Below are 57,671 nucleotides of genomic sequence, written 5' to 3' on the forward strand. Positions count from 1 at the left end.
CAGGGCAATTTCCCAGGCATTACTCACCCGTCCGCCGCTCGCCACCCGAGAAACAAGTTTCTCTGTGCTGCCGCTCGACTTGCATGTGTTAGGCCTGCCGCCAGCGTTCAATCTGAGCCATGATCAAACTCTTCAATTTAAGATTTTGTCGGCTCAACGAATACTGACTTCAAAACTGCTCTTACTCGAAAGTAAGACGTAATTTTAAAGCTATTACCATTCCAACAGAATGATAATGAATTGACTGTGCCAAGACCCCTAATGTTTCCAAAAGAAGACTTGATTGGTCACTCAGTTCATTGAAACCTAAGNCTATTTTAGCTAGTTAAGTTCCAGTGTCAAACACTTTTTTTAAACTTTTTCATCGTTAATTGATGCTAGTTAATAAACCGGCTAACTGGTTACATTTCTTAAGAACTGTTCCCGTGTCAGCGAGGCGGCATTATAGGGAGATGATCAGAATTGGCAATAGTTTTTTAGCAAAGATTTTGAAGTTTTTTATCGTTCGAACAAAAAAGAGCCAACAAGGCTCCTTTTTGTCTGTTTTCTTTACAATTGTGCAAATTTTTTAGCGAATAAAGACACTTTTTCCCAGTCTGTATATTCTACTTCTTTACTTGTATCCGTTTCACCACCTGTGAGTTTCATAATGAAACGAATCATCATTCTATCAACCGGACGGTAACGCGGGTAATAAAGAGCTCCAGCAAACACACCTATCAATGATGGCTGCCAAGGTGATTTCTTTAAAAACGTTTTTATATAAACGCTTCCTTCTGGAGTGTCTTTACCTTGATCCGCTTTGCGAGCCGTCAGGTTAACACAATAAAAAGCAGCCTTTACTTGTTCCAACTGTCTTAGGTGGGCATTGATGAATTGATACAATTTTGCATTTAATTTGCCATAACGAATAGAAGCACCAATCAGTACTTTGTCATATTGCGTTAAATCCATTACCTGACACTCATGCAGGTCAACAAACTGGCATTCATAGCCTTGCAACTGCTGTGCAATATGGTGCATGATTTTTTTTGTCTGACCATCACGGGTCGAATATAAAAGAAGTGCTTTCACGCTATATCCCTGTTTTGTCACCCTAGCTACGCCAAAACGTAGGCGTTAACAAAATTAATAAAGTAAAGATCTCTAGACGACCGAACAACATGGAGACAATAAGCACCCATTTGGCATTATCATTTATGTCAGCAAAATGGACAGAAACCTCTCCTAGCCCAGGACCTAAGTTGTTCAAAGTGGCTGCAACAGCTGAGAACGCACTGAGTTCATCCATACCTGTCGCTATTACTGCCAGCATACAAACCACAAACACCAATGCATAAGCAGAGAAAAATCCCCATACCGCATCGACAACACGTTGTGACAATGCACTGTCCCCCAGCTTGATGGAGTAGATTGCTCGTGGATGCACCAGACGTTTCATTTCACGAGCGCCTTGTAATGTAAGCAGCAACACGCGAATGACTTTCATACCGCCACCCGTTGAACCCGCACAACCACCAATAAAAGAAGAAAACAACAGAAGCACTGGCAAGAACAGAGGCCATTCTGAGAATCCTGTTGTTGTAAATCCGGCCGTTGTCGATATTGATACCGTCTGGAATATCGCCTGATCAAACGCATCATAAAGTGAATCATAGGTATGATGCTGCAACAGCATTAAGAAACAGACGACAAACAGAATGACTTGTATCGCTATAAATGCTCGAAACTCAGGGTCACGCCAATAATATTTAGGATGAACACCACCCGTAGCCCAAGCAGCATAGTGCAAGGTGTAGTTACACGCAGATATTAAGAGGAACACGACCGTAATGAGGTTAATCGCATAGCTATCAAAATATCCCATACTCGCATCATGGGTTGAGAATCCACCAATAGCGATCGTTGAGAAACTATGACAGATAGCGTCGAAGACCGTCATACCAGCCAACCAGAATGCCGCAGCACAAACAATTGTTAAACTAAGGTAGATATACCACAGCGCTTTGGCCGTCTCTGCAATGCGAGGAGTTACTTTCGTATCTTTAACTGGTCCGGGAACCTCAGCTCGATACAACTGCATACCACCGATACCCAATACCGGAAGGATAGCGACAGCTAATACGATGATACCCATACCACCAAACCACTGTAGGAACTGACGATAAAAGAGAATTGCTTTAGGTAGTTCATCAAGACCAACAATTACTGTTGCCCCTGTAGTGGTTAATGCGGAGAACGATTCAAAGAAAGCATTGGTTACCGATACGTTCGGGTTATCAGACAACAAAAAAGGCATCGCGCCTGCGCTACCGATTACCGTCCAAAATAATACAACGATAAGAAATCCATCTCGGGATTTAAGTTCATGTCGATAACGGCGGTTAGGAAACCAAAGTACCGCGCCAAAAAACAACAATGCAAAAAAAGTAGAAACAAAAGGTACACCAGCACCATCACGATAGATCAAAGCGACCAGCGCAGGAGCTAGCATTGTAAAGCTAAATATCGCGAGCAGTAGCCCGACAATCCGGATAATTGAACGAAATTGCATTGATAGACAAAATGAAGCCGGGCTTCTTAGTTCCTATATATTGTTTAAATCGGTCACAATAATTTTTGCACCGCTTCGGTTAATGATAGTTTGGGTGAAATCTTCAACATGAAGAACTTCCAGCTCTACATCCAATTCCACGTTTGAACCGTATTGAGCGTCAACTTCTGTCCCGTCGAACTGCTTAATAATAGACTGAGCAAGCGGGACTTGGCCGTAGTCTAAACTTAGGTGCAATTTTGTGGTGATTTTTTTCTCAATAGTTTGAAGCAGCTTAAGTGCTTGCTGTACCCCGCCTCCGTAGGCTTTCACTAAACCGCCAGTTCCTAGACGAATACCACCATAATAACGCGTGACAACCGCTGTGATTTCACCAACTCCGGATCCGGATAACTGAGCCAATATAGGTTTACCCGCGGTCCCTGACGGTTCGCCGTCATCACTAAATCCCCAAAGCATCGAATCTTCAGGCCTACCCGCGACAAATCCCCAACAGTTATGCCTCGCATCAGGATGTTTTTGCTTTATTTGTTCCACAAACGCTTTGGCAGAGTCACTACTTGGAGTATGTGCAAGATAAGTAATAAACAGGCTCTTTTTTATCTCTTCTTCGAAGATAACGGGCTCTTTGGGGATCAAATAGGGACGAACGTTCATATTTTTCACAAAATCATAAAGATGACCAAGTGTATCACGAGGCCTGAAAATGTGCTCAGGATTGGTACCAGCACACAATGTTAAACACTTGTTTAAAAAATGTATTGAAATTAAACATTCTGCCGTTCAAACTGAAATTACTGGTCACACCAGAAATTAAATACAACAAAAACTCTCACACACAATCCTTCGGTTGTATGTCAAGGAGATAGACAATGATTTACCAAGCCGAAACCCTACAGGTAAAGGAATTACAGAACGGTATCGTAGAAATAAGCTTCTGCTCGCCACATTCTGTAAACAAGCTCGACCTCAGCACCCTTAACTCTCTAAATGAGGCTCTTGATGCTCTCCAAATTCATCAAGATTTAAGAGGTGTTGTTCTTACTTCAGATAAAGATTCATTTATTGTCGGTGCCGACATTACTGAGTTTTTAGGACTCTTTGCAAAACCAGAAGAAGAGCTAAATACGTGGCTCGTTTTTGCAAACAGCATATTTAACAAGCTGGAAGACTTACCAGTACCAACACTCTCTGCGTTAAGAGGTTTCGCTCTTGGCGGCGGATGTGAGTGTGTACTTGCTACCGACTTCCGCATTGGTGATAAAACCACCAGCATAGGTTTACCAGAAACCAAACTCGGTATTATGCCTGGTTTTGGTGGCACGGTTCGCCTACCAAGAATCATCGGTGCGGACAGCGCGATGGAAATAATCACTCAAGGTAAAGCGTGTAAAGCAGACGAAGCACTAAAACTGGGCTTACTCGATGCCATTGTTGAAAGTGACAAACTCTCAGAGTCAGCCATCGCGACGTTAACGCAAGCCATGAATGAGAAGATTGATTGGCAAGCTCGCCGCAAACAAAAAACTTCAACGCTAACATTAAGCAAGATTGAAGCGATGATGAGCTTTACGATGGCGAAAGGTCTAGTAGCGCAGGTAGCGGGTACTCACTACCCAGCACCAATGACTGCCGTCAAAACTATCGAGCAAGCAGCAAACTGCGAACGCGATGCAGCTCTAGACATCGAGCGTAAACACTTTATCACTCTGGCGAAATCTCAAGAAGCGCAAGCGCTTGTAGGTATCTTCCTTAATGACCAATACATTAAGGGACTTGCGAAAAAATCCGCGAAATCCGCATCGAAAGGCACTCAACGAGCCGCTGTTTTAGGCGCGGGTATAATGGGCGGCGGTATTGCTTACCAATCAGCATCGAAAGGCGTTCCGGTAACAATGAAAGATATCGCTCAATCGTCTCTTGATTTGGGCATGACGGAAGCGTCTAAGTTACTCAATAAACAACTTGAGCGTGGCAAGATCGATGGTTTTAAGATGGCTTCTGTCATCGCATCTATTTCACCAACGCTACATTATGCAGGTATAGAGCAATCCGACGTTGTTGTTGAAGCCGTGGTTGAGAACCCCAAAGTCAAAGCGGCCGTTCTGAGCGAAGTGGAACAACAAGTTTCAGCAGACACCGTCATCACGTCAAACACCTCAACCATTCCAATCAACTTACTGGCGAAATCGCTTAAGCGCCCAGAAAACTTCTGTGGTATGCACTTCTTTAACCCAGTACACCGCATGCCGCTGGTCGAAATTATCCGTGGTGAACATACTTCGGAAGACACCATTAATCGTGTTGTCGCTTACGCTGCGAAAATGGGCAAATCGCCAATCGTAGTTAATGACTGCCCAGGATTCTTCGTAAACCGTGTACTTTTCCCATACTTTGCCGGTTTTAGCTTGTTGATGCGTGATGGCGGTGATTTCACACAGATCGATAAAGTAATGGAACGTCAATTCGGCTGGCCAATGGGCCCTGCCTACTTGTTGGATGTGGTTGGTTTAGATACCGCTCACCATGCACAAGAAGTGATGGCACAAGGCTTCCCTACTCGTATGGCTAAAGAAGGCCCTGACGCGATCAGCGCCCTGTTTGAAGCTCAGAAATACGGTCAGAAAAATGGTAGTGGTTTCTACCAGTACACCGTTGATAAAAAAGGTAAGCCAAAGAAAGCCTTTGATAACAGCGTTCTTCCACTGCTACAAACCGTGTGTGGTGCTTCTGCAGAGTTTGATGACCAAACCATTATTGAACGTATGATGATTCCTATGATCAATGAAGTAGTGCTTTGTTTAGAAGAGAACATCATTGCTTCACCTCAGGAAGCCGATATGGCGCTGGTTTATGGACTTGGTTTCCCTCCTTTCCGTGGTGGCGTGTTCCGATATTTAGATAGCATTGGGCTCAATACCTATATCGAGATGGCTAAGAAGCATGAGCATTTAGGTGAGGTTTACCACGTTCCTCAACGCCTAATAGATATGGCTGAGAAAGGTCAAACCTTCTATTTTTCTCAACAAACAGGCTCACAACAAGCTGGCTCACTGTAATCGACTTTGGAAAAGGAAGAACAAAATGAATAATGTAGTAATTGTTGATTGCCTTCGTACCCCTATGGGCCGTTCCAAAGGCGGGGCATTTCGCCATCAGAGAGCGGAAGATCTTTCTGCTCATTTGATGAAAGGCATTCTGGCTAGAAACCCACAAGTAAATCCACATGACATTGAAGATATCTACTGGGGCTGTGTACAACAAACCTTAGAGCAAGGCTTCAACGTTGCGCGTAACGCAGCGCTACTGGCAGGTCTACCAATCGAGATTGGAGCGGTTACGGTTAACCGTCTCTGTGGTTCTTCAATGCAGGCGCTTCATGATGCCACTCGTTCAATCATGGTTGGGGATGCAGAGATCTGCTTAGTCGGCGGTGTTGAGCACATGGGACACGTACCGATGAACCATGGTGTGGATTTCCACCCAGGTTTATCAAAGAACGTTGCAAAAGCAGCAGGCATGATGGGTTTAACCGCTGAAATGCTGGGTAAAGTGCACGGTATTAGCCGTGAACAACAAGATGCATTTGCCGCACGTTCACACCAAAGAGCGTACGCTGCAACTGTTGAAGGAAGATTCAAAAATGAAATTCTTCCAACAGAAGCTCATGCGGAAGACGGCACTCTATTCACTCTCGATTACGACGAAGTGATTCGCCCAGAAACAACAGCTGAAGGCTTATCTGCACTTCGTCCTGCCTTTGACCCAGTCAATGGTACGGTAACTGCTGGTTCTTCTTCTGCGCTGTCTGACGGAGCCTCTGCCATGCTAATCATGAGTGAAGCAAAAGCGCTGGAGTTAGGACTTACTATCCGTGCCAAAGTTAAATCGATGGCGATTGCAGGTTGCGATCCTTCTATCATGGGGTATGGACCAGTACCAGCCACTCACAAAGCACTGAAACGTGCGGGTATATCAATGGAAGACATTGATGTGGTTGAACTGAACGAAGCCTTTGCAGCTCAGTCTCTACCTTGTGCAAAAGACTTAGGTTTATTGGATAAGATGGATGACAAAGTAAACCTTAACGGTGGAGCAATTGCATTAGGCCACCCATTAGGTTGTTCAGGAACACGTATCTCAACGACTCTGATCAACCTCATGGAAGCAAAACAAGCGAAATACGGATTAGCAACCATGTGTATTGGCTTAGGCCAAGGTATTGCGACGATTTTTGAACGTCCTTAATCGATTAGATAACACCATGAAAAAAGCCAGCTTAACGCTGGCTTTTCTTTATCACTTTTTCTTAACTGGGCGTTGCCAGCCAGAAATTTTCTTCTCTTTAGCGCGAGTGATTACTAACTCACCTTCTGCGACATCTTTAGTTAATGTTGTTCCTGCACCGATTGTTGCACCATTTGCGATAGTAACTGGAGCCACCAGCTGGCAGTCAGAGCCAACAAACACATCATCACCAATAATGGTTTTGTGCTTGTTCACACCGTCATAGTTACAAGTAATCACACCTGCACCTACGTTTACACGCTGACCAATTTCTGCATCACCGATGTAAGTTAAGTGGTTAGATTTAGAGCCTTCGCCAATACGGGCATTTTTTACTTCAACGAAGTTGCCAACATGAGCATCATTACGCAGATCAGCACCTGGGCGAAGACGAGTAAATGGACCCACAGTACAATATTCACCCACACTCGCGCCTTCAATCACGCTGTAAGGACGAATTACCGTGTTATCGTCAATTTCACAGTCTTTCAGAATACAGCCCGCACCGATAACCACGTTATCACCGATAGAAACCGTACCTTCGATAATGACGTTAGCATCGATTTCAACGTCCATACCACATTGCAATTCACCACGCAGATCAAAACGAGCCGGATCACGAAGCATAACGCCCTGCTCTAATAGTTTATTTGCCTGACGAGCCTGAAATGCGCGCTCTAAACGAGCCAGTTGAATACGGTCATTAACACCTTCAACTTCAATTGAGCTCACAGGATGTACAGCTTCAACCGCTCGGCCTTCTTCATGCGCAGCAGCAATAACGTCTGTAAGGTAGTATTCGCCCTGAGCATTGTTGTTGTTCAAACCAGACAACCAGCGTTTTAGATCACGACCTGTCGCAACCATCACACCAGTATTAATCTCTTTGATCAGCTTTTGCTCTTCGGTTGCGTCTTTTTGTTCAACGATCGCCACTACAGGGCCGTTCTTACGTACGATACGTCCGTAACCCGTCGGGTTTTTAAGCACCACGGTTAACAACGCAATACCATCGTTTGGTTGAGCATCTAACAAACTTTCAAGGGTTTCCTCAGAGATCAATGGAACATCACCGTATAAAACGAGGATCTTCTCATCATCCTGAAATTGAGCTGATGCCTGATCAACGGCATGGCCAGTACCCAGTTGCTCTGCTTGCAGCACCCAATTAACGTTTTCTTCAGACAACGCTTGTTGCATTTGATCACCACCGTGGCCATAAACCAAGTGGATATTCTGAGCCCCTAAGCTATTGCACGTATCGATCACGTGTTTGACCATCGGCTTACCAGCAAGGGTGTGAAGGACTTTTGGCATGTTGGAATTCATGCGAGTACCTTTACCCGCGGCCAAAATTACAGCGCTAAATTTCATGTTGAACCTATTTGTTGAGGTAACGACTGAGGGCATTTTAGCGGCTTACGGAGAGGGTGTTAATTCTTTGCGGTTAATTTCTATTAAAAATAAAGCAAAAAAGGCGACCAATGGTCGCCTTTTCATGAAACGAGTTAATAAAATTAACGACGTTTCTTAGTCAGCTCAATTACTCGTAACTGAGCAATGGCTTTAGCCAGTTCACTGGCCGCTTGCGCGAAGTCCATATCGCCATGCTGATTCTGAATTTTCTCCTCAGCGCGACGCTTGGCTTCTTGAGCCTTGGCTGTATCAAGATCTTCACCACGAATTGCTGTATCAGCCAGTACAGTCGCTGTACCAGGCTGAACTTCAACCATACCACCAGAAACATAAATAATTTCTTCGTGGCCGTGTTGTTTCACTATACGTACCATACCAGGCTTGATAGCGGTCAGCAGCGGTGTGTGACCATGGAAAATACCAAGTTCACCTTCGCTACCGGTCACCTGAAACGTTTCTACACGACCAGAGAAAATTTTCTTCTCTGCGCTTACAACGTCAAGATGAAAGGTTATTGCTGCCATATCGCCTCCTAGTTAGCCTTATAGCTTCTTCGCATTCTCGATAGCATCGTCGATCGTACCGCAGTACATGAACGATTGCTCTGGAATGTCGTCGTAGTCACCAGCTAGCAGACCTTTAAAGCCACGTAGAGTTTCTTTAAGAGGTACATAAATACCAGGGTCACCAGTGAAGACTTCTGCTACGTGGTAAGGCTGAGTTAGGAAACGCTCAATCTTACGTGCACGAGATACAACTTGCTTATCTTCTTCAGATAGCTCGTCCATACCAAGAATCGCAATGATATCTTTCAGCTCTTTATAACGCTGAAGCGTTTGCTGAACGCCACGCGCAATATCATAGTGCTCTTGACCAACAACTAGAGGGTCTAACTGACGAGAAGACGAATCTAGTGGGTCAATCGCTGGGTATAGACCCATTGCTGCGATGTTACGGTTAAGTACAACTGTTGCATCCAAGTGCGCGAACGTTGTTGCTGGAGACGGGTCAGTCAAGTCATCCGCAGGTACGTATACCGCCTGTACAGACGTGATAGAACCTTGACGAGTTGAAGTGATACGTTCTTGAAGAACACCCATTTCTTCAGCAAGAGTCGGCTGGTAACCTACCGCAGAAGGCATACGACCTAGAAGTGCTGAAACCTCAGTACCTGCAAGTGTGTAACGATAGATGTTATCGATAAACAGCAGTACATCACGGCCTTCATCACGGAAGCGCTCAGCCATTGTTAGACCAGTCAGTGCAACACGTAGACGGTTACCTGGTGGCTCGTTCATTTGGCCGTAAACCATTGCTACTTTTGATTCTTCAGGCTTCTCGATGTTTACAACACCCGCTTCCTGCATCTCGTAGTAGAAGTCGTTACCTTCACGAGTACGTTCACCAACACCCGCGAATACTGATAGACCAGAGTGTTGAAGTGCGATGTTGTTGATAAGTTCCATCATGTTAACGGTCTTACCTACACCTGCACCACCGAATAGACCGATTTTACCACCCTTAGCGAATGGACAAATCAAGTCGATTACTTTTACACCTGTTTCTAGAAGAGCTGTCTCGTTTGATTGCTCTTCGTAGCTTGGCGCTGCACGGTGGATAGAGTAAAGCTCTTCCGAACCGATTTCACCACGCTCATCAATCGCATCACCAAGCACGTTCATGATACGACCTAGTGTCTTAGTACCTACTGGTACTGAGATTGGAGCGCCAGTGTTTTCAACTGCCAAACCGCGACGTAAACCATCAGAGCTACCCATAACGATTGCGCGAATCACGCCACCGCCAAGCTGTTGTTGAACTTCAAGAACTAGACGCTCTTTAGAATCCACAACATTCAGAGCATCGTAAACACTAGGTACTTCGCTCTGTGGGAACTCTACGTCGACTACCGCACCAATGATCTGTACGATCTTACCTGTAGCCATCGTTAATCCTCTAAACTGTTTGTTTTACCTAAGCTTAAACCGCTGCCGCACCAGAAACGATTTCTGATAGTTCTTGTGTAATCGCAGCCTGACGGGCTTTGTTGTACACAAGTTCCAAATCTTCAATCAAGTTGGTTGCGTTATCAGTTGCAGCCTTCATCGCGATCATTCGAGCCGCTTGCTCACAAGCAAGGTTCTCAACTACACCTTGATAAACCTGAGATTCTACGTAACGCACAAGAAGCGTATCTAGTAGAGGCTTTGGTTCAGGCTCATAGATGTAGTCCCATGAATGCGGACGCTGCATCTCTTCGCTTTCCGATTTAGGCAAAGGTAGCAATTGATCGATCGTTGGTTGCTGAACCATAGTGTTTACAAACTGGTTGTAAACGACATATAAGCGGTCCAATTCACCTTCATCGTATTTTTTCAACATTACGCCAACAGAACCGATCAGGTCTTCCAAGCTAGGTGAGTCACCTAGACCAGAAACCTGAGCGACGACTTTTGCGCCACTGTTGTTAAAGAAAGCCGTTGCTTTAGAGCCAATTACCGCTAGCTCAATTTCAGCACCTTTTGCTTTCCAAGCTTGCATATCTGTTACAGCCTTTTTGAACACGTTAATGTTCAAGCCGCCACACAAGCCGCGATCTGTAGAAACGATGATATAACCAACACGTTTAGCTTCACGCTCTGCTAGGTACGGATGACGGTACTCTAGGTTTGCGTTAGCCACATGACCGATCACTTTACGCATTGTTTCAGCGTATGGACGAGAAGCTTCCATTGCGTCTTGAGAGCGACGCATTTTTGAAGCTGCTACCATTTCCATCGCTTTCGTAATTTTCTGAGTGCTTTTAACACTACCGATTTTATTACGTATCTCTTTTGCGCCGGCCATCGTTACTCTCCATTAGTTGGTGGCAGAATCTGCCACCGACTTATTACCAAGTTTGGGTTGCTTTAAAATCGTCAGTCAGTTTCTTCAACTGAGCTTCGATTTCATCGTTGTAAGCACCCGTCTTGTCGATCTCAGCTGCAAAATCTGCGTACTGAGCGCGAGCATACGATAGTAGAGCCGCCTCAAAATCTAGAACTTTTGCAAGTTCTACATCATTTAAGTAACCACGCTCTGCAGCATAGATAGTTAGCGCTTGGTCAAATACTGACATTGGAGCATATTGTTTCTGCTTCATTAGCTCAGTAACTTTTTGACCGTGGTCTAACTGACGCTTAGTCGCTTCATCAAGATCAGAAGAGAACTGAGCGAAAGCCGCTAGTTCACGGTATGCAGCAAGTGCTGTACGGATACCGCCTGATAGTTTCTTGATGATTTTCGTCTGCGCAGCACCACCTACACGAGATACTGAGATACCTGGGTCAACAGCTGGGCGAACACCCGCGTTGAATAGCTCAGTTTGTAGGAAGATCTGACCATCGGTAATCGAGATTACGTTTGTCGGTACGAATGCTGAAACGTCACCAGCTTGTGTTTCGATGATAGGTAGTGCAGTTAAAGAACCTGTCTTACCTTTCACTTCACCGTTAGTGAAACGTTCTACATACTCTTCGCTTACGCGAGCAGCACGCTCTAGTAGACGAGAGTGGAGGTAGAATACGTCACCTGGGAATGCTTCACGGCCTGGTGGGCGTTTTAGTAGTAGAGAGATCTGACGGTAAGCAACCGCTTGTTTAGATAGATCATCATAAACAATCAGTGCATCTTCACCGCGATCACGGAAGTATTCACCCATCGCACAACCTGCGTATGGCGCTAGGTATTGCAGCGCAGCAGATTCAGAAGCAGATGCTACAACAACGATTGTGTTCGCTAGTGCACCATGCTCTTCTAGTTTGCGTACCACGTTAGCGATAGTCGATGCTTTCTGACCGATTGCTACGTAGATTGAGAAAATACCAGAGTTTTTCTGGTTGATGATTGCATCGATCGCCATTGCTGTTTTACCAGTCTGACGGTCACCGATGATAAGCTCACGCTGACCACGACCGATTGGGATCATTGAGTCAACTGACTTATAACCAGTTTGTACAGGTTGATCTACCGATTTACGGTCGATTACACCCGGTGCAATCACTTCTACAGGCGAAGTTAGTTTCGCTTCGATTGGACCTTTACCATCAATAGGCTCACCTAGTGTGTTCACTACGCGACCTAGAAGTTCTGGACCAACTGGTACTTCAAGAATACGACCAGTACCTGTAACTTTCATGCCTTCCTTAAGGTCAGCATAAGGTCCCATTACAACCGCACCCACTGAGTCACGCTCAAGGTTAAGTGCTAGTGCATAACGGCCACCCGGTAATTCAATCATTTCACCTTGCATCACGTCCGCAAGGCCATGAATACGGATAATACCATCGCTTACCGACACGATAGTACCTTCATTGCGAGCTTCACCAACAACGTTGAAAGATTCAATACGTTGTTTAATTAGATCGCTAATTTCCGTGGAATTAAGTTGCATGCTCCAATCCCCATCAAGATTGCAAGGCATCGCTCAGGCGGTTCAAACGACCACGCGCTGAGTTATCGATGACAAGATCTCCGGCTCGAATTACGACCCCACCAAGTAAGGTCTCATCTACACTGCAATTCAGCTGAACTTTACGTTCTAGACGCTGCTCCAGTTTGCTACTGATATCTGAAAGTTGTTGTTCAGAAAGCTCGGTTGCTGAAATAACTTCAACCTCGATATTCTTCTCATACTCTTTCTTAAGAGCAATGAACTGCTCACAAACATCAGGAATAGCTCTTAAACGGCCATTCTCAGCCATTACCTTAATCAGGTTTTGGCCATATTCATCAAACTGTTCGCCACAAATTGCGATAAAAATTTCTGCAAGTTTCTCAGCAGAAGCAGAACTGGTTAACAGTTCATGTATTTGCTCGTTATTTGTAACTTCGGCAGCGAAAGCTAACATCTCACTCCACTGAGTTAGTTGTTGCTTTTCTACCGCAAAGTCAAAAGCTGCTTTAGCGTAGGGGCGAGCAATAGTAGTCAAATTAGACATTCGCGCCCCCAGACTTAAAGTTTTGCAGTAATGTTGTCGAGAATATCTTTGTGCGCATCTTTATCGATAGAACGCTCAAGAATCTTCTCAGCACCAGCAATTGCCAGAGTTGCAACTTGTTTGCGCAGCTCATCGCGGGCACGATTACGTTCAGCTTCAACTTCTGATTCTGCTTGAGCAAGGATTTTCTGGCGCTCTGCCTGAGCTTCCTCACGTGCTTCATCTAGAATTTGAGCTTTGCGTTTATTCGCTTGCTCGATGACCTCTGTTGCTGTGCGCTTCGCTTCTTTCAAAGAATCGGAAGCGTTGGCTTGTGCTAGATCTAAGTCTTTTTTTGCACGCTCAGCGGCTTGCAAACCATCAGCAATTTTCTTCTGACGTTCTTCAATCGCTTGCATGATTGGTGGCCATACATACTTCATGCAGAACCACACAAACAATGCGAAAGACAGAGCTTGACCTAGCAGAGTTGCGTTCATATTCACAACAGCTACCCCTCTATATGGACTTAGTATTAATCAATGGCAAACCTAAAAGTTTGCCTCTGGCAAAATGTGATTAACCTAGTTGACCAACAAATGGGTTCGCGAATGTAAATAGAAGTGCGATTACGATACCGATCATTGGTACCGCATCCAGTAGACCCGCGATGATGAACATCTTAACTTGTAGCATAGGAGCCATTTCTGGTTGACGAGCTGCACCTTCAAGGAATTTACCACCTAGAAGTGCGAAACCAATCGCTGTACCAAGAGAAGCAAGACCGACGATGATACCTACGGCGATTGCAGAAAAGCTCAGTAAAGTTTCCATTACTATCTCCAATTATAGTTGTTGGCTAATTGTGCCCAAATAAAAGCTATATATTAATGATCACTGTCTTCGTGTGCCATTGACAGATAAACGATAGTCAACATCATGAACACGAAAGATTGAATCAGTATTACCAGAATATGGAAAATAGCCCACGGAAGTGAACCCATCCATTGTAAATACCATGGTAGCATTGCTGCGATAAGAATAAATACAACCTCACCAGCGAACATGTTACCGAATAGACGCATACCAAGTGAAAGAGGTTTTGCTAGTAGCGATACCACTTCAATTAGTAGGTTAAACGGAATCATCACTGGGTGATTAAATGGATGTAATGCTAATTCTTTCGCAAAACCACCTAGGCCTTTCACTTTAATGCTGTAGTAAATCATTAAAGCAAATACACCTAGTGCCATAGCCATGGTGATATTCACATCAGCAGAAGGAACCACTTTCAAGTAAGGGATACCTAGCCAATGCTGTGCTGGATACGGCAAGAAATCAATTGGCACTAAGTCCATGATGTTCATTAGCAATACCCAACAAAAGATAGTCAGTGCCAGCGGTGCTATTAGTGGATTGCGTCCATGGAAGGTGTCTTTGACGTTGGTATCGACAAATTCAACCACTATTTCAACAAAACACTGTAGCTTGCCTGGTACACCCGCTGTTGCCTTCTTCGCTACAGAACGGAAAATCCAAAGGAAAATCAATCCAGTAAACAAAGAAAAAAACAGGCTATCGATATGTACGTTCCAGAAACTTGTTTCACTCAAATGCCATCCCAAATCAAAATGCTCAGAAATACGAGCTAATGACAAGTTAGACAAGTGGTGTTCAATGTATCCGGACGATGTTAGCGCTTCACCTGGCGCAGCCATAACTCATCCTATTTTTTGTTGTTAATGAATAGCACTGGCGCACAGATATTAATACCTAGAGCCAGCAAATAGGTTAGTTTCAGGGGAACAAGTTCCACCTGCATATACATGTAAGCGACCGAGAATAATACGACTGTAATAAGGATTTTAAGTGCTTCACCAGTGTAAAACGAGATCGCGATACGCTTTGCAGCGCGAGCTCCACTAAACATAAAAGCACACAGCGCAAAAACCGCATTGGCAAAGACACAGATGCCTCCCCCAACCAGCGCTGAAAATCCCCAATCAGCATTTACAGCAATAGTCATCCCTGCTGCCACAACCATAACCGCGCCAGACTGGATCATTAACAATTGCTTTGCAAGCTCTCGTCCTGGCCTAGCCAACGCAGCTACCATGTATTCGTACCTCTAGTTACATTCCCAACACTCAAAAAAACGTAATGTTGAGAAATTCGCGAAAATTATACGAAGGCGCAAAACTAATGCAACGTAATTACAATCTTATGTTACATTTTTGTCTGCTAACCAACATTTTTCACACAAAATTCTTTTTTCTCAAATATGTGACGCAGCCGGATTATGTCATTTAGGCTTGCAACTTTGCAACCAATTGCTCTAGCTTCTGGGGTTCATCAAGGCTAATAGTTACCTTTGATTTACCATTTTTGGAACGAACAATTGACACTTTTGCACCTAAATTTTCACTCAGTTTTTGTGACATTTGTTGTGTTTCTACGTCTTCAAGCACATTTTTTTCTTCAGTTACGTCTGAGAGACATTTTTTCACTAATTGCTCAGTTTGACGCACTGTTAATTGTTTCTTAGCAACTCGCTCTGCAATCTCTTGTTGTTGTTCACCTTCCAGCATTAACAGAGCACGAGCATGTCCCATCTCTAACTGTTTGGTTTCAACTAAATGCTTAACAGCATCTGCCAACTGGTTAAGACGAAGTAGGTTACTGACCGTTGTTCTCGACTTACCGATCACATCTGCGACTTGTTGGTGAGTCAGTTTAAATTCATCTTGCAAACGCTCTAAAGCTTGAGCCTCTTCAATTGCGTTAAGATCTTCACGCTGAATATTTTCGATCAATGCCATCGCGATCGCCGCACGATCATCGACAGGTTTGATCAAACAAGGTACTTGTTTTAAACCTGCTTGTTTTGCCGCTCTCCAACGACGTTCACCTGCAATAATTTCGTAACCACCGGTATTTAATGGACGAACAACAATAGGCTGAATAATACCTTGAGATTGGATGGATGCAGACAGCTCTTCCAAAGCTTCAGGAGACATATCTTTACGGGGTTGGTAAATACCCGGTTTCAAGCTCGCAATCGCGATATCCTGCAGTTCACCGTCAGAAGACAGCTCTTGGCTGTGTGTTGCGACTTGTTGCTTTTCACGAGCAAGAGAACTGGTTGCCAATAACGCATCCAGTCCTTTTCCTAAACCACGTTTGGACGACATGTAAACGAATTCCTTTATTCTGTGTTAAGCGATAACTTCTTCGCGACGAAGCATTTCTCCAGCTAAAGCTAAATAAGCTTTAGAACCCGCGGAATACTTATCGTAATACATGGCAGGTTTACCATGACTTGGCGCTTCAGCGAGGCGGACATTACGAGGAATAACGGTACGATAGACTTTGTTGCCAAAATGCTTCTTCAACTGATCGGAAACTTCGTTGGCCAATCGGTTACGAGGATCGTACATGGTGCGAAGTAAGCCTTCGATTTTCAATTTATCGTTCACTACCGCAGCAAGTTTGCTAATGGTATCCATTAACGCCGTTAAACCTTCTAATGCGAAATACTCACATTGCATTGGCACTAACACAGAGTCTGCTGCTGCCATCGCGTTGATTGTAAGAAGGTTTAAAGAAGGAGGACAATCAATAAAGATGAAATCATAGTTATCACGAACTGCTGATAAAGCGTTCTTTAGACGGACTTCGCGAGCGAAAACTTCCATCAATTTGATTTCTGCAGCAGTTACATCGCCATTGGCAGCGATCAAGTCATAATGTCCGGCGGTGTTACGGCATACCACGTCTTCAAATGGTGCGTCTTCCACTAAAAATTCGTAAACCGTCGCGTCGACTTGGTACTTGTCTACACCACTTGCCATAGTGGCGTTACCTTGAGGGTCAAGATCTATCACCAGAACTTTACGTTTAGTGGCAGCCATAGAGGCCGCTAAATTAACACAAGTTGTTGTTTTTCCTACGCCACCTTTCTGGTTGGCGATCGCTACGATTTTACCCACGGTATGCCTCGCTGTTATCCCTTTCGGGATAAGATTACAAGATGACGCTCGCCTTCTAACTCTGGAACTTTCAAAGCTTTGACATCGGTCACAGAACACCATTCAGGTAACAGGCTTATCTCTTCCTGAGGTAGTTGTCCTTTAAGGGCAAAAAACACCCCTGAATTAGCTCGCGGTAAGTGCTGGCACCACTCAACCATATCAGACATAGAAGCAAAAGCTCGACTTAGAACGGCGTCAAAACCGCCTTCAGGATCGAACTCTTCAACACGGCTCTGAACAGGAACAACGTTAGCCAAACCCAGCTCATGCAAAACTTGCTTAATAAAACGAATGCGCTTACCCAAGCTATCCAGTAAGACAAAATTCTTATCTGGATTCATGATCGCCAGAGGAATGCCAGGTAAACCTGGCCCTGTTCCAACGTCAATAAAGCGCTCACCATCAAGGTAAGGGCTCACCACGATGCTATCAAGGATATGTTTCACCAACATATCCGCAGGGTCTCTTACCGATGTAAGATTATACGCTTTATTCCACTTATTCAGCAGTCCAACATAACCAAGCAGTTGCTCACGTTGTTTTTCTGATACGTCTAAGTCTGTTTTGGCGATTAACGAATCTAATTTAGCGCGTAAATCCATTAAGCCGCCTCTCCTTTCTTCAACATGCCTTGTTTTTTCAGATGAACCAACAAGATAGAGATCGCAGCTGGAGTAACACCAGATATACGTGACGCAATGCCAACCGTTTCAGGTTTGGCAGTGTTAAGCTTCAAGACTACCTCGTTCGATAAGCCTTTAACTTGCTTGTAATCAAGATCCGCTGGCAATTTAGTGTTTTCATGGCGCAAAGATTTCTCGATCTCGTCTTTCTGACGCTCGATATAGCCTTCGTACTTAACCTGAATCTCCACTTGTTCAGCAGCTTCTGCATCTTCAAGCGCAGGACCAAACTCAGGCAGAGAAACTAGTGCATCGTAATCCACTTCTGGACGACGGAGTAAATCTTCACCACTCGCTTCACGCGACATCGGCGTTTTGAGCAGCGCGTTAAGAGCATCAATGCCTTTCGAGTTTGGATTCATCCAAGTCTCTTTTAGGCGCTGACGTTCTTTTTCCATATTGTCGATTTTCTGATTGAAACGAGCCCAACGCTCATCACAAACTAAACCGAGTTCACGCGCTTTCTCTGTTAAACGAAGATCAGCGTTGTCTTCACGAAGTAACAAACGGTATTCAGCACGTGATGTGAACATGCGGTACGGTTCTTTCGTACCCATGGTCGATAGATCGTCGATCAGTACGCCCATGTAGGCTTGATCACGGCGTGGGCTCCAGCCTTCTTTGCCTTGGCTGTACAAACTTGCGTTCAAACCGGCCATCAAACCTTGAGCAGCTGCTTCTTCGTAACCAGTTGTACCGTTAATTTGTCCAGCAAAGAACAGACCTTGAATAAACTTAGTTTCGTAAGTCTGTTTCAAATCACGGGGATCAAAGAAATCGTATTCGATCGCATAACCCGGGCGAACGATGTGTGCGTTTTCAAAACCTTTCATTGAACGAACAATTTGAACCTGTACATCAAAAGGTAAACTGGTGGAGATACCATTTGGATAAAGTTCAGTTGTGTTCAAACCTTCTGGTTCAATAAAGATTTGGTGGCTGTTCTTGTCAGCAAAACGCATCACTTTGTCTTCGATTGAAGGACAGTAACGGGGACCAATACCTTCAATCACACCCGCATACATAGGGCTGCGGTCGAGATTAGAACGAATCACATCATGTGTTTGCTCATTAGTATGAGTGATGTAACAAGGAATCTGACGCGGGTGTTGTTCGCGTTTACCCATAAATGAGAAAACAGGCGTTGGGTTATCACCATGTTGAGCTTCCAGCACAGAAAAATCGACACTGTTTGCGTCAATACGTGGTGGCGTACCCGTTTTCAAGCGATCAACTCGGAAAGGTAATTCACGTAGTCGATCCGCTAAAGCGATCGATGGTGGATCGCCTGCACGGCCCCCAGAGAAGTTTTCCATACCGATATGGATCTTTCCTCCAAGGAAGGTACCTACGGTTAATACAACCGCTTTAGCATGGAATTTAACACCCATCTGGGTTACCACACCCAACACTTGATCGTTTTCAACGATAAGATCATCTGCTGACTGTTGGAAAAGAGTCAGATTTGGTGTGTTTTCCAAAGCGCTGCGAACATAGGCTTTGTATAAAGCTCGGTCAGCTTGTGCACGAGTTGCACGAACAGCTGGTCCTTTAGAAGCATTCAGTGTTCTGAACTGAATACCTGCATGGTCAATAGCTTGCGCCATTAAACCACCCATAGCATCTACTTCTTTAACTAAATGGCCTTTACCAATGCCACCAATCGCTGGGTTACAAGACATCTGTCCTAGCGTGTCAATATTATGCGTTAGAAGTAACGTACTTTGTCCTGTACGTGCGGCTGCGAGAGCGGCTTCCGTTCCTGCGTGACCGCCACCAACCACAATGACGTCAAATTTTTCGTGATAAAGCATGAACGACCTCAGGTATTCAATGAGATTAAGAGTTAAACAAAAGAGGCGTATTCTACCCTCTTTCCTAAGTCTAGAAAATCGCTTTTCTATATTTTCCTGTCACTACCGATTACTTAATATATATAAGATCTTTATATAGAGATCTTTTATTACTCTTACTATTAGGATCGACGATCTCTGTGGATAAGTGGAAAATGATCAACAAGATCATGGATCTTTAACGGATCAGAACTTGTGATCTACACATGATCTTATTGCGTATTAGCTGGGATCAAAATAGGTACTTATACACACCCACCTAAAGTGATCAAAGTTGTTATTGGGATAACTATAGGTTGATCACCGGATAACAGTGTAGTTATCCACAAGTGATTTGTTTGAAATAGCATCAATATTGAATAAGTTTACAGTTCAATTTTAAATTTATTTTCTTACAAGCATAAAAAAAGCAGCGTTTCCGCTGCTGTTTCTTGTTTATTGAGTACTTATTTGAGCTGGTGGATGATGCTTTGTAGCCATTCTTCCGCAGCATCTTCAGGTACCGGATGCTCTTGAACATCGATGGTGAAGCAATCTGATATCGGCGTTGCACCTATATCCTCAAGCAGTGTTTGAGCATGTTTGCCTGCGGCACAAAAGGTGTCATAACTTGAGTCACCAATTGCAACAACCGCAAACTTTAAGTTGTTGGTTCTCGGTGGTGTATTTTGTAATGCTGCGATAAAAGGCTGAATGTTATCTGGATAATCTCCGGCACCATGAGTTGAGGTGACGATTAGCCAAGTACCGTCTGCTGGAATGTCTTCAAATGCAGGTTGGTTGTGGATCGTTGTTTCCAATGACTGCTCTTGAAGTAAGTCACTGAGATGATCACCTACATATTCAGTGCCACCAAGGGTGCTACCTGTAATTATATGGATCATAATGCTCCGCTTTATTTACCAATACAGAAAGATGAGAAGATTCGGCCTAACAGATCGTCTGAGCTGAATTCGCCCGTAATCTCGTTTAAGTGTTGCTGAGTAATACGCAGCTCTTCCGCTAAGATTTCACCAGCCATGTAGCCTTCAAGTTGTTGCTGACCTATGTCTAGGTGCTCTGCGGCACGCTCTAGTGCGTCTAGGTGGCGACGACGCGCCATAAAGCCGCCTTCTTGATTACCAGAAAAGCCCATACACTCTTTTAAGTGCGTGCGCAGTGCTTCCACACCTTCGCCAGTTTTCGCGGAAAGGCGGATCAATGTTGGCGTACTCACATGGCAAATACCCAGTGTTTCGCCGGTTTGATCCACTTTGTTTCGAATCACCGTCATACCCATATTGTCTGGCAGACGATCAACGAAGTCTGGCCAAATATCTTCAGGGTTCGTTGCATCCGTTGTGGTACCGTCGACCATGAACAATACACGGTCTGCTTGCTTTATTTCGTCCCAAGCGCGTTCAATACCAATTTTTTCTACTTCATCGGAAGCATCACGCAGACCCGCAGTATCAATGATGTGCAATGGCATACCGTCAATATGGATATGTTCACGTAAGACGTCACGCGTAGTACCTGCAATATCTGTAACAATGGCAGACTCTTTACCAGATAAAGCGTTCAGCAGGCTGGATTTACCCGCATTTGGACGGCCAGCAATCACGACTTTCATACCTTCACGTAAAATTGCGCCTTGGTTGGCTTCTTTACGTACGGCATTCAGGTTATCAATAATCGATTGCAGGTCGGTGGAGACTTTACCATCGGCCAAGAAATCAATTTCTTCCTCTGGAAAGTCAATGGCGGCTTCCACATAGATACGTAGGTGAATTAGCGATTCCACCAGCGTGTTGATGCGTTGTGAGAACTGACCTTGCAAAGATTGCAGTGCTGATTTCGCCGCTTCTTCGGAGCTGGCGTCAATTAAATCCGCAATAGCTTCTGCTTGGGTTAAGTCCATTTTGTCATTAAGGAATGCACGCTCAGAGAACTCACCTGGCCGTGCGGGACGTACACCTGATATCTTCAAAATACGCTTAATCAGCATATCCATGACTACAGGACCACCATGACCTTGTAGCTCTAATACGTCTTCGCCAGTAAATGAATTTGGGTTAGGGAAGTAAAGCGCGATGCCTTGGTCTAGTTCCAGACCACTTTCATCTTTGAATGGCAAGTATTCCGCATAGCGCGGCTTTAACGTGCGTCCCGTTACTTCTAAAGCAACCTGAGCCGCCTTTGGACCTGAGACACGGATAATGCCTACACCGCCTCGTCCTGGGGCTGTTGCTTGAGCAACGATGGTATCAGTCGTCATAAAGGTTGTTACCTAAATACATTTCGAATTAGCGTCATTGTAATCAGCAAAAAACAAAAAGGCGACCTTTTGGCCGCCTTTGCTGATTCATCATTAACTTACTTGGAGTGTAAGCCTTTCTTCTCTAGCGCTTTGTAAATCAAAGTCTGCTGAATCAGAGTCACGACGTTCGATACCAACCAGTAAAGAACCAGACCTGAAGGGAAGAACAGGAAGAAGAATGTGAACATCACCGGCATGAAAGTCATGATCTTTTGTTGCATTGGATCAGTGACTGTCGTTGGGCTCATCTTCTGGATCATAAACATACTTGCACCCATCAATAGAGGCAAAATGTAGTATGGGTCTTGTGCTGACAAGTCATGAATCCAACCAAAGAATGGTGAGTGACGTAGTTCAACAGATTCCATCAGTGCCCAGTATAGCGAGATAAAAATTGGCATCTGTAGGAAGATTGGTAAACAGCCACCAAGTGGGTTTACTTTCTCTGTCTTGTACAGTTCCATCATCTCTTGGCTCATGCGTTGACGGTCGTCGCCAATACGTTCACGCATTGCTTGCAGCTTAGGTTGCAGCATGCGCATTTTCGCCATAGATGTGTATTGAGCTTTGGTTAGTGGGTACATAGCACCACGAACGATGAAGGTTAGACACATAATTGCTAGACCCCAGTTCACTACAATGCCTTGAATGAAAGAAAGCAGTGAGTGTAGAGGTTTCGCGATGAACCATAACCAACCGTAATCCACTACAAGGTCTAGGCTTGGTGCAACCGCAGCCATTGCATCTTGCAGTTTTGGACCAACCCATAGCGTTGATGTGAAGGTTTCTTGAGTACCATCAGCCAAAGTTTTGTTTGGCATACGAATACCGATATCAGCTAAGTTACCGATAATACGAGAGTAGATGTTAGTACCAGGTTCGTTACGTGGAATCCACGCAGTTGCGAAGTAGTGTTGGATCATCGCTGCCCAACCAGTACCGTTTGGTAGGTTGATAGACAGGTTACGATCTTGCATATCGTCGAAGCTGTACTTTTTGTAACGAGTATCTTCACTTGAGTATGCACCGCCACGGTAAGTTGGCATTGCTAGGCTACCGCCAGAATCTTGTAGATTTTGACGTAAGTGCGCGTACATACCCATAGTCGCGTTGCTGCCAGAGTGGTTAACAACGTTGAATTCAACATCGATAGCATAGCTGTCGCGTTTGATGATGAACGTTTTGGTGTACTCGATACCGTTAGCTGAATAAGTCATTGGAACACGAAGTTCGTCTTGACCATCCGCTAGCGTGTAGCTGTCAGCATCAACATGATAATTTGGACGTGTTGTGCTGCTTAGGTCGATGCCTTGAGGACCGATCAAGCCACTTTGAGCAATAAACTGGTGTCCTTGCTCATTTTTAAGTAGTTGGAATGGAGTCTCTGAATCTAGTTCTTCTGCATATTTATTAAGTTTTGCAGAAACAACATCACCGCCAACTGTGTCAATAGACAGAGTTAGTACATCTGAAGTAACGGTAATCGTTTTTGCAACAGCACTAGTTTGAGATGGTGCTGGGTCAAACTCATCTGCAATTGATGGTGCAGGTACTGTATTGCCTGATTGAGCCTGTTCAACCGCTTGCGGAGCTGGATTCTTAGCTACTTGCCATTGTTGGAAGAGTAAAAAAGAAACCAGAGCCAAAGCGATTAACAGGATATTACGTTGAGAATCCATCGTTAATTATCTCTGTCGTGTTTTTGGATCGGTGGAACGGGGTCAAACCCGCCTTCATTCAAAGGGTGGCATTTTAATAGACGTTTGCCAGATAACCAACACCCTTTTACAAAACCGTGAACTCTCAGTGCTTCTATCGCATATGAGGAACAGGTTGGAGTAAACCGGCATCGAGGGCCGATTAGCGGACTAATAGTCCATTGGTAAAGTTTTACTAAACCAATGGCTATCCACGTGAAGGGCGAGATAGGCGTTGCCATAACTTTTCGAACAAAGTAAATAGTTCTTCATTGCTCAAATACTGCGCGCTATTTTTCGCTATTACAACAAAATCTTTATTAGGAAGTTTGTGCTGTTGAAGACGAAAACTTTCTCTAGATAAACGCTTAAAGCGGTTACGACCGACGGCAGTTTTAATTTGTTTTTTTGGAACAGCTAAACCTAAACGAGGGTGAGAAAGATTATTGTTGCGGGCAATGATTGTGAAATGAGGAGAGCCAGCTCGATGAGCTTGCTGAAAGACATTTTTATAATGCTCGGGAGTTAACAAGCGTAACTCCCGATTGAATGCGTACGTACTCAAAATAATTTATGGATTATTTTGAAAGGCGCTTACGGCCTTTTGCACGACGTGCATTAATTACTTTACGACCGTTCGCTGTCGCCATGCGAGCACGGAAACCGTGAGTACGCTTGCGCTTTAGAACTGTAGGTTGAAAAGTGCGTTTGCTCATTGTAAATACCTTACTGATCAGTAGTTTTTAGGTTTGTTAAACCCGGCGTGGGCTTTGTGTCTTCTCTTTATATAAAGAAAGGACTATCCGACGCCTCTCAACAAAGAGGCGGAATTGTAATCACTGTCACAAAAGGTGTCAATGATTGGGTTTGCCGAAGTCCTGTTCAGTTTCTCAAATTACTAAGAAATCGAGGCTTCGGTTTTCCGGTCGGGCGATTATACGGAGTCTCGGTAAAATCTCAAGGATCCTTATTCGATCCCAACCATATTTAAGAATTTCTTTAAACGAGGATCCTGTGGATTACCAAAAATATCCTGTGGAGAACCTTGCTCGACGATATTACCTTCAGCCATGAAGATCACTCTATCCGCGACTTCTCTGGCAAACTGCATCTCGTGAGTAACCACTAACATTGTTTGATGTTGCGTGGCGAGTTTTTTCATCAATGCAAGAACTTCACCTACCCATTCTGGATCCAGTGCAGATGTTGGCTCATCAAACAGTAGTAATTCAGGTTGTAGAGCCATTGCTCTGCCAATACCGACACGTTGCTGCTGACCACCAGAAAGCGCTGAAGGGTAGCTGTCTCCCTTGTCTCCAAGTCCAATATCATCAAGTATCTGCTGAGCACGAGCGAAAGCATCGCTCTTTTTCCAGCCTTTCACTGTAATCAGACCTTCAGCAATGTTCTGTCTTGCTGTCATATGTGAGAACAAGGCGTAGTTCTGAAACACAAAGCCTGTTTTGCGTCTGAGTGCGAGTTCTTCCGATTTACTGTGTGTTTGGCAGTCCACGGTCACATTATCAATAGTGATCGTCCCTTGGTCTGCTTGTTCTAGGAAGTTAACACAACGCAACAGAGTGGATTTGCCTGTACCGCTTGAGCCGATAATGACGATGATCTCTCCTTTATTAATAGAGAGATCGATGCCTTTGAGAACTTCGCTATCGCCAAAGCGTTTGTGAATGTTAGTTAAGTTGATCATCTTACATACGCCTTGTTGAGTTTGTTTTCAGCCCAAATCTGTACTCGTGTTAGAACCACAACCACAGCCCAGTAAATCAATGCTACCGCTAGGAATGCTTCGAAAAAGCGAAAACTCGAAGATGCTTCCATCTGAGCTTTAGCCATAATTTCCGCAACACCCAAAGTAAAGGCGAGGGAGGTCGACTTAATCATATCAATGAAGTAGTTCATCAGTGATGGCAAAGCCACACGTGTTGCTTGCGGTAATATAATGCGACGCATGGCTTGACTGGTGGTCATTCCCACAGAGAGGCTAGCTTCCATTTGGCTACGATCAATACCAATAATCGCCGCTCGAATACTTTCCGCCATATAAGCGGAGAAATGCAATGTGATACCAATGATTGCGGCACTGAAAGCATCAATCCCAACTAGGATCGGGAATATTTGTGGTAAACCATAATAAAGAAGGAATAGCTGTACTAATAGTGGCGTACCACGGAAGAAGCTGATGTAGAGCTGACTAAGTTGATCGAGCACCGGAACTTTGAACACTCGAATGTTGGCCAAAATGACAGAAAGAATCAGTGAGAAAAACATTCCCCATGTCGCCATTTCCATGGTGGTGCCAAGATACTTGAGCAGTATCGGCATCAGATCCAGCATGTATTGAAAGTCAAAACCCATTTACTTCCCCTTAAAGACAACAAAAGGCGGGATCATACAATCCCACCTTAATCACTACAGCTTAGCTTATTTATTAGTAATATCAGTGCCAAACCACTTGTTCGAGATTGTGCTTAGAGTACCGTCTGCACGAATAGCTGCAAGCGCTTGGTTAACTTCAGCTTGTAGCTTCTGGCCTTTTTCATTGTTCAGGAATGGCCAAGCGTTTTCGATGGTTTCGAAAGGCTTGCCTGCAAGTTGCAATGGTAGACCTGTTTTCTCGATGGTTTCTAGTACTGATAGACGGTCCATCACGAATGCGTCAGCACGGCCAAGAGCAACATCATGTTCAATGCCTGTGTCGTAAGTCTTAATGTTGATTTTGCCGTCTTTATCGTAATCACGTAGTAGCTGTTCAAAGTTTGAACCTAGGTTAACCGCAACGGTTTTGCCTGCTAGGTCTTCAATACCTTTGATGCTGCTATTACCCTTGCGAACTGCGATCTGAGCACCGTCAATAACATACGGGTCTGCAAACAGGTACTTCGCTTTACGAGCATCGGTAATTGTGATTTGGTTAGAAATCGTATCTATGCGGCCTGTTTCTAGCAGACCAAATAAGCCTGAGAAGTTTGAAGTGACAAACTCTACTTTGTAATCGTTACGTTTGGCGATTTCATTCCATACATCCACTTCAAAACCTTGCAGTTGGTCTTGCTTAACAAATGTAAATGGGAAGTAACGGCCAGACATGCCGACTTTAATATCTGTGGTTGCTTGAGCTGTAGAAGCGGCTAGAACAAGTGCTGCCACTGCTAGTTTAATCCAGTTTTTCATTTTCTAACTCCGAATGAATATAGGGCAGAATGTTACTGGTAAATGTGAGTTCAGAACAAATAACCTTATGTTATTAACAATAACCATAATAAGTTTTTATTTTGGGATAACTCACTAATTTTCTGGGATATGTGGGTAAAAATGGGGATGTTTATGTAGATCTTGACAATTGAGAAGGAAATATTGTGAATAACTTTGATCTTATTCACTGGATCTTCGATCAATTGCTGGCGATCTTAGTTATCAACAGGTAGAATTATCAACCTTTATCGATCATCAGATTAGAGTGAGAGCACCGTGTCATCTTCGCTATGGTTGCAATGCTTGCAACAGCTTCAAGAAGAATTACCAGCAGCAGAATTCAGCATGTGGGTTCGTCCGCTACAAGCGGAGCTCAATGATAATACTCTCACTTTGTTTGCCCCTAACCGTTTTGTGCTTGATTGGGTTCGCGATAAGTACATCAACAACATTAACTTATTGTTGAGAGAATATTGTGGCAACGATGTACCAAGCCTACGTTTTGAAGTGGGTAGTAAACCTGTAGCGGCTGCGAAGCCAGCGCCAAAGCGCTCTGCTGCAGACGTGGCAGCAGAATCATCTGCGCCAGCTCAACTTGCTCAGCGTCGTCCTGTTCATAAAACATGGGATGATGAATCTGTTGAAACGGATATCACTTATCGCTCAAACGTGAACCCTAAACATAAGTTCAATAACTTCGTTGAAGGTAAATCGAACCAGTTAGGTTTGGCGGCGGCTCGTCAGGTCGCGGATAATCCGGGAGCTGCGTATAACCCTCTATTTTTATACGGCGGTACAGGTTTAGGTAAAACTCACCTTTTACACGCTGTGGGTAATGCGATTGTCGATAACAAACCGAATGCAAAAGTGGTTTACATGCACTCTGAGCGCTTCGTTCAGGACATGGTTAAAGCACTGCAAAATAACGCGATTGAAGAATTTAAACGTTACTACCGTAGCGTTGATGCGTTATTGATCGATGATATTCAATTCTTTGCCAATAAAGAGCGCTCTCAAGAAGAGTTCTTCCATACTTTCAACGCCTTGTTGGAAGGTAACCAGCAAATCATCTTAACTTCTGACCGTTATCCAAAAGAGATTAACGGTGTAGAAGATCGCCTTAAATCTCGCTTTGGTTGGGGTTTAACGGTCGCGATTGAACCACCAGAGTTAGAAACTCGCGTGGCGATTTTGATGAAGAAAGCGGAAGATCACCAAATCCATCTTCCAGATGAAGTGGCGTTCTTTATTGCGAAACGTCTGCGTTCAAACGTTCGTGAGTTGGAAGGAGCACTTAACCGTGTTATCGCCAATGCGAACTTTACCGGTCGTCCAATTACGATTGATTTTGTTCGTGAAGCGCTGCGTGACTTGTTAGCGCTGCAAGAAAAACTGGTCACCATTGATAACATCCAAAAGACGGTTGCTGAATACTACAAAATCAAAATGGCGGATCTGTTATCAAAACGCCGCTCACGTTCAGTTGCGCGTCCTCGTCAGTTAGCTATGGCGCTAGCCAAAGAGCTGACTAACCACAGCTTGCCAGAAATTGGTGATGCTTTTGGTGGTCGCGACCATACCACTGTGCTTCACGCATGTCGTAAAATCGAGCAACTACGCGAAGAGAGCCACGACATAAAAGAAGACTACTCGAACTTGATTCGTACGCTTTCATCATAATTGCGCTATAGTTTGCGCTGATTTTGCGTCGTTAATCCGTCTATCGTTTAAGAGCACACTATGAAATTTACTATCGAACGTAGCCACTTCATTAAACCTCTACAACAAGTATCCGGCACTTTAGGTGGCCGTGCGTCACTGCCTATCTTAGGCAATTTGCTGATGAAAGTTGAAGATAATCAATTGTCGATGACGGCAACGGATTTGGAAGTTGAACTGATCAGTCGGGTGACGTTGGAAGGGGATTTTGAAGCGGGCAGTATTACCGTTCCTGCACGTAAATTTCTCGATATTTGCCGAGGTCTGCCCGATTCTGCAGTGATCACCGTTGTTTTGGAAGGTGATCGTATTCAGGTGCGCTCTGGTCGCAGCCGTTTCTCATTGGCGACATTGCCTGCGAACGATTTCCCAAATATTGAAGATTGGCAAAGTGAAGTTGAAATCTCACTCACTCAGGCAGAATTGCGTGGCCTGATTGAGAAAACTCAGTTTTCGATGGCAAACCAAGACGTGCGTTATTACTTAAATGGTATGTTGTTTGAAATTGATGGCAGTACGCTTCGCAGTGTGGCAACTGATGGTCACCGTATGGCGGTTTCCCAAACCGAATTAGGTGCCGATTTCGCTCACAAGCAGATCATCTTGCCGCGCAAAGGTGTATTGGAATTAGTGAAGCTGCTGGATGCTCCAGAACAATCTGTGGTATTGCAAATTGGTAGCTCAAATCTGCGTGCGGATGTGAACAACTTTGTCTTCACTTCTAAGCTAGTTGATGGCCGTTTCCCTGATTATCGACGCGTAATGCCGCAAAGTACCAACAAAGTATTGCTTGCGAACTGTGACGAGTTGCGTCAGTGTTTTTCACGCGCTGCAATTTTATCCAATGAAAAATTCCGTGGTGTACGTGTGAATCTGGATGACAACGAAATGCGCATCACAGCAAACAACCCGGAACAGGAAGAAGCGGAAGAGGTGCTAGATGTTACCTTCGAAGGCGACGCAATTGAGATCGGCTTCAACGTAAGCTACATCCTAGATGTGTTGAACACTCTTCGTTGTGATAACGTGCGTATCTCTATGTCAGATGCCAACGCTAGTGCGCTGGTGGAAAATGCGGAAGATGACAGCGCGATGTACGTCGTGATGCCTATTCGCCTGTAACCAAGAGTTAACTACGCGCTATGCCGCTAACCCGTCTGGTTATTCAGCAATTTCGTAATATTAAAGCCTGTGATATTTCATTATCATCAGGCTTTAACTTTCTTATTGGTGTCAATGGAAGTGGCAAAACCAGTGTCTTAGAAGCGATATATTTGCTCGGACATGGTCGCTCTTTTAAAAGTTCGCTCACGGGTAGAGTGATTCAAAATGAGTGTTCTGAACTGTTTGTTCACGGGCGTTTTTTGACCTCGGATCAATTTGAGTTACCTATTGGTATTAATAAGCAGCGTGACGGTTCAACTGAGGTTAAAATAGGCGGTCAATCTGGGCAAAAATTGGCACAGTTGGCACAAGTTTTACCATTGCAGTTGATTCATCCTGAAGGCTTTGATTTATTAACGGATGGACCGAAACAACGTCGATCATTTATTGATTGGGGTGTGTTTCATTCTGAACCTGCATTTTATGAAGCATGGGGAAGATTTAAGCGTTTAAGTAAACAACGTAATGCATTACTCAAAACAGCGACCAGCTATCGTGAGCTGAGTTATTGGGATCAAGAATTGGCTTTATTGGCTGAAAATATTGACCAATGGCGCCGAACTTACGTCGAACAAATGAAAGTTGTCGCAGAAGAGTTATGTCGCACGTTTTTACCCGAGTTTGATATTACGGTAAAGTACTACCGCGGTTGGGATAAAGAGACCCCATACCAGCAAATATTAGAAAAGAACTTCGAACGCGATCAACAGCTTGGCTACACCTTCAGTGGTCCGAATAAAGCTGATTTGAAGATAAAAGTTAACGGTACTCCGGTGGAAGATGTGCTTTCACGGGGGCAACTGAAATTAATGGTGTGTGCACTACGTGTCGCACAGGGCCAACACTTAACTGAGTTGACCGGGAAGCAATGCATCTACTTAATTGATGACTTTGCTTCCGAACTCGATAGCCAGCGTCGTAAGCGTCTTGCAGACTGCTTGAAGGCGACGCAGGCTCAAGTTTTTGTAAGTTCTATTACACAAAGCCAAGTTGCCGACATGGTCGAGCCAAACAGCAAGATGTTTCATGTGGAACATGGCACAATAGAGCAAGGATAATTTAGTCAGAGAGTAACTCATGTCGAATAATTACGATTCATCGAGTATTAAGGTACTAAAGGGTCTGGACGCTGTACGTAAACGTCCAGGTATGTACATCGGGGACACTGATGATGGCACCGGTCTACACCACATGGTTTTTGAGGTGGTGGATAACTCAATAGATGAAGCGTTAGCAGGTCACTGTAAAGACATCATCGTTACTATTCACGAAGATAACTCAGTATCGGTTAGCGATGACGGTCGTGGTATTCCAACTGAAATGCATGAAGAAGAGAATGTTTCTGCGGCAGAAGTTATCATGACAGTACTACACGCTGGTGGTAAGTTCGATGATAACTCTTACAAAGTATCAGGTGGTCTACATGGTGTAGGTGTGTCAGTGGTTAACGCACTATCGGAAAAAGTGCTTCTGACTATTTACCGCGGTGGTCACATCCATACTCAAACCTATCGCCACGGTGTGCCTCAAGAGCCACTATGCGTTGTTGGTGATACTGAAAAAACAGGTACGACGGTTCGTTTCTGGCCAAGCGCTGATACCTTTACCAATATCGAATTCCATTACGACATTCTTGCGAAACGTCTACGTGAGCTTTCATTCCTAAACTCAGGTGTATCAATCAAACTGATTGATGAGCGTGAAGAAGACAAACAAGACCACTTTATGTATGAAGGTGGTATCCAAGCGTTTGTTACTCACCTAAACCGCAATAAAACACCGATTCATGAGAAAGTGTTCCATTTTAACGCTGAGCGTGAAGATGGTATTAGCGTTGAAGTGGCGATGCAGTGGAACGACGGTTTCCAAGAAGGTATTTACTGCTTTACTAACAATATCCCACAGCGTGATGGTGGTACTCACTTAGCCGGTTTCCGTGCTGCGTTAACTCGTACGTTAAACACTTACATGGATAAAGAAGGCTACAGCAAGAAAGCCAAAACAGCGACGTCTGGTGACGATGCTCGTGAAGGTTTGACTGCGGTTGTTTCGGTTAAAGTTCCAGATCCAAAATTCTCAAGCCAAACCAAAGACAAACTGGTTTCTTCTGAAGTGAAATCTGCAGTTGAATCTGCAATGGGCGAGAAACTTAACGAGTTCCTAGCTGAGCATCCTTCTGAAGCGAAAATGGTTTGTAGCAAAATTATTGATGCGGCACGTGCTCGTGAAGCTGCGCGTAAAGCTCGTGAGATGACTCGTCGTAAAGGCGCGCTAGACCTTGCTGGTCTTCCAGGTAAACTTGCGGACTGTCAGGAAAAAGATCCTGCACTGTCTGAACTATACATTGTGGAAGGGGACTCTGCTGGCGGTTCAGCCAAGCAGGGACGTAACCGTAAGAACCAAGCAATTCTTCCGCTGAAAGGTAAGATTCTAAACGTTGAAAAAGCACGTTTTGATAAAATGCTCTCTTCTCAGGAAGTGGCAACACTGATTACTGCATTAGGTTGTGGTATCGGTCGCGATGAGTACAACCCAGATAAACTGCGTTACCACAATATCATCATCATGACCGATGCGGACGTCGATGGTTCGCACATTCGTACGCTACTGTTGACCTTCTTCTACCGTCAAATGCCTGAGCTTATCGAGCGCGGCTACATCTACATTGCACAGCCACCACTTTACAAAGTGAAGAAAGGTAAACAAGAGCAATACATCAAAGATGAAGATGCGATGGAACAATACCAAGTTTCTTTAGCTTTAGACGGTGCAGCACTGCATGTAAACGCGGATGCTCCAGCATTAGCAGGTGCTCCTCTTGAGCAGCTTGTACACCAGTACAATGCAGCGATTAAGTTGATTGGTCGTATGAGTCGTCGTTACCCATACTCTATGGTTCAAGAGTTTATGTATGTTCCTCGTTTGAGTGCAGAACAATGCCAAGACCAAGCAGCAGTGGATGCATGGACAAAAGTGCTGGTTGAGCAATTGAATGCGAAAGAGTCAGGTGCAAGCCAATACAGCTACCAAGTTGAACACAACGCAGAGCAAAACATTTATTCACCGAAGATTGTAGTTCGTACTCACGGTGTGACTTACGAATACTTGATCAGTATTGACCTGCTTAACTCAAGAGAGTACGGCAAACTGGCTGACACTTCAGAAGCTCTAAGTGGCTTGATTGAAGAGGGTGCTTTCATCAAGCGTGGTGAGCGTACTCAACCAGTAGACAGCTTCTCTGCTGCACTAGACTGGCTGATTAAAGAGTCTCGTCGTGGTCTTTCTCTGCAACGATACAAAGGTCTTGGTGAGATGAACCCAGATCAGCTTTGGGAAACCACTATGGACCCAGAAACTCGTCGTATGATGCAAGTAACCATTGAAGATGCGGTAGGTGCTGATGAGCTGTTTACCACACTGATGGGTGACCAAGTTGAACCTCGTCGTGCGTTCATCGAGAACAACGCTCTGAAAGTAGCTAACCTAGACGTGTAGTTCACGCAAGAGTTAGTCGAAATAACAAAAAGGCGCACTTTAGAGTGCGCCTTTTTTATGCTTGTTGTTTTGACCTTTGCCTATTGAGTATTGCGTAACTCGCGACGCAGTACTTTTCCAACCGCCGATTTCGGAAGCTGTTCATGGAAAGTAATCCGCTTTGGCACCTTATAGTTAGTGAGGTGTTGGCGACAGAAGTGGATAATATCGCCTTCGTCTAATGGCTCAAGTGTTGCGACATGAGCGTGCACTAACTCACCAGTATGCTCGTCATGATCGCCGACTACCGCAGCTTCAAAAATGTGCTGGTGGCTACATAGAATATCTTCTACTTCGTTTGGATAAACATTGAAGCCAGAGACAATAATCATATCTTTAAGACGATCCACAATTTGTACTTGGCCATCGGTTTTAATCAGCCCCACATCACCAGTTTTAAAGAAACCATTAATAATCGAGTTGTTGGTTTCATCTGGGCGTTGCCAGTAGCCTGGCATGACTTGCGGCCCTTTCACCACAAGCTCACCAACTTCACCTTGGGCGACAGGCTTATTATTGATGTCCCAAACTTGGACTTCAGTTTCAACCAATGGAATACCGACACAACCAACCTGTTCTTTTCCAAACTCGTTGAGGGTAATCACAGGTGAAGTTTCTGATAACCCCCAACCTTCAGTGATGGTGCATCCCGTTGTTTGGTACCAGACATGAAATGCTTTGCTGGTCAGCATCGAACCACCGGAAAGTGTTACTTTTAGGTGACTAAAATCGACAGATGAAATCTCTGGGTGTTGGTAAAGTCCCATAAACAGAGTATTGATACCGGATAATCCAGAAAAACGAACGTTTTTCAGTGTGTTCACAAATCCATCCATATCACGTGGATTAGGGATCAGGATATTTTGAACCCCAATACTGAACAGGCTGATCATGTTCACGGTAAAAGCATAGATATGATAAAGCGGTAGCGGGCAGACAAAACTGTCTTCGCCTTCAATCATCTTCTGTGCCAGACGAATATTCATCTGGGCAGCATTGGACATTAGGTTGCTATGTGTGAGACAGGCACCTTTAGACACACCTGTTGTGCCACCCGTGTATTGGATAACAGCAATATCATCGGCAATCGCACTGTTCTCAGCTACTGCTGGTAGATGTTTACCTGCGGATATGGCGCTATTAAAGTCACTATAGTTACCGCGATCTTGTTCTTGCTGGATTAACAGATCTGGGGCTGCAGTAACGATCACATGTTTAATATTCAGCTCAGATTCTATTGCTTGGTATTTTGGTACTAAGTCTTCCAGAATGATCAGTGCTTTTACGCCGGAATCACTAAACTGATGTTTCATCTCTCTTGAGGTGTAGAGAGGATTGGTATTAACAATAATCAGTCCTGCTCGGAGTGCTGCATAGGCTGCAATAGGGTACTGAGTTAAGTTTGGTAGCTGAATTGCAATTCGGTCACCCGCCTCTAACCCGCATTCATGGCGCAGCCATTGTGCTAAGTAGCGAGATTTTTGTTCAATATCCTCATAAGTCAATGTTTGCCCTAAACAATGAAATGCAGGCTTATCGCTATAACGAGAAAATCCATCTTCAAGTAATTGCGCTAGGTTATTGAATTTATTTGTGTAGTGGTAGGCATCTTTGATCATGTTCTATTCGTTCCTTTTATGCATGACGGCAGATACGGTGTAGGAGTTCTATCTTAGGTTTAGCACCGTTATCAGGCTTATTAGATATACAATTGAGGGAGAATGTCGACCTAACTCTCTTTTAACATTGTATTAACAATAAGCGAGTCTAACTGAGCCAATTTTTTTGGCTATAGTCTTGAACGGTATATTGTGCGGATTGGAGCTAATTTGTGATAGGTATTCAATACTCTTGATACTTTTATCATTTTTTATGCAATCAGATGCCAAATGGGTAGCTTTTATAAAAACAAAAAATTATTTAAGTGAGACTTGAAAGAGTAAAAGGTGACCTTATATCTAATTATGAAGCAGGAAATGCCGCAGCTGGTGGGTTTCCACTGACTCGTCCAAAAGGAGAGTCCGCTTCATTATTTAGCATCTAATCAATGCATCATTTAAAAATATTGCTTCACAGAAGGATACTTATTATGAGAACTGTAGATTTTACTCCTCTATACCGCAACGCAATTGGTTTTGATCGTCTTCTAAACATGATGGAAGCAAACGCAGCCAAAAATAGCCAAGGCGGCTTTCCTCCATACAACATCGAGCAGCAAGAAGAGAACAAGTTCCGCATCACTATGGCGGTCGCTGGATTTGCTGACGAAGAGCTAGATATCACTCAACAAGAAAACACCTTAATTGTGCGTGGTGAACGTAAACCAACAGAAGAAAAAAAATACGTTTATCAGGGTATAGCCGAGCGTGATTTCGAACGTAAGTTCCAACTAGCGGACTACGTAAAAGTGATTGGCGCAACGATGGAAAATGGCTTGCTACATATTGATCTGGAAAGAGAAACGCCAGAAGCCATGCAGCCACGTAAAATTGCCATTAACGGCAAACATCTACTAGAGAATTAATCGTTAGTAGAGAACGAATAGCAGAAAGCCCGCGAGTAAGCGGGCTTTTTCGTTTCTTAGGCTTAGTTTTCTAGGCTTTAGTTACTTAGACGAGAAGTAACAAGATTAGCCTTCTAAATACGCTTTCTTCACTTCTTCAGCAATCACTGCAATGCCTTTTTGCATTGCTTCATCATCCTGAACGTAGTTCATGCGTAGACATTGATGAGCGTGAGCCCAATCTTCCTTCTGACCAATAAAGAAATACTCACCCGGAACAATCAGAACACCGCGATCTTTCAGGCGTTTGTATAGCTCCATGGTAGTGATTGGCAGTTCATCAAACCACAGCCAAAGGAAAATGGCGCCTTCAGGTTTATGAATTCGGAATCGCTTATCATCGATAGCTTGCTGCAGAAGTTCGACTGCACGCTGAGATTTTTGTTTGTAGAAAGGTCTAATGACCTCTTCACTCAGACGCAATAAGTCGTTTTTTTCAATGATGCGGTGTGCCAAAGCTGGACCGATACTGCCTGGTGCTAAGCTAATGATGCCGTTCATGTTGCTTAGAGCTTCAGTGACTTGTTCATTGGCAATTACGATACCGCAGCGTACGCCCGGTAGACCGAGTTTTGACAAGCTCATGCAAAGAATGGTGTTTTCATTCCAGAATGGTTCCACATCTTCAAAAATGATGTTTGGAAACGGCACGCCATAAGCGTTATCCACAAGTAGTGGAATATTGTTCTCACGTGCCAATTGGTCGAGTTTGTGAATCTCTTCTTCGGTTAATACGTTACCTGTTGGGTTCGTTGGGCGAGAGGCGCAGATTGCTGCCACCGAATCATCAATTTTTAGCTGCTCGAAATCCACATGGTATTTGAACAAACCGTTATCGAGTAACTCAATTTCTGGGTGGTATGAAACGAAAATATCTTCGTCAATACCAGCATCACCGTAACCAATGTATTCCGGTGCCAGAGGCAATAAAATCTTCTTAAATCTGCCGTCTGGCTGTTTACCGGCAAACAGGTTGAACAGATAGAAGAAACCACTTTGACTGCCGTTGGTTAAGCTGATGTTCTTTTCTGAAATGTCCCAGCCATAGGTATCACGCAGCAGTTTTGCTAACGCGCTGATAAAAACATCTTTACCTTGAGGGCCATCGTAGTTGGTCATTCCAGCCAGTAAAGAGCCATCGGCCAGCATTTCTTCGGTTGTCAGTCGGAAATAATCGAGCATTTCAGGAATGGCGGCTGGGTTACCTCCACCAAGCATGATGGCACCCGGTGTGCGTAAACCATCATTCAAATCATCCATTAATTGGGTTATTCCAGAATATCGATTAAATTTCTCGCCAAAAGTTGAAAACTGCATTACTGACTACCTGGTGGTTATGTTTATTTGAGGATTTTCGGCGGATAGATTCTCAGCCGTTTAGAATAGTTCCTGAACATACCGTAATGCTTTTGTGAGGCAAAGCACTATTTCTTACGATGTAAAAAAAGCGGCGCAACTCGGAGGAGTCAGGCCGCTTTTTCAAGCTTTAGTGCGATAAGCTCAGTGTTTTAAACTGAGCGACTCGATTACTTTTGCAGTAATGAGATATCCGCAATTTGCAGGAACAAGTTACGTAGGTTGTTAAGCAGTGTTAAGCGGTTTTTCTTCAGCGCTTCATCATCTGCCATTACCATAACGTTATCAAAGAACGCATCTACTGGCTCACGTAGCGCAGCAAGTTGGCTCAATGCTTGTTGGTAGTTACCCGTTGCAAATGCAGGTTCTAACGCTTCAGTTAGCACTTCAACGTTTTCAGCCAGAGCTTTCTCTGCATCTTCCTGAAGAAGGGACAGTTCAATCTCAGTTGACAGTTCGCCTTCGAATTTAGCCAGAATGTTACCCACACGTTTGTTTGCTGCTGCCAGTGATTCAGCTGCATCCAATTCACGGAAGTGAGAAACGGCTTTAACACGTTGGTCAAAGTCTGCAGGTTTAGTTGGACGGCGAGCCAGCACCGCTTGGATGATGTCTACGCTGAAACCTTCATCTTGGTACCATGCACGGAAACGACCTAGCATAAACTCAATCACGTCTTGTTCAACGTTATCGTTAGTTAGACGGCTACTACCATCTGCTTGGGCAAACAGTGATTTCGCTTTCGCGACAAGGTCTACTAAGTCTAAGTTGTAACCGTATTCGACGATGATACGCAGAACACCCAATGATGCGCGGCGTAGTGCAAATGGGTCACTGCCTTTTGGTGCTTGGCCAATACCGAAGATACCCACGATAGTGTCCAGTTTATCTGCCATAGCAACGGCTGCAGAAACACCATTGGTTGGTAGGCTGTCACCGGCAAAACGAGGCATGTACTGCTCGTTTAGTGCCACTGCCACTTCTTCTGCTTCACCGTCGTGGCGCGCGTAGTGCATGCCCATAACACCTTGAGTATCGGTAAACTCGAATACCATTGATGTCATTAGGTCACACTTCGCTAGCAGACCCGCACGTTTTGACTTCTCAACATCCGCACCGATTTGCTCAGCAATGTAGCCTGCAAGCTCTGTAATACGATCTGTTTTGTCTTTGATGGTGCCCAGTTTTTGCTGGAAGATTGCCGTTTCTAGCTGAGGAAGACGATCAACCAGTTTGCTCTTCAGGTCAGTGTTGAAGAAGAACTCTGCATCAGCAAGACGTGGACGAACTACTTTCTCGTTACCTTCAATAACATGGCGAGGCTCTTTAGACTCGATGTTTGATACGAAGATAAAGTTAGGTAGCAGTTTCTTATCTGCGTCATACACTGGGAAGTACTTCTGGTCGCCTTTCATGGTGTAAACCAAAGCTTCTGAAGGTACTTTAAGGAACTTTTCTTCAAACTTAGCCGTAAGCACAACAGGCCATTCAACCAGTGAAGTCACTTCTTCTACAAGGTCGTCTTCTAGGTCTGCAACGCCGCCAACTTCTTGTGCTGCTTTTTGAGCATCAGCAATGATGGTGGCTTTACGAGCATCGTAATCAGCGATGACTTTACCGCGCTCTTCCAGAATCGCCGGGTATTGAGATGCAGAATCGATAGTGAACTCTGCTTCACCCATGAAACGGTGACCACGGATAGTACGAGAAGAACTTACACCAAGGATTTCACCTTCGATAAGTTCATCACCGAACAGAATGGTTAGCGTTTTAACTGGGCGGATAAATTGCGTTTCTTTATCACCCCAACGCATTGGTTTCGCGATAGGCAGGTTAGCCAGTGCTTTTGCCGCGAGTTCAATAACCACAGCTTTTGCTTCTTGGCCTTTCACTTCTTGTTTGTAAAGCAGCCATTCACCTTGATCTGTCTTCAGGCGATCGGCTTGTTCAACCGTGATGCCATTACCACGAGCCCAGCCTTGAGCTGCTTTGGTAGGATTACCGTCTGCATCAAAAGCAACCGAAATTGCAGGACCACGTTTTTCAACCACTTTATCCGCTTGGCCTTCAGCAAGGTTAGCGACTTTAAGAGCCAAACGACGTGGAGTTGCAAACCACTTAATACCGTCATGAGCAAGGTCAGCGGCTTTTAGTTCTGCTTCGAAGTTCGCTGCAAAAGCTTCTGCTAATGTACGAAGCTGCGTTGGTGGTAGCTCTTCAGTACCTAATTCAATTAGAAATTCTTTTGCCATCTTATTTGTCCTCACCCTTTTTACACATAGGGAAGCCCAAAGCTTCACGAGATGCGTAGTACGCTTCTGCAACCGATTTCGTTAGGTTACGAATACGTAGGATGTAACGCTGACGTTCCGTTACTGAGATAGCTTTACGCGCATCCAGTAGGTTGAACGCGTGACCAGCTTTCAAAATACGTTCGTAAGCTGGTAGCGGAAGAGGCTTTTCAAGCTCAAGCAGGTGTTTACACTCTTTTTCGCACTGGTCGAAGAAGGTGAATAGGAAATCCACATCTGCGTGTTCGAAGTTGTAAGTGGATTGCTCAACTTCGTTTTGATGGAAAATGTCACCATAGGTTACTTTGCCTAGTGGGCCATCTGTCCATACCAAGTCATACACAGAATCCACGCCCTGAATATACATCGCTAGACGTTCGATACCGTAAGTGATCTCACCGGTAACAGGCTTACACTCTAGACCACCAACTTGTTGGAAGTAAGTGAACTGAGTCACTTCCATACCGTTTAGCCAAACTTCCCAGCCTAAACCCCATGCACCTAGTGTTGGGTTTTCCCAGTTATCTTCCACGAAACGAATATCGTGGACTTGTGGGTCAATACCCAGCGTTTCCAAAGAGCCTAGGTAAAGCTCCTGAATGTTATCTGGTGACGGTTTAATGATTACCTGGAACTGGTAGTAGTGCTGAAGACGGTTAGGGTTTTCACCGTAACGACCATCAGTTGGACGGCGTGAAGGTTGAACATACGCTGTAGCGATTGGCTCTGGGCCAAGAGCTCGTAAGCACGTCATTGGGTGAGACGTACCTGCGCCCACTTCCATATCTAATGGTTGAACAATGGTACAGCCTTGTTGGGCCCAATAATCCTGCAGCGCGAGGATCATACCCTGAAAGGTTTTGATATCGTATTTTTGCATAGTCAGGTTCGCGCGATTCTTCTGTCTGAATTGATAAAAAATAACGATCAAGTATACCCAGTTATTCCCTGACAAAGTAGTGCCAATATTGCTTAATTATTAGCTTAAACTTTCTTTTGGGAGAGTTTTTGTCGTTTACTCGTCGTTCTTGTTTAAAAAGAGAAAGGCTTAAATAGAGATGTTTGGTTAATTTAAGGTTGAGATCAATAGTAATGCTATATAGAATTCGGCCTGTCTTTGGGGAGTAGCTTATCGGGCGCTGTGGCAAACAGTACCGATTCGTTCGTCAACATAATTGGTGCAAAATCACCATGGCGTCCGAGACTCGAAGCCCTTCGAGTTTAGCAAGACCTTAGACAAACACCGCGAACTTGGGTAGGGCGTGGGGTTTGTCTATGGTTTATATAATAATCCCTACCCTAATGAGTAGGTCGTGAGCGTTTTAGCTATTTCAATTACAACTGTCGCCTTAGCCGAAATTGGTGACAAAACCCAGTTACTATCTCTTCTGTTAGCCAGCCGTTACCGTAAACCGGTACCAATTATTGCTGCTATTTTCCTTGCAACCGTTGTTAATCACGCATTAGCTGCTTGGTTAGGTGTTGTGGTTGCCGATTATTTATCTCCGGAAATCCTTAAATGGGTGGTTGTTGTCAGTTTCTTAGCTATGGCTGGCTGGGTGTTGATTCCAGATAAACTAGATGATGACGAAGAAATCTCGAATCGCGGACCTTTTATTGCCAGCTTTATCGCGTTCTTTGTTGCTGAGATTGGTGACAAAACTCAGATTGCGACTTCTATTCTTGGTGCCCAATTTGCTGATGCATTAACCATGGTGGTTTTGGGTACAACGATTGGTATGCTGCTGGCGAACGTTCCGGTTGTTCTGATTGGCAAATTGTCTGCTGACAAACTTCCTTTAGGTATCATTCGAAAAGTCACTGCTTTGTTGTTCTTGGCGTTAGCGGCGGGCACGGCTTTCTTATAAATCGCACATGTCAGTCTGTCATTTTTGGTTGCAAATATTGTTTAAATAACAACCAATAATGCGCGGGCTGACATATTTGTGTCACGCTTGTCATGCTAATGTAATAGGCGATGGTTTTCTAAAAAGAGGGCTCGTTTATGTTGTCACGATACATGGGAATGAGCGTTAAGAGTCAGGCTTATTTGTTTACGTTTGGCTTTGCTTTAACGTTACTTGGAATGTCTTTAACGGAAATGTGGTTACCCATGGTTGCTGGTGCAATCATTATGGCGGGTTTAAGCGTTGAGTCTTGGATTCGGGTATCTCACATCATTCCACTGCATAACGAAATTCGAGCGTTACAAAAACAAGTCAACAAACTGCAAGCAGAGTTACGCTCTGTAGAAAATCAAGACTAAACAAAAAGGCTGCCACGACATCAATTTATTATCCGAAATTGATGCTGTGGCAGCCTTAATTATTTCCATTCCCGCTTTTATTCCAAACCTTTTTTAATCAGATACTGGTACGGCAATTCGTCTGTTTTTGATGACAATAACTGGTGATCCATAAAGCGGCAGAAGCTTGGGATATCCCGTGTTGTTGACGGGTCATCTGCTTTTACCAGCAGCACTTCACCATCCTGCATAGTACGAATTGTCTTTCTGACCATCATTACAGGCTCAGGGCAGCGTAATCCTTCAGCTTCCAATACTTGGTCGACAATTATGTTATCGACGATCTCTGGGTTGAAACTCATAGTAAACCTAACAGATGTCACATTTAGGGCGTAGATAATACTGTTGGAGAAAAATTATTCAATAAACTCTTGGCAAATGAAACAATTTGGTTTAATTTAATTAACAAGTTGGTAACAAGTGAGCTGGAGGTTGTATGTTAACAGCATTAGATAGACTGACCATCTATTCGGTTCTGTGTTTTATCTCATTTTGCTCATTAGTTATTAAAACACCTGCTGAACCATCTATCATGCCCTTAGTTGGCGTGATTGCTTCAATCAGTGGAATCTGGCTTGAGATGCACTTGTGGCAAGGCTCATCTGAAGAACAGAAACATTAATTGTCATACTATGCTCTACGATATTCCGACACTATCCCCAGTTTTCTTGGGCTTCCCCGCTGAAAGGCGGGATTTTTTTTATTTATTGGTTAAACTCAGAGTATCGTTATAAACCAGAGTGTTATTGTGGAATTAGAAGATGTTTATCGTCGGGATTTAAACCTACTTATTGCTTTGCGAGTTCTGGTGGAAGAGCGCAGTGTAAGTCGTGCTGCCGAACGGCTGAGTTTAAGCCAGTCTGCAATGAGTCGAGTATTAGGACGGTTGCGTATCTTATTAGCTGATCCGTTGTTTACCCGCCAAGGGCAAAGCCTTATCCCAACCGAAAGAGCTTTAGCAATTAATTTATCGCTAGGGGAACCTTTAGAATCGCTGCGTCAGGTGCTTTCTCCTTTGGATTTTAAGCCAACCTCTTGTGATCATACCTTTACGATTGCAACTACCGACTATGCCATGCAAACCATTTTGCCATTTGCTCTGCCTCGAATTTATAAAGAGGCGCCGAATGTCTCCTTTGAGTTTTTGCCTCTTCAGCATGAACGACTGATGGATCAGCTCACTTATGATGGTGCAGATCTCGCTATTTGCCGTCCTATTCGTTCTATAGAACCGCTGCGACATGAGATTCTGGGAAGAGTGGGGGTGTTATGTTTGTTGTCCAAACAGCATCCTTTGGCCAATAGCACGATGAGTTTGCAAGATTATCTGCAGTTTCCTCATGCCATGATAGCGATTAGCGATGGAGTCAAAGCACTGATAGAGCAGGCTCTAGAAGACTGTCCTCCTCGCCATATGGTGTTGCGCGCTTATCACTTAGAAGCCGCATTAGCCATTATTGATATGATGCCTCTGATTATGACGGTTCCAGCAGATTTAGCTTATCTGGTTGCAGAGCGGTATGACTTAGTTGTTAAGCCATTGCCATTTCAATTCACCCCTTTTGACTACTCAATGATTTGGCATCCGAGGTGCGAACACTCTCCAGCACAAGAGTGGCTGAGAAGCATTGTTAAAGAGGAGTGTGGAAAGTTGATTGCGAAGCGTGTGGAAGATATGGGGTTAGAGTAAAAAGATAAGGCTCCGGAGAGCCTTATCTTTCAAACGTTTATAGTTTAATCACAACACGGCCAGTGACTTGACCATTAGTGATGTTTTCAGCGTATTCTGGTGCTTGATCAAGCGTAATTTCTGTACACGCTTGTTCGAAGTAACTTGCTGGTAGTAACTCAGCCAATTTTTCCCATGCAGCGATACGTTTTTCTAATGGGCAGCTTACTGAATCAACGCCTTGCAGACGTACATTACGTAGAATAAATGGCATCACTGTGGTTGGAAGGTCAAAGCCACCCGCAAGTCCACATGCAGCAACAGCACTGTTGTAATCCATTTGCGCTAACACTTTCGCTAAAACTTTACTGCCAACAGTATCAACGGCACCCGCCCAAACTTGCTTCTCTAGTGGGCGTGCTGGTTCTTCAAACTCATTGCGGTCGATAATTTGGCTAGCGCCTAATTTCTCAAGCAATGGACCGTTAGTTTCAACACGACCTGTAACAGCAGCAACTTTATAGCCCAATTGTGCCAGTAGAGTGACAGCAACAGAGCCAACACCACCGCTTGCACCAGTCACCAAAATTGGTCCGCTTTCTGGTTTTACTCCAGCATCAACGAGAGCTTGAACACACAACATTGCAGTGAAGCCAGCAGTACCAATCATCATGGCTTGTTTTGCTGAAAAACCTTGAGGAAGAGGAACTAACCAATCTGCTTTAAGGCGAGCTTTTTCTGCCATGCCGCCCCAGTGATTCTCTCCCACACCCCAGCCAGTCAGAACAACAGCATCGCCTTCTTTATAGCGAGAGTCTTCAGAGCTGATGACTTTACCCGCGAGATCAATACCCGGAACCATAGGGAAGTTGCGGATAATTTTTCCTTTACCTGTAATGGCAAGGCCATCTTTATAGTTCAGTGAAGAGTAATCAACAGCAACAAGCACTTCACCTTCCGGAAGTTGTGATTCATCAAGCTGTTCAATAGTCGCAATTGTTTGTTTTTCTTCTTGGTTTAGAGTCAGAGCTTGAAACATTTTGTTTCTCCACAAAGGTTATCGGGTTATTAAGAACAGTCTAGCGCTGATAGACTAATGAATTAAATGAAACTTTAGCATTAGATCTATGCGTTTTAGTCATGGTCTTTGTAAATAGTATTTTTGTAAAAACAGAGTATAGACCAAGCTTTTTAGTCGTTGAGACAAGGGGATATTTGATTTTTACTTTGTGAGTCCTTTCTCCGGAGCTATCGCTTATTTATGGAGAATGACTACATGGCATAAGCAATGCCTTGGTTAAAGAACTTCCAAATTGCAGAAAAAATCATCGCAAAAGATAAACAGGCTCTAACTATCATTAACAACTATTCTTTATGTTTGGAGTTGTTTAATAGATTTTTCTTATTGATTAAATCGGTTTAAAGAATGTGATCATATTTCAGGCTACTCATATACTCGTTGTTGAAATAACAAAGAGACATAAACCTATTTCGAAATAGAGAAAAATTAGCGTTTAGAGAATAGGTTTGGGTGTAAAAACGACAGACAGAACTTCGCTTTGAAAGGAGCATGCTCAATGGATAAGAAAGATAACAACTCAGCAGGAAAATGCCCAGTGATGCATGGTGGCATGACATCAACGGGCTCTTCGGTAATGGCTTGGTGGCCGAATGCTCTAAACTTGGACATCCTTCATCAGCACGATAAGAAAACTAACCCACTCGGTGAAGATTTTAATTACCGAGAAGAACTCAAGAAGCTTGATGTAGAAGCTTTGAAAAAAGACTTAACAGCATTAATGACAGACAGCCAAGAGTGGTGGCCAGCAGACTGGGGTCATTACGGCGGTTTGATGATTCGTATGGCATGGCACTCTGCGGGCAGCTACCGTACTGCGGATGGTCGCGGTGGCGCATCTACCGGCAACCAGCGTTTTGCTCCTCTCAACTCATGGCCAGATAACGCAAACTTAGATAAAGCGCGTCGTTTGCTATGGCCAATCAAGAGAAAATACGGCAACAAAATCAGTTGGGCTGACCTAATGATTCTGGCAGGTACCATCGCTTATGAATCAATGGGGTTGAAGACCTTTGGTTTTGCATTCGGTCGTGAAGACATCTGGCACCCAGAAAAAGACATTTACTGGGGTTCTGAAAAAGATTGGCTAGCGAAGAGTGGTGGTGAAGGTAGCCGTTATTCAGGTGAACGTGACCTAGAAAACCCGCTAGCAGCCGTAATGATGGGCTTAATTTATGTCAATCCAGAAGGTGTCGATGGTAGTCCTGACCCATTAAAAACTGCGGCTGACATGCGTGTGACGTTTGCTCGCATGGCGATGAATGACGAAGAAACCGTTGCCCTAACCGCTGGTGGTCATACTGTGGGTAAAGCTCACGGTAACGGCAAAGCTGAAAACTTAGGACCAGATCCAGAAGGTGCTGATGTTGAAGAGCAAGGTCTTGGCTGGAACAACCATAAGTCTCGTGGTATCGGTCGCGATACCGTGACCAGTGGTATCGAAGGTGCTTGGACAAGTCACCCAACACAATGGGACAACGGCTTCTTCAAAATGCTTTTAGAGCACGAATGGAAGTTAACGAAGAGCCCTGCAGGTGCATGGCAATATGAGCCAGTAGACATCGCAGAACAAGATAAACCTGTCGATGTTGAAGATCCGTCCATCCGTTACAACCCAATGATGACAGATGCGGACATGGCACTTAAAGTTGACCCAGAATACCGTAAGATTTCTGAGCGCTTCCACCAAGATCCAGCGTACTTTAACGAAGTGTTTGCTCGTGCTTGGTTCAAACTAACACACCGTGATTTAGGCCCGAAAACAAACTATGTCGGTCCAGATGTACCTGCAGAAGACTTGATTTGGCAAGACCCAATTCCAGCAGGCGTGACGGGTTACGATGTTGATGCAGTTAAAGCGAAAATTGCCGCAACTGACTTAACCGTTTCTGAGTTGGTTTCAACAGCATGGGATAGCGCCCGTACTTTCCGCAATTCAGACCTACGTGGTGGTGCGAACGGTGCTCGTATTCGCCTTGCGCCACAAAACGCTTGGGAAGGTAACGAGCCAGAGCGTTTAACAAGAGTGCTTACTGAACTGACGAAGATTGCACAAGAGTTCGCAATTAGCATTGCAGATACTATTGTACTTGCAGGTAACGTCGGTATCGAAAAAGCGGTTAAAGCCGCAGGTTACGATTTTGCAGTGCCTTTTGCTGCGGGTCGTGGTGATGCAACGGCAGAACAAACCGATGCTGAGTCATTCGATGTGCTTGAACCTGTCGCAGACGGTTTCCGTAACTGGCAGAAGAAGCACTACACAGTAACTCCTGAAGAGATGTTACTTGACCGTGCTCAACTGCTTGGTTTGACCGCTCCTGAGATGACAGTACTTATTGGTGGTATGCGTGTACTAGGGACTAACCATGGTGGTACTAAGCACGGCGTGTTTACTGACCGTGTAGGTACACTGACCAATGACTTCTTCGTTAACTTAACGGACATGGCATTCACTTGGAAACCGACAGGCCGTAATTCTTACGACATCTGTGACCGTAAGACTGGCGAGGCGAAGTTCACCGCAACTCGTGCTGATCTAGTGTTTGGTTCAAACTCTATCTTGCGCTCTTACGCAGAAGTGTATGCTCAAGACGACAACCAAGAGAAGTTCGTAAAAGACTTTATCGCAGCTTGGACTAAAGTGATGAACGCTGACCGTTTTGACCTTATTAAATAAGGATTGAAACGTTAAGTTCAGTAAAAGCTCTTACCACTGGTAGGAGCTTTTCTTTTTGTGACAACACTAAAACGAAGCAAAAAAGAAAAGCCATCGACGTTCGATGGCTTTCGTATTGAGGTGGTTATTTCGCTAAGAAGAAACGGTAAGACGGGTTGTCGGTTTCGTCCTTGCAGCGATAGCCCAGCTCAACCAGATGAGCAGAGAAACGTTCTAAATCCGCTTGTTCAAGCTCGAAACCACAGAGCACGCGACCATAGTCAGCGCCGTGGTTACGGTAATTAAACAGGCTGATATTCCAATGCGTACCAAGCGTACTTAAGAATTTAAGTAGTGCGCCCGGATATTCAGGGAATTCGAAGCTGTATAAACGCTCTTTCAATGGCTTTGATGGTTTACCACCAATCATATAGCGAGTGTGTAGTTTCGCCATTTCATCATCAGAGAGATCTTGAACAGGATAGCCGGAGTTACGCAATTCTTTGATGATCGATTGCAGTTCTTCCTGACCGCCCGCAAGACGAACACCGACGAAGATGTTTGCCAGCTCATCATCGCTATAACGATAGTTAAACTCAGTGACTGCACGGTTGCCGATAATTTGGCAGAACTTAAAGAACGCACCTTTTTGCTCTGGAATGGTGACCGCAAGTAAGCCTTCGCGTTTTTCACCCAATTCACAACGTTCAGAAACATAACGCAAACCATGGAAGTTGGTGTTAGCACCAGAAAGTACGGTCGCTAGTTTTTTATCTTTTAGTTGGTTTTTCTCGGCGAATCTTTTTAATCCGGCCAGCGCTAAAGCGCCAGAAGGTTCTGCAATTGCTCGAGTATCTTCAAAGATATCTTTCACTGCGGCACAGATTTCATCACTGGAAACTGTGATATGACCGTCCAGATATTTCTGACAGAGACGGAAAGTTTCATCACCAATACGTTTTACCGCAACACCGTCTGCAAACATGCTGACTTGGTCAAGCACTACGGGTTCACCAGCATCCAGAGCCGCTTTTAAACATGCTGAATCTTCAGGTTCTACCGCAATGACTTTGATTTCCGGCATCAGTTGTTTAACCAGTACCGCGACACCAGCCGCTAAACCGCCGCCGCCAACAGGAACAAAGATGTAATCAAGGTGACCGTTTTGTTGCAGCATCTCCATACCGATAGTGCCTTGACCTGCGATGACCAATGGGTGGTCAAAAGGTGGCACAAAGGTATAACCGTTTTCTACCGATAGGCGTTCCGCTTCTGCTTTCGCTTCGTCAAAGTTGCTACCGTGCAGAATTACATTGCCGCCAAAACTGCGAACCGCTTCAACTTTGATGTCTGGCGTTGTACGTGGCATAACAATGGTAGTTCTGATACCTAGCTTCGTTCCTGATAAAGCCATACCTTGAGCATGGTTACCCGCAGAGGCTGCGATAACACCTGCCGCTTTTTGCTCTTCAGTCAGATTCGCTACCATATTGTAAGCACCACGCAGTTTAAACGAGTGCACTGGCTGGCGGTCTTCACGCTTGATCTGCACTTGGTTACCGATACGCGTAGACAGACGTGGCATATCTTGAAGTGGGGTGACATTTGCCACTTCATAGACCGGAGCGCGAAGGACTTGGCGCAGATAATCTGCGCCAGTTTGTTGGGTTAAGGTCATAAAGCTAGCCCTCTAGCTTAGATTTATCTCGCACCGCACCTTTGTCAGCACTGGTTGCCATGCTGGCATAAGCTTTTAGTGCAAAAGAAACTTCACGTTGACGATCAACTGGCTTCCAACCACGTTTCTCTTGTTCAGCGCGACGCTCTGCCAGCTCTTGTTCTGATACTTGTAGAGAAATAGTACGATTTGGAATGTCGATTGAGATAGTGTCGCCTGCTTTTACCAGACCGATAGTGCCACCGTTCGCCGCTTCAGGAGAAACGTGACCAATAGACAGACCAGAAGTACCACCTGAGAAACGGCCGTCAGTTAATAACGCACACTCTTTACCAAGCCCCATAGATTTCAGGTAAGTGGTTGGGTAAAGCATCTCTTGCATGCCCGGACCACCTTTAGGACCTTCGTAACGGATAACGACCACGTCGCCAGATTTCACTTTGCCACCAAGAATGCCTTCAACCGCATCTTCCTGGCTTTCAAATACCACCGCTGGGCCTTCGAACTTAAGGATGCTCTCATCTACACCCGCAGTTTTAACGATACAGCCATCCAATGCGATGTTACCGCTAAGTACAGCTAGGCCACCGTCTTGGCTGAAAGCGTATTGTTTCTCACGAATACAACCATCTTTACGGTCAATGTCCAACGTGTCCCAACGGCAGTTTTGAGAGAAAGCTTTAGTAGTACGGATACCCGCAGGACCTGCACGGAAAAAGTCTTTTACCGCGTCCGAGCTGGTTTGCATCACGTCGTATTGGTTAAGTTGTTCTTCCATGGTTAAACCAAGAACCGTGTTGGTTTTACTATGCAGTAACCCTGCACGGTTTAATTCACCCAGAATACCCATTACGCCACCAGCGCGGTGAACGTCTTCCATGTGGTATTTCTGAGTTGATGGCGCCACTTTACACAGATGTGGAATTAAGCGAGACATGCGGTCGATATCGGTCATATCGAAGTCCACTTCACCTTCTTGAGCTGCAGCAAGCAAGTGAAGAACCGTGTTGGTTGAACCACCCATTGCGATATCTAACGCCATTGCGTTTTCGAACGCATCTTTGTTTGCAATATTGCGAGGCAGAGCAGTGACATCATCTTGCTCGTAGTAACGCTTCGTCAGTTCAACAATACGACGACCCGCATTGATGAAGAGTTCTTTACGGTCTGCGTGCGTTGCAAGCATAGAACCGTTGCCTGGTTGAGAAAGGCCTAAAGCTTCTGTCAGACAGTTCATCGAGTTTGCGGTGAACATACCTGAACAAGAACCACAAGTAGGACATGCAGAACGTTCTATCTGCTCACTTTGCGTGTCAGAGACTTTAGGATCAGCACCTTGCATCATGGCATCAACAAGATCTAGCTTGATGATCTGGTCAGAAAGCTTGGTTTTACCCGCTTCCATCGGACCACCAGAAACAAAAATCACCGGAATATTCAGGCGCATTGACGCCATGAGCATCCCCGGAGTGATTTTGTCACAGTTAGAAATACACACCATTGCATCCGCACAGTGTGCATTCACCATGTATTCTACGGAGTCTGCGATAAGTTCACGAGAAGGCAATGAGTAAAGCATGCCGCCGTGACCCATTGCGATACCATCATCAACTGCGATGGTGTTGAATTCTTTAGCGATGCCACCAGCAGCTTCAATTTCAGCTGCAACTAATTGACCTAAATCTTTTAGGTGAACGTGACCAGGAACGAACTGAGTGAACGAGTTCACAACGGCGATAATAGGTTTACCGAAATCTTCTTCTTTGACGCCAGTTGCACGCCAAAGTGCGCGTGCTCCAGCCATGTTGCGTCCATGTGTTGTGGTGGCCGAACGGTATTTAGGCATGTTGTGTTTCCTTACCTTATTTCTTTATAAATTAGTGGCTTAAGAACGAATGGCTCTAAGCGCAAATTTGTTGTTGTAAATTGTTGTTTGGCAGTTCGTCATTTCTGATGTTGGTTACATCAACCGTGCGAATATCCCATAATTTTTCAATTTGGTTCGTCAATGTCGTAATTGGTCTGTCGCTATCGACAATGATCTCTACACTGGCAACCTTACTTTCATGGTTTTGCGTCGCTGCTACTTGTTTAATGATGAAACCACGGTGGCGAATAACACGCAGAACACGCTCAAGTAGTACTGGTTTATCGTCTGCTTTGATGTCTAACAGATATCTTTGCATGGTGAGCCTCTCTTAAGTGTTCTCTAACATGTCATTGTTGGATGCGCCAGGTGGTACCAGCGGCCATACGTTTTCTTCTTCATCAATTAAGACATGAAGTAGGTAAGCGGTTTTGCTTTCAAGCATCTCTTTTAATGCGGGTTCAACTTCTTCTTTCTTAGTGATGGTTTTACCCGGAATATCGAACGCTTTTGCCAGCATGACGAAGTCTGGGTTGTCGTCTAGGATAGTTTCACTGTGGCGACCATCGAAGAATAGCGATTGCCATTGACGAACCATACCTAAACGTTGGTTGTTCAACAGTACCATCTTCACCGGAATTTTACGGCGTTTCAGGGTGCCAAGTTCTTGGACGTTCATCATGAATGAACCGTCACCAGACACCAGAATCGATTGGTCTTCTGGACGAGCGACAGCCGCGCCCATCGCCGCAGGTAAACCAAAGCCCATCGTGCCTAAACCCGCTGATGAGATGAAGTTTTGAGGCATACGTGGTTGAACATGCTGCGCCGCCCACATCTGGTGTTGACCTACATCGGTGGAGACAATTGAGCTATCTGGCATCATGTCAGACAGTTGCTTCAACAACAGTGGAGCATAAATAAGCTCGCCCGGATGGTCATAGCGCCACTTAAATCCACTGCGTAAGCTTTCACTGTGGTGAACCCAAGGTGCGATATCGTGGCTCAATTCTAGTTGAGGCAAGATAGCATTGATGTCACCACGCAACGCTGCGTTAGCTTTGCGTAGTTTGTTGAATTCCGCTGCATCAATATCAATGTGAATGACTTTTGCGTGTGGAGCAAAGGTATCCAGCTTGCCAGTCACACGGTCATCAAAACGAGCACCCACAACGATCAACAAATCGCTTTCCTGAACGACTAGGTTAGCGGCTTTGGTGCCGTGCATACCCAACATGCCAAGGTAGTGCGGATCGTGGCGCTCGATGGTACCCAAGCCTTTTAGCGTGCTCACTGAAGGCATAGGATTCAAGCGCAAGAAGTTACGTACACAGTCGGTAGCATGAGCCAGTTGAACACCACCGCCGACATACAAAACAGGACGTTTGCTTTCAGCCATCAGCTGTTGAGCTTTGACTAACTGCTGAGGGTCTACTTGAGGAATCGCTGGCGGTGTAAAACTCGGAAGAGAAGTCACTGGCGCTTGACCAAGCTGCACATCTTTAGCGATATCAACGATAACAGGACCTGGGCGGCCAGTTTTAGCTACTTCAAATGCTTCTGCAAGCGTTGGAGCAAGCTCATTAATATCGGTAACAAGGTAGCTGTGTTTGGTACAAGAGAGAGACATACCTATCACATCCATTTCTTGGAAAGCGTCAGTACCAATGTGAGAGCTGGCGACCTGACCTGTGATAGCAACGAGTGGAACGGAATCTAGAAAGGCATCGGCAAGGCCGGTTACAAGGTTAGTGGCTCCAGGGCCTGATGTTGCCATACATACTGCTACGTCTTGAGTTGCTCTGGCCATACCGATGGCAGCCATTGCAGCACCTTGTTCGTGGCGACACAGTATGTGTTCTACTCCGCCATCATACAAAGCATCATAGATGGGCATTATTGCGCCACCCGGATAACCAAAAACGGTCTTGATACCCTGTTGTTTTAAAGCGGCTACGACTAGTTGCGCTCCCGTCATCGTATGCCTCCGTTATTGCGACTTGAATCGCTGTGATTGTTTGTTGTGTTGTGTTTGCACGTCATGTGCGCTCCCATTCTTCCTGACATATCAGATCAGGTATTAATCAGTATGTGCTTTTTATTCTGTCTAAGTATAAAAGTTGTAAAAAAGCCCCCGAACTTTTCAGTGCGGGGGCTTTTTGAATCTTGGCAATTATTTTACGCCTGCAAGTCCCCGCGCGGTCTTAATAATGACCACGATAATCAGGGTAATCAGAGAGTTAAAGCGGGCGTTCAAATTCATTATTTGCTCTAAAAAATCGTTTTAATAGTATGCGCAATTGTTTGCGTCTCTAGTGGTAACATACATCTCCGTTACATGACAAGCAAAAACTCATTCTTTTTTCACATTCTAGTTTTGTGTTGCCACGATATATAACAATTGCCACTAGCCGATAGAAGGCTTGATTGGCTGCTGAGTGATTGTTAATCAAAGAATAAGGGAAAAAATGGGACTCGCGATTATTCATAGCCGAGCAAGTGTGGGGGTTGAAGCTCCTTCAGTGACAGTGGAAGTTCATATTAGTAATGGGATGCCGGGATTTACACTGGTGGGTTTGCCTGAAACCACTGTGAAGGAATCAAGAGACAGAGTGCGCAGTGCCATTATTAATTCTCAGTTTGTGTTTCCAGCCAAGAAAATTACTGTCAACTTAGCGCCAGCCGATCTACCTAAAGAGGGCGGAAGATTTGATTTGCCTATAGCGTTAGGTATTTTGGCTGCATCGAACCAAATTTCACAAACGAGTTTGGATAAACACGAGTTTATCGGTGAGCTTGCTCTGTCAGGTGAACTTCGTAGCGTGAAAGGCGTGTTACCAGCAGCGTTAGCGGCATCAAAGGGCAAGAGAAGTTTGGTTGTTCCGCATGGAAATGGTGATCAGGCTGCTCTCGTCGACAGTAATCTGCATAAATCGGCGCAAACGCTACTGGAAGTGTGTGCAGATCTTTGCGGACAGAAAACACTGAGCTTGTTTGAGAGTTCAAGCAAAGCGCCAAGCGTACGTATTGAAAGAGACTTGCAAGACATTATCGGCCAGCAGCAAGGTAAGCGGGCTTTAGAAATTGCAGCGGCGGGTAATCATAATCTGCTGTTTTTGGGGCCTCCCGGAACGGGCAAAACCATGCTGGCTTCACGCTTGTGTGACTTATTGCCGCCAATGACTGACGTTGAGGCGATGGAAACTGCCTCTGTCGCTTCTCTCACACAACAAGAGATCAACAGTCATAACTGGAAACAGCGGCCGTTTCGTTCGCCTCATCATTCAAGTTCAATGGCTGCTTTGGTCGGCGGAGGCTCTATTCCTCGTCCGGGGGAAATTTCTCTCGCCCACAATGGTTTGCTGTTTCTCGACGAGATGCCAGAATTTGAACGAAAAGTCTTAGACTCACTTCGAGAACCTTTGGAGTCTGGCGAAATCATCATTTCCCGCGTGCAAGGAAAAACTCGCTTTCCTGCTCGTTTTCAACTGGTGGGTGCGTTAAACCCAAGCCCGACTGGCTATCACGAGGGTGAGCAGGCTCGCGTCAATCCGCAGGTGATTTTACGTTATTTGAGTCGCTTGTCGGGCCCATTGCTCGACAGATTTGATATGTCGATAGAGATACCGGCTTTACCCAAAGGCACATTGTCTAATGGTGGTGACAGGGGAGAGCCTACGGCGACGGTCAAAGAGCGAGTGCTGCAAGCACGTGAAAAAATGTTAGAGCGAAGCGGAAAAGTGAATGCCTTGTTGCAGAGCCGAGAGATAGAGCAAGTTTGCCCTTTAACTAAGCCGGATGCAGAGTTTCTAGAAAATGCACTGCACCGTTTGGGGTTATCCGTTCGGGCATACCATCGCATCATTAAAGTGGCACGCACGATTGCTGATTTGCAGGGTGAGGGGCAGATAAATCGTTCTCATCTTGCGGAAGCGCTAGGTTACCGAGCGATGGACAGGTTACTTAAACAACTGACTTCGCAATCAATTTGTTAGTGGCTGCTTACTGATAAGCATACATTTATCAGTAATCTGACCATTGCCGAATGATATTTTAAAAAAATAACAAGCTTGTATAATTGGGCGCTTATTTTTTGCTCATTGAATTGAAGGTTCAGCGTTGTCTTATTTACTGCTCATTATCAATGCCTTACTCGTTATCGTTAATACGGCGATAAGCTCTCTTGTTATCTGTGCAATTGCGGTCATTAAAGTGCTGCTGCCTACCCCTAAACTGAAGGCGCGTGCTACACAGATGGCGGATAAAGCAATGTGGATGTGGGCGACGGTGAATGCTGGGTTGCTTGCTATTTCAAATCCTGTGCAGTGGGATATTGAAGGGGGCGAAGACTTAAAGAAAGATGGCTGGTACTTATTGATCAGTAATCATTTGAGCTGGACGGATATTGTCGTGCTGTGCTCGGTATTTAAGGATCGTATACCTATGCCTAAGTTCTTCTTAAAGCATCAGCTCCTGTATGTGCCTTTTGTTGGTATGGGGTGTTGGGCGCTTGATATGCCTTTTATGCGTCGTTATTCCCGAGAATACTTGCTTCGTCATCCGGAAAAGCGTGGTCAGGATTTGCAAACAACTCGCCGCTCATGTGAGAAGTTTAAATTCCATCCAACTACAGTAGTAAATTATGTTGAAGGTACTCGTTTTGATAATCATAAGCAGCAAGCGGTACGTTCCTCTTATCAGCACCTTCTACCGCCGAAATCTGGTGGTATGGCTTATACCTTAGCGGCGATGGGGGAGCAGTTTGAAAACATTATTGATGTCACCCTTGCATACCCCGACAATTTAGAAAAACCATTCCGAGACATGTTGATGGGGCGCATGAAAAGAGTCGTGGTACGTGTTCGGGTATTGCCTGTTGATGAGAATGTCTCCGGTGATTACTTCAATGACAAGCCTTACAAGCGTCAGTTTCAGCTGTGGCTGGGGGATGTGTGGCAATATAAAGATGAGATGTTGAAAGAGATTTATAAATCTTAATCAAAAAAGAAATAGGGAGCTTGTGCTCCCTATTTCTTATTTAATTTTTGTTGATCAAGAAGTTCACCAACTCGAAGTATTCATCCAATGTTTTGATACCTTGAGCCTGAACCAAGTAGTGGTTGTTTACCACAACAGAAGGAACACCGCTTAGGCCAGCTTCTTGGAACTGTTTATCAAAACGACGAACCATAGAATCGACAGCAAAGCCGTTAAATGCAGCATCGAACTTGCCGCCATCAATACCTTCATCAGTAAAGATCTGGCGAAGCTCTTGATCGTCTTTTGGTGGCTTACGTAAGTTGTGAATGCGGTTGAACATAACTGGAATCATTTTGTCTTCAACGCCAAGCGCAATCATCGTTGCGTAAGCTTTACTCATAGACTTACCCATGTTGCCGCCCATGAAAGATACGTGATTCTTTTGCAATTTCACGCCTTCTGGCAGCTTATCTTTAAGTTGAGCAATGATTGGCTCAAACTGATTACAGTGCGGGCAGTAAAATGAGAAATACTCTACTACGCTAGGTTTTGAAGAAGGTGTTAAGTCGAGCTCTTTGTAGTGCACTCCTTCCTGAAAGTCTGTTGCGTAAGCCGAAAGGCTAAACATCAGGGTTGCAACCAGTGCAAACAATTTTTTCATTACGGACTCCATTTTTCCTTTAAAGGCAATAAATTACCATTGTGGCATTAGTGAGAGCGCCGGCTCGTCTAATGCTGAGATTTGTTCTTTGAATGACAGCACTTGGCTTTCCCAATATTTAGGATCGTTGAACCAAGGAAAGGCGATTGGGAATGCTGGGTCGTCCCAACGTTTTGCCAACCAAGCCATGTAGTGCACCATTCGTAGACCACGAAGTGGCTCAATTAGTTTCAATTCCGAGACGTTAAAATCGCAAAACTCTTGGTAGCCTTCAAGCAAAATATCCAGTTGAACGAGCTTATCTTGTCGTTCACCATTGAGTAGCATCCATAAATCTTGCACCGCTGGACCATTACGAGCGTCATCAAGATCGACGAACATTGGACCGTCACGCCACAAAATATTGCCGGGATGACAGTCGCCATGGAGGCGAATGTTGGCATGTTTGCTTGACCATTGCTGCTCAATTCTTTTGATCAGCAAGTCTAAGTCATTAAAGAACACATTCTCCAAATGCATTGGAATACACTGAGAGTTTTGTAGCAACTCTCGTGGCTGGTACAGGTATTCTTCCAAGCTCAATGTCGGCCGATGTTGGAAGTTTTTTTCAGAGCCTATTTTATGAATGCGTCCTAAAAAGCGACCCACCCATTCCAGTTGTTCTTCGTTATCGACTTCAAATTGACGACCGCCGACACTGTTGAACAGTGCAAAGTCATAGCCTTGATAGTGATGGAGGCTCGCACCATTGATAACCAATGGTGGAACTAACGGGATCTCCGCTTCCGCTAATTCGAGAGCAAATTCATGTTCTTCTCGTATTTGGTCTGAAGTCCATCGCTCTGGACGGTAAAACTTCACGACGAAGCGCCGTTTGTCTTCATCCACAAATTGATACACACGGTTTTCATAGCTGTTAAGAGCAAGAAAGCCGGATTCTGCACGAATACCGATGCTCTCTAGTGCATACCACATGAGATCGGGGGTTAATGCGTCAAAGTGAAACGTTGCTTGAGTCATTGATTAAAAAGGGCTCATTACTGAGCCCTTTTCCTTTGATAATGATGAAGTTTACAGCTTCTTAATGAAGCGGCTTTCAACTTCCATCGTGAATTGGTTGGTATCGTCGCTGAGTATAAACTGAATTGTCGCAACAGGAGAA

At 44.6% G+C, this 57,671-nt stretch carries 53 protein-coding genes and 1 rRNA gene (1 of these 54 running past the window's edge); 14 read left to right on the forward strand and 40 right to left on the reverse strand.

Going from position 1 to position 57,671, the window contains the following annotated elements:
* From HUO09_RS20485 to HUO09_RS20500, 4 genes are all read right to left on the reverse strand, one after another.
* A 16S ribosomal RNA gene (locus tag HUO09_RS20485) occupies positions 1-139 on the reverse strand; the annotation flags it as partial.
* 410 nt (positions 140-549) lie between these two features.
* Entirely contained in the window at positions 550-1,074 is a 525-nt protein-coding gene (hemG, locus tag HUO09_RS20490) for a menaquinone-dependent protoporphyrinogen IX dehydrogenase (RefSeq protein ID WP_188235170.1), read from the reverse strand.
* Positions 1,075-1,096: 22 nt separating this feature from the next.
* Positions 1,097-2,554, reverse strand: coding sequence for a TrkH family potassium uptake protein (locus HUO09_RS20495; RefSeq protein WP_167413758.1), 1,458 nt, complete (start codon positions 2,552-2,554; stop codon positions 1,097-1,099).
* Between the two features lie 33 nt (positions 2,555-2,587).
* On the reverse strand, positions 2,588-3,211 hold the full coding sequence (locus HUO09_RS20500) for a YigZ family protein (protein WP_188235171.1): 624 nt from the start codon (positions 3,209-3,211) through the stop codon (positions 2,588-2,590).
* 215 nt (positions 3,212-3,426) lie between these two features.
* Between HUO09_RS20500 and fadB the strand changes: the two genes are divergently transcribed.
* Both fadB and fadA read left to right on the forward strand, forming a co-directional pair.
* Positions 3,427-5,613 (forward strand): fatty acid oxidation complex subunit alpha FadB, encoded by a 2,187-nt coding sequence (gene fadB / locus HUO09_RS20505; RefSeq protein WP_188235172.1) that lies wholly within the window; start codon positions 3,427-3,429, stop codon positions 5,611-5,613.
* Between the two features lie 25 nt (positions 5,614-5,638).
* Complete coding sequence (gene fadA, locus HUO09_RS20510; RefSeq protein ID WP_188235173.1) at positions 5,639-6,802, forward strand: acetyl-CoA C-acyltransferase FadA; 1,164 nt, start codon at positions 5,639-5,641, stop codon at positions 6,800-6,802.
* Between the two features lie 51 nt (positions 6,803-6,853).
* Here the strand turns inward: fadA and glmU are convergent, their stop codons facing one another.
* The 23 genes from glmU to HUO09_RS20625 all read right to left on the reverse strand — a co-directional run bounded on the left by glmU (position 6,854) and on the right by HUO09_RS20625 (position 26,967).
* Positions 6,854-8,215 (reverse strand): bifunctional UDP-N-acetylglucosamine diphosphorylase/glucosamine-1-phosphate N-acetyltransferase GlmU, encoded by a 1,362-nt coding sequence (gene glmU, locus HUO09_RS20515; RefSeq protein ID WP_188235174.1) that lies wholly within the window; start codon positions 8,213-8,215, stop codon positions 6,854-6,856.
* A gap of 143 nt (positions 8,216-8,358) precedes the next feature.
* Entirely contained in the window at positions 8,359-8,781 is a 423-nt protein-coding gene (locus HUO09_RS20520) for a F0F1 ATP synthase subunit epsilon (protein ID WP_167412284.1), read from the reverse strand.
* A gap of 18 nt (positions 8,782-8,799) precedes the next feature.
* Positions 8,800-10,203, reverse strand: coding sequence for a F0F1 ATP synthase subunit beta (gene atpD, locus HUO09_RS20525; RefSeq protein WP_167412283.1), 1,404 nt, complete (start codon positions 10,201-10,203; stop codon positions 8,800-8,802).
* A 34-nt stretch (positions 10,204-10,237) separates the two neighbouring features.
* Entirely contained in the window at positions 10,238-11,104 is an 867-nt protein-coding gene (gene atpG / locus HUO09_RS20530) for a F0F1 ATP synthase subunit gamma (RefSeq protein WP_167412282.1), read from the reverse strand.
* 43 nt (positions 11,105-11,147) lie between these two features.
* A complete protein-coding gene (gene atpA, locus HUO09_RS20535) occupies positions 11,148-12,689 on the reverse strand; it encodes a F0F1 ATP synthase subunit alpha (RefSeq protein ID WP_167412281.1) in 1,542 nt (513 codons plus the stop codon).
* A 13-nt stretch (positions 12,690-12,702) separates the two neighbouring features.
* The gene (atpH, locus tag HUO09_RS20540; RefSeq protein ID WP_167412280.1) at positions 12,703-13,236 is read right to left on the reverse strand and encodes a F0F1 ATP synthase subunit delta; all 534 of its coding nucleotides are present in this window, start codon (positions 13,234-13,236) and stop codon (positions 12,703-12,705) included.
* 14 nt (positions 13,237-13,250) lie between these two features.
* On the reverse strand, positions 13,251-13,721 hold the full coding sequence (gene atpF / locus HUO09_RS20545) for a F0F1 ATP synthase subunit B (protein WP_042489550.1): 471 nt from the start codon (positions 13,719-13,721) through the stop codon (positions 13,251-13,253).
* 73 nt (positions 13,722-13,794) lie between these two features.
* Positions 13,795-14,049: a F0F1 ATP synthase subunit C gene (gene atpE, locus HUO09_RS20550; RefSeq protein ID WP_002540812.1), complete on the reverse strand. Its 255-nt coding sequence runs from the start codon at positions 14,047-14,049 to the stop codon at positions 13,795-13,797.
* A 53-nt stretch (positions 14,050-14,102) separates the two neighbouring features.
* The gene (gene atpB / locus HUO09_RS20555; RefSeq protein WP_167412279.1) at positions 14,103-14,933 is read right to left on the reverse strand and encodes a F0F1 ATP synthase subunit A; all 831 of its coding nucleotides are present in this window, start codon (positions 14,931-14,933) and stop codon (positions 14,103-14,105) included.
* 8 nt (positions 14,934-14,941) lie between these two features.
* Positions 14,942-15,331, reverse strand: coding sequence for a F0F1 ATP synthase subunit I (locus tag HUO09_RS20560; protein ID WP_167412278.1), 390 nt, complete (start codon positions 15,329-15,331; stop codon positions 14,942-14,944).
* Positions 15,332-15,521: 190 nt separating this feature from the next.
* On the reverse strand, positions 15,522-16,406 hold the full coding sequence (locus tag HUO09_RS20565; RefSeq protein ID WP_167412277.1) for a ParB/RepB/Spo0J family partition protein: 885 nt from the start codon (positions 16,404-16,406) through the stop codon (positions 15,522-15,524).
* Between the two features lie 24 nt (positions 16,407-16,430).
* Positions 16,431-17,204, reverse strand: coding sequence for a ParA family protein (locus HUO09_RS20570; RefSeq protein ID WP_167412276.1), 774 nt, complete (start codon positions 17,202-17,204; stop codon positions 16,431-16,433).
* Positions 17,205-17,218: 14 nt separating this feature from the next.
* Complete coding sequence (rsmG, locus tag HUO09_RS20575) at positions 17,219-17,848, reverse strand: 16S rRNA (guanine(527)-N(7))-methyltransferase RsmG (protein WP_167412275.1); 630 nt, start codon at positions 17,846-17,848, stop codon at positions 17,219-17,221.
* Complete coding sequence (mnmG, locus tag HUO09_RS20580; protein ID WP_188235175.1) at positions 17,848-19,743, reverse strand: tRNA uridine-5-carboxymethylaminomethyl(34) synthesis enzyme MnmG; 1,896 nt, start codon at positions 19,741-19,743, stop codon at positions 17,848-17,850. The genes rsmG and mnmG overlap by 1 nt, the downstream gene beginning before the upstream one ends.
* Before the next feature lie 485 nt (positions 19,744-20,228).
* A complete protein-coding gene (gene mioC / locus HUO09_RS20585) occupies positions 20,229-20,666 on the reverse strand; it encodes an FMN-binding protein MioC (protein ID WP_188235176.1) in 438 nt (145 codons plus the stop codon).
* Between the two features lie 11 nt (positions 20,667-20,677).
* Positions 20,678-22,039, reverse strand: coding sequence for a tRNA uridine-5-carboxymethylaminomethyl(34) synthesis GTPase MnmE (gene mnmE / locus HUO09_RS20590; protein WP_188235177.1), 1,362 nt, complete (start codon positions 22,037-22,039; stop codon positions 20,678-20,680).
* Between the two features lie 98 nt (positions 22,040-22,137).
* Positions 22,138-23,760: a membrane protein insertase YidC gene (gene yidC / locus HUO09_RS20595; RefSeq protein WP_188235178.1), complete on the reverse strand. Its 1,623-nt coding sequence runs from the start codon at positions 23,758-23,760 to the stop codon at positions 22,138-22,140.
* 2 nt (positions 23,761-23,762) lie between these two features.
* The gene (gene yidD / locus HUO09_RS20600) at positions 23,763-24,020 is read right to left on the reverse strand and encodes a membrane protein insertion efficiency factor YidD (RefSeq protein ID WP_081878773.1); all 258 of its coding nucleotides are present in this window, start codon (positions 24,018-24,020) and stop codon (positions 23,763-23,765) included.
* Positions 23,987-24,310 carry a ribonuclease P protein component gene (gene rnpA, locus HUO09_RS20605; protein WP_237292831.1) on the reverse strand — a complete coding sequence of 108 codons (324 nt, stop codon included), beginning with the start codon at positions 24,308-24,310 and terminating at the stop codon, positions 23,987-23,989. The genes yidD and rnpA overlap by 34 nt, the downstream gene beginning before the upstream one ends.
* Before the next feature lie 46 nt (positions 24,311-24,356).
* Positions 24,357-24,494, reverse strand: coding sequence for a 50S ribosomal protein L34 (rpmH, locus tag HUO09_RS20610; protein ID WP_004728723.1), 138 nt, complete (start codon positions 24,492-24,494; stop codon positions 24,357-24,359).
* 251 nt (positions 24,495-24,745) lie between these two features.
* Complete coding sequence (locus HUO09_RS20615; RefSeq protein ID WP_167412271.1) at positions 24,746-25,483, reverse strand: amino acid ABC transporter ATP-binding protein; 738 nt, start codon at positions 25,481-25,483, stop codon at positions 24,746-24,748.
* The gene (locus HUO09_RS20620) at positions 25,480-26,151 is read right to left on the reverse strand and encodes an amino acid ABC transporter permease (RefSeq protein WP_167412270.1); all 672 of its coding nucleotides are present in this window, start codon (positions 26,149-26,151) and stop codon (positions 25,480-25,482) included. The genes HUO09_RS20615 and HUO09_RS20620 overlap by 4 nt, the downstream gene beginning before the upstream one ends.
* Before the next feature lie 66 nt (positions 26,152-26,217).
* Positions 26,218-26,967, reverse strand: a complete 750-nt coding sequence (locus HUO09_RS20625; protein ID WP_167412269.1) for an amino acid ABC transporter substrate-binding protein — start codon at positions 26,965-26,967, stop codon at positions 26,218-26,220.
* Positions 26,968-27,264: 297 nt separating this feature from the next.
* Between HUO09_RS20625 and dnaA the strand changes: the two genes are divergently transcribed.
* Genes dnaA through gyrB form a run of 4 tightly spaced genes read left to right on the forward strand, consistent with a single transcriptional unit; the run spans position 27,265 to position 33,366 of the window.
* A complete protein-coding gene (dnaA, locus tag HUO09_RS20630; RefSeq protein WP_167412268.1) occupies positions 27,265-28,668 on the forward strand; it encodes a chromosomal replication initiator protein DnaA in 1,404 nt (467 codons plus the stop codon).
* 60 nt (positions 28,669-28,728) lie between these two features.
* Complete coding sequence (gene dnaN / locus HUO09_RS20635) at positions 28,729-29,829, forward strand: DNA polymerase III subunit beta (protein WP_167412267.1); 1,101 nt, start codon at positions 28,729-28,731, stop codon at positions 29,827-29,829.
* Between the two features lie 20 nt (positions 29,830-29,849).
* A complete protein-coding gene (gene recF / locus HUO09_RS20640) occupies positions 29,850-30,929 on the forward strand; it encodes a DNA replication/repair protein RecF (protein WP_167412266.1) in 1,080 nt (359 codons plus the stop codon).
* Between the two features lie 19 nt (positions 30,930-30,948).
* Entirely contained in the window at positions 30,949-33,366 is a 2,418-nt protein-coding gene (gene gyrB, locus HUO09_RS20645; RefSeq protein WP_188235179.1) for a DNA topoisomerase (ATP-hydrolyzing) subunit B, read from the forward strand.
* Positions 33,367-33,446: 80 nt separating this feature from the next.
* On the opposite strand, the gene HUO09_RS20650 is transcribed toward gyrB, so the two are convergent.
* A complete protein-coding gene (locus HUO09_RS20650; protein WP_188235180.1) occupies positions 33,447-35,024 on the reverse strand; it encodes an AMP-binding protein in 1,578 nt (525 codons plus the stop codon).
* A gap of 470 nt (positions 35,025-35,494) precedes the next feature.
* Between HUO09_RS20650 and HUO09_RS20655 the strand changes: the two genes are divergently transcribed.
* The gene (locus tag HUO09_RS20655; RefSeq protein WP_167412263.1) at positions 35,495-35,929 is read left to right on the forward strand and encodes an Hsp20 family protein; all 435 of its coding nucleotides are present in this window, start codon (positions 35,495-35,497) and stop codon (positions 35,927-35,929) included.
* Positions 35,930-36,034: 105 nt separating this feature from the next.
* Here the strand turns inward: HUO09_RS20655 and HUO09_RS20660 are convergent, their stop codons facing one another.
* From HUO09_RS20660 to glyQ, 3 genes are all read right to left on the reverse strand, one after another.
* Positions 36,035-37,285, reverse strand: coding sequence for a valine--pyruvate transaminase (locus tag HUO09_RS20660; RefSeq protein ID WP_188235181.1), 1,251 nt, complete (start codon positions 37,283-37,285; stop codon positions 36,035-36,037).
* Between the two features lie 209 nt (positions 37,286-37,494).
* Positions 37,495-39,576, reverse strand: coding sequence for a glycine--tRNA ligase subunit beta (gene glyS, locus HUO09_RS20665; RefSeq protein WP_188235182.1), 2,082 nt, complete (start codon positions 39,574-39,576; stop codon positions 37,495-37,497).
* Between the two features lies 1 nt (position 39,577).
* A complete protein-coding gene (gene glyQ / locus HUO09_RS20670; RefSeq protein WP_167412260.1) occupies positions 39,578-40,495 on the reverse strand; it encodes a glycine--tRNA ligase subunit alpha in 918 nt (305 codons plus the stop codon).
* Positions 40,496-40,928: 433 nt separating this feature from the next.
* On the opposite strand from glyQ, the gene HUO09_RS20675 reads away from it, so the two are divergent.
* Together HUO09_RS20675 and HUO09_RS20680 are read left to right on the forward strand one after the other, a co-directional pair.
* Positions 40,929-41,483 (forward strand): TMEM165/GDT1 family protein, encoded by a 555-nt coding sequence (locus tag HUO09_RS20675; protein WP_188235183.1) that lies wholly within the window; start codon positions 40,929-40,931, stop codon positions 41,481-41,483.
* Positions 41,484-41,620: 137 nt separating this feature from the next.
* Positions 41,621-41,881, forward strand: coding sequence for a hypothetical protein (locus HUO09_RS20680; protein ID WP_167413521.1), 261 nt, complete (start codon positions 41,621-41,623; stop codon positions 41,879-41,881).
* Between the two features lie 77 nt (positions 41,882-41,958).
* Here HUO09_RS20680 and tusA read toward each other — a convergent pair whose 3' ends face one another.
* On the reverse strand, positions 41,959-42,222 hold the full coding sequence (gene tusA, locus HUO09_RS20685) for a sulfurtransferase TusA (protein WP_167413520.1): 264 nt from the start codon (positions 42,220-42,222) through the stop codon (positions 41,959-41,961).
* Positions 42,223-42,356: 134 nt separating this feature from the next.
* Between tusA and HUO09_RS20690 the strand changes: the two genes are divergently transcribed.
* Complete coding sequence (locus HUO09_RS20690; protein ID WP_167413519.1) at positions 42,357-42,542, forward strand: hypothetical protein; 186 nt, start codon at positions 42,357-42,359, stop codon at positions 42,540-42,542.
* A gap of 126 nt (positions 42,543-42,668) precedes the next feature.
* The gene (locus HUO09_RS20695) at positions 42,669-43,610 is read left to right on the forward strand and encodes a LysR family transcriptional regulator (RefSeq protein ID WP_188235184.1); all 942 of its coding nucleotides are present in this window, start codon (positions 42,669-42,671) and stop codon (positions 43,608-43,610) included.
* Positions 43,611-43,647: 37 nt separating this feature from the next.
* Here HUO09_RS20695 and HUO09_RS20700 read toward each other — a convergent pair whose 3' ends face one another.
* A complete protein-coding gene (locus HUO09_RS20700; protein ID WP_167413517.1) occupies positions 43,648-44,628 on the reverse strand; it encodes an MDR family oxidoreductase in 981 nt (326 codons plus the stop codon).
* 538 nt (positions 44,629-45,166) lie between these two features.
* On the opposite strand from HUO09_RS20700, the gene katG reads away from it, so the two are divergent.
* The gene (gene katG / locus HUO09_RS20705) at positions 45,167-47,344 is read left to right on the forward strand and encodes a catalase/peroxidase HPI (protein WP_188235185.1); all 2,178 of its coding nucleotides are present in this window, start codon (positions 45,167-45,169) and stop codon (positions 47,342-47,344) included.
* 124 nt (positions 47,345-47,468) lie between these two features.
* On the opposite strand, the gene ilvA is transcribed toward katG, so the two are convergent.
* Genes ilvA through ilvG form a run of 4 tightly spaced genes read right to left on the reverse strand, consistent with a single transcriptional unit; the run spans position 47,469 to position 52,846 of the window.
* Entirely contained in the window at positions 47,469-49,001 is a 1,533-nt protein-coding gene (gene ilvA, locus HUO09_RS20710) for a threonine ammonia-lyase, biosynthetic (RefSeq protein WP_167413515.1), read from the reverse strand.
* 4 nt (positions 49,002-49,005) lie between these two features.
* Complete coding sequence (gene ilvD / locus HUO09_RS20715) at positions 49,006-50,847, reverse strand: dihydroxy-acid dehydratase (RefSeq protein ID WP_188235186.1); 1,842 nt, start codon at positions 50,845-50,847, stop codon at positions 49,006-49,008.
* Between the two features lie 55 nt (positions 50,848-50,902).
* Positions 50,903-51,187, reverse strand: coding sequence for an acetolactate synthase 2 small subunit (gene ilvM, locus HUO09_RS20720; RefSeq protein ID WP_167413513.1), 285 nt, complete (start codon positions 51,185-51,187; stop codon positions 50,903-50,905).
* Positions 51,188-51,199: 12 nt separating this feature from the next.
* On the reverse strand, positions 51,200-52,846 hold the full coding sequence (gene ilvG, locus HUO09_RS20725) for an acetolactate synthase 2 catalytic subunit (protein WP_188235187.1): 1,647 nt from the start codon (positions 52,844-52,846) through the stop codon (positions 51,200-51,202).
* Between the two features lie 490 nt (positions 52,847-53,336).
* Here ilvG and HUO09_RS20730 point away from each other — a divergent pair, with 490 nt between their 5' ends.
* Both HUO09_RS20730 and HUO09_RS20735 read left to right on the forward strand, forming a co-directional pair.
* Positions 53,337-54,863, forward strand: a complete 1,527-nt coding sequence (locus HUO09_RS20730; RefSeq protein ID WP_188235188.1) for a YifB family Mg chelatase-like AAA ATPase — start codon at positions 53,337-53,339, stop codon at positions 54,861-54,863.
* A gap of 124 nt (positions 54,864-54,987) precedes the next feature.
* Positions 54,988-55,866: an acyltransferase gene (locus HUO09_RS20735; protein ID WP_188235189.1), complete on the forward strand. Its 879-nt coding sequence runs from the start codon at positions 54,988-54,990 to the stop codon at positions 55,864-55,866.
* A 40-nt stretch (positions 55,867-55,906) separates the two neighbouring features.
* Here HUO09_RS20735 and HUO09_RS20740 read toward each other — a convergent pair whose 3' ends face one another.
* The 3 genes in view from HUO09_RS20740 to ccoG are tightly spaced (at most 51 nt apart) and all read right to left on the reverse strand, a layout consistent with a single transcriptional unit that may run on beyond the window.
* Positions 55,907-56,509, reverse strand: coding sequence for a thiol:disulfide interchange protein DsbA/DsbL (locus HUO09_RS20740; RefSeq protein WP_188235190.1), 603 nt, complete (start codon positions 56,507-56,509; stop codon positions 55,907-55,909).
* A 33-nt stretch (positions 56,510-56,542) separates the two neighbouring features.
* Entirely contained in the window at positions 56,543-57,529 is a 987-nt protein-coding gene (locus HUO09_RS20745) for a serine/threonine protein kinase (protein ID WP_167413028.1), read from the reverse strand.
* A gap of 51 nt (positions 57,530-57,580) precedes the next feature.
* On the reverse strand, positions 57,581-57,671 hold the 3' end of the coding sequence (ccoG, locus tag HUO09_RS20750) for a cytochrome c oxidase accessory protein CcoG (protein ID WP_188235200.1). The gene runs 1,334 nt beyond the window's last position; 91 of the gene's 1,425 nt are visible here — the last part of the coding sequence; its start codon lies off the right edge, out of view; the stop codon is at positions 57,581-57,583.

Source organism: Vibrio sp. Y2-5 (assembly GCF_014596725.1).
Taxonomy (GTDB): Bacteria; Pseudomonadota; Gammaproteobacteria; order Enterobacterales; family Vibrionaceae; genus Vibrio.

Excerpts from the sequence above, each read along its gene's own strand:
- yidC (WP_188235178.1), bottom strand. The coding sequence starts at position 23,760 with ATGGATTCTCAACGTAATATCCTGTTAATCGCTTTGGCTCTGGTTTCT.
- fadA (WP_188235173.1), top strand. The coding sequence starts at position 5,639 with ATGAATAATGTAGTAATTGTTGATTGCCTTCGTACCCCTATGGGCCGT.
- mioC (WP_188235176.1), bottom strand. The coding sequence starts at position 20,666 with ATGATCCATATAATTACAGGTAGCACCCTTGGTGGCACTGAATATGTA.
- ilvD (WP_188235186.1), bottom strand. The coding sequence starts at position 50,847 with ATGCCTAAATACCGTTCGGCCACCACAACACATGGACGCAACATGGCT.
- HUO09_RS20560 (WP_167412278.1), bottom strand. The coding sequence starts at position 15,331 with ATGGTAGCTGCGTTGGCTAGGCCAGGACGAGAGCTTGCAAAGCAATTG.
- HUO09_RS20620 (WP_167412270.1), bottom strand. The coding sequence starts at position 26,151 with ATGGGTTTTGACTTTCAATACATGCTGGATCTGATGCCGATACTGCTC.
- HUO09_RS20680 (WP_167413521.1), top strand. The coding sequence starts at position 41,621 with ATGTTGTCACGATACATGGGAATGAGCGTTAAGAGTCAGGCTTATTTG.
- HUO09_RS20520 (WP_167412284.1), bottom strand. The coding sequence starts at position 8,781 with ATGGCAGCAATAACCTTTCATCTTGACGTTGTAAGCGCAGAGAAGAAA.
- ilvM (WP_167413513.1), bottom strand. The coding sequence starts at position 51,187 with ATGCAAAGATATCTGTTAGACATCAAAGCAGACGATAAACCAGTACTA.
- katG (WP_188235185.1), top strand. The coding sequence starts at position 45,167 with ATGGATAAGAAAGATAACAACTCAGCAGGAAAATGCCCAGTGATGCAT.
- atpE (WP_002540812.1), bottom strand. The coding sequence starts at position 14,049 with ATGGAAACTTTACTGAGCTTTTCTGCAATCGCCGTAGGTATCATCGTC.
- atpD (WP_167412283.1), bottom strand. The coding sequence starts at position 10,203 with ATGGCTACAGGTAAGATCGTACAGATCATTGGTGCGGTAGTCGACGTA.
- HUO09_RS20730 (WP_188235188.1), top strand. The coding sequence starts at position 53,337 with ATGGGACTCGCGATTATTCATAGCCGAGCAAGTGTGGGGGTTGAAGCT.
- ilvA (WP_167413515.1), bottom strand. The coding sequence starts at position 49,001 with ATGACCTTAACCCAACAAACTGGCGCAGATTATCTGCGCCAAGTCCTT.
- atpA (WP_167412281.1), bottom strand. The coding sequence starts at position 12,689 with ATGCAACTTAATTCCACGGAAATTAGCGATCTAATTAAACAACGTATT.
- yidD (WP_081878773.1), bottom strand. The coding sequence starts at position 24,020 with ATGGCAACGCCTATCTCGCCCTTCACGTGGATAGCCATTGGTTTAGTA.
- HUO09_RS20650 (WP_188235180.1), bottom strand. The coding sequence starts at position 35,024 with ATGATCAAAGATGCCTACCACTACACAAATAAATTCAATAACCTAGCG.
- HUO09_RS20700 (WP_167413517.1), bottom strand. The coding sequence starts at position 44,628 with ATGTTTCAAGCTCTGACTCTAAACCAAGAAGAAAAACAAACAATTGCG.
- HUO09_RS20690 (WP_167413519.1), top strand. The coding sequence starts at position 42,357 with ATGTTAACAGCATTAGATAGACTGACCATCTATTCGGTTCTGTGTTTT.
- glyQ (WP_167412260.1), bottom strand. The coding sequence starts at position 40,495 with ATGCAAAAATACGATATCAAAACCTTTCAGGGTATGATCCTCGCGCTG.
- HUO09_RS20500 (WP_188235171.1), bottom strand. The coding sequence starts at position 3,211 with ATGAACGTTCGTCCCTATTTGATCCCCAAAGAGCCCGTTATCTTCGAA.
- atpG (WP_167412282.1), bottom strand. The coding sequence starts at position 11,104 with ATGGCCGGCGCAAAAGAGATACGTAATAAAATCGGTAGTGTTAAAAGC.
- HUO09_RS20625 (WP_167412269.1), bottom strand. The coding sequence starts at position 26,967 with ATGAAAAACTGGATTAAACTAGCAGTGGCAGCACTTGTTCTAGCCGCT.
- glmU (WP_188235174.1), bottom strand. The coding sequence starts at position 8,215 with ATGAAATTTAGCGCTGTAATTTTGGCCGCGGGTAAAGGTACTCGCATG.
- HUO09_RS20745 (WP_167413028.1), bottom strand. The coding sequence starts at position 57,529 with ATGACTCAAGCAACGTTTCACTTTGACGCATTAACCCCCGATCTCATG.
- tusA (WP_167413520.1), bottom strand. The coding sequence starts at position 42,222 with ATGAGTTTCAACCCAGAGATCGTCGATAACATAATTGTCGACCAAGTA.
- fadB (WP_188235172.1), top strand. The coding sequence starts at position 3,427 with ATGATTTACCAAGCCGAAACCCTACAGGTAAAGGAATTACAGAACGGT.
- HUO09_RS20565 (WP_167412277.1), bottom strand. The coding sequence starts at position 16,406 with ATGTCGTCCAAACGTGGTTTAGGAAAAGGACTGGATGCGTTATTGGCA.
- recF (WP_167412266.1), top strand. The coding sequence starts at position 29,850 with ATGCCGCTAACCCGTCTGGTTATTCAGCAATTTCGTAATATTAAAGCC.
- glyS (WP_188235182.1), bottom strand. The coding sequence starts at position 39,576 with ATGGCAAAAGAATTTCTAATTGAATTAGGTACTGAAGAGCTACCACCA.
- HUO09_RS20655 (WP_167412263.1), top strand. The coding sequence starts at position 35,495 with ATGAGAACTGTAGATTTTACTCCTCTATACCGCAACGCAATTGGTTTT.
- HUO09_RS20495 (WP_167413758.1), bottom strand. The coding sequence starts at position 2,554 with ATGCAATTTCGTTCAATTATCCGGATTGTCGGGCTACTGCTCGCGATA.
- rsmG (WP_167412275.1), bottom strand. The coding sequence starts at position 17,848 with ATGGATTTACGCGCTAAATTAGATTCGTTAATCGCCAAAACAGACTTA.
- HUO09_RS20660 (WP_188235181.1), bottom strand. The coding sequence starts at position 37,285 with ATGCAGTTTTCAACTTTTGGCGAGAAATTTAATCGATATTCTGGAATA.
- gyrB (WP_188235179.1), top strand. The coding sequence starts at position 30,949 with ATGTCGAATAATTACGATTCATCGAGTATTAAGGTACTAAAGGGTCTG.
- HUO09_RS20615 (WP_167412271.1), bottom strand. The coding sequence starts at position 25,483 with ATGATCAACTTAACTAACATTCACAAACGCTTTGGCGATAGCGAAGTT.
- mnmE (WP_188235177.1), bottom strand. The coding sequence starts at position 22,039 with ATGACGACTGATACCATCGTTGCTCAAGCAACAGCCCCAGGACGAGGC.
- atpB (WP_167412279.1), bottom strand. The coding sequence starts at position 14,933 with ATGGCTGCGCCAGGTGAAGCGCTAACATCGTCCGGATACATTGAACAC.
- ilvG (WP_188235187.1), bottom strand. The coding sequence starts at position 52,846 with ATGACGGGAGCGCAACTAGTCGTAGCCGCTTTAAAACAACAGGGTATC.
- HUO09_RS20740 (WP_188235190.1), bottom strand. The coding sequence starts at position 56,509 with ATGAAAAAATTGTTTGCACTGGTTGCAACCCTGATGTTTAGCCTTTCG.
- dnaN (WP_167412267.1), top strand. The coding sequence starts at position 28,729 with ATGAAATTTACTATCGAACGTAGCCACTTCATTAAACCTCTACAACAA.
- rpmH (WP_004728723.1), bottom strand. The coding sequence starts at position 24,494 with ATGAGCAAACGCACTTTTCAACCTACAGTTCTAAAGCGCAAGCGTACT.
- atpH (WP_167412280.1), bottom strand. The coding sequence starts at position 13,236 with ATGTCTAATTTGACTACTATTGCTCGCCCCTACGCTAAAGCAGCTTTT.
- mnmG (WP_188235175.1), bottom strand. The coding sequence starts at position 19,743 with ATGCTTTATCACGAAAAATTTGACGTCATTGTGGTTGGTGGCGGTCAC.